This is a genomic window from Streptomyces sp. NPDC034670 (assembly GCF_055574875.1).
In genome coordinates this window covers 182,190-239,860 of sequence record NZ_JBVITR010000001.1, presented here as the reverse complement: position 1 = coordinate 239,860, position 57,671 = coordinate 182,190, and the positions used below count along the sequence as shown (strand labels likewise).

The following is a 57,671-nucleotide window of genomic DNA, read 5'->3' as shown; positions in this document are numbered from 1 at the left end:
GCTCAGGCGGCGGCCGGCTCGCTCGCGGCGCCCGGGGCGTCCGCCGCGCAGCGTCCCGCCAGCTCGTCCATCGACAGGCCGAGCGCGCCGGCCAGCGCGGCCACGGTGAAGAACGCCGGGGTCGGGGCCCGTCCGGTCTCGATCTTCCGGAGGGTCTCCGGGGAGATCCCGGCGCGTGCCGCGACCTCCGTCATGCTGCGGTCGCCGCGCGCCTCGCGCAGCAGCCGGCCGAGCCGCTCGCCGCGTTCACGCTCTTCGGGGGTCAAGGGGGTGCGCACCATGGCACCCATTCTAATACCGGTATAGTAATTGGCATGGTGGAGCTGAAGACCGACACATCGATCGATGCCATGCACGAGGCCGGCCAGGTCGTCGCGAGCGCGCTGACGGCCGTGCGGAAGGCCGCCGGCGTGGGCGTCTCCCTGCTGGAGCTGGACGAGGTGGCGCGGGACGTGCTGCGCGCGGCGGGCGCGACCTCGCCCTTCCTGGGCTACCGGCCCTCCTTCGCCCCGACCCCGTTCCCCGCCGTGATCTGCGCCTCCGTCAACGACGCGATCGTGCACGGCATCCCGGACGGGTACCGGCTGCGCGACGGCGACCTCGTCTCCGTCGACTGCGGCGCCGAACTGGGCGGCTGGGCCGGGGACTCGGCGATCAGTTTCATCGTGGGCACCCCGCGTCCGGCCGACGTGACGCTGGTCGAGACCGCCGAGCGGGCGCTCGCGGCGGGCATCGCGGCGGCCGTCGTCGGCAACCGCATCGGCGACATCGCGCACGCGATCGGCACGGTGTGCCGCGGCGCGGGGTACGGCGTCATGGAGGACTTCGGCGGCCACGGCATCGGCCGCCGCATGCACGAGGACCCGCCCGTGCCGAACGAGGGCCGGCCGGGCAGGGGCATGCCCCTGCGGCACGGCATGGTCCTCGCGATCGAACCCATGCTCATCGGCGGCGGCACCGACGCCTACCGCGCGGCCCCGGACGGCTGGACCCTCCGCACCGACGACGGCTCGCGCGCGGCCCACGTGGAGCACACGGTGGCGATCACGGAAGCGGGCCCCCGCGTCCTCACCGCCCGCCGCTGACCGCGGGCGGCCGTGCCTCCTGCGGCGCCCCGGGGAGCGGGAAGGGGCCGGGAACCGGGGGTGTCCCGCACCGCCCGCGCCGGGAACGCCGGAGCGCCGGGAACACCCGAAACCCGGACATGCCCACCCGAACGGATCGTGTCATCGTGGGCATGAGCGAGCCCCGGCCGGGTTACCCGGCCCCGGCACGTCGACCCAGCGAAGGAACGGATGACGATGACGAGTGGCTTCATCGGCCCGGAGGGTGACCCGTTCGCAGAATTCCTCGCGCGCTTCTTCGGCGGACCGCGCCCCCGCCAGATCGACATCGGCCGGCTGCTCAGCCAGCCGGCCCGGGAGCTGGTGCGCGGCGCGGCCCAGTACGCCGCCGAGCACGGCAGCCGGGACCTGGACACCCAGCACCTGCTGCGCGCCGCGCTCGCCGCCGAGCCGACCCGGAGTCTGCTCAGCCGGGCGGGCGCGGATCCCGACTCGCTGGCGGCGCAGATCGACGACCGCTCGGGGCCGGCGCAGCACGGGCCCGGTGACGCCCCGCCGCCGACCTCGCTCTCCCTGACCCCCGCCGTCAAGCGGGCCCTGCTGGACGCGCACGAGATGGCCCGGGCCAGCGGCACCGGCTACATCGGTCCGGAGCACGTGCTCAGCGCCCTGGCGGCCAACCCCGACTCGGCCGCCGGGCACATCCTCAACGCGGCCCGGTTCACCCCCTCCGGCCCGCCGGAGACACCGGAGGCCGCGCCGTCCCGTGCCGAGCGGCCGCGCCCCGCGACGGGCACGCCGACCCTGGACAAGTACGGCCGCGACCTCACCGAGCTGGCCCGCGAGGGCCGCATCGACCCGGTGATCGGACGGGAGCAGGAGATCGAGCAGACCGTCGAGGTGCTCTCCCGGCGCGGCAAGAACAACCCGGTGCTGATCGGTGACGCGGGCGTCGGCAAGACCGCCGTCGTGGAAGGGCTGGCCCAGCGGATCGCCGAGGGGGACGTGCCCGACGTGCTCCTCGGGCGGCGGGTGGTCGCCCTGGACCTGACGGGCGTGGTCGCCGGAACCCGCTACCGGGGCGACTTCGAGGAGCGGATGAACACCATCGTCGAGGAGATCCGCGCCCACTCCGACCGGCTGATCATCTTCATCGACGAGCTGCACACCGTCGTCGGCGCCGGAGGGGGCGGTGAGAGCGGCTCGCTGGACGCCGGCAACATCCTCAAGCCGGCCCTGGCCCGCGGTGAGCTGCACGTCGTGGGCGCGACCACACTGGAGGAGTACCGCCGGATCGAGAAGGACGCGGCGCTGGCCCGCCGCTTCCAGCCGATCCTGGTGCCCGAGCCGACCCCCGCGGACGCGATCGAGATCCTGCGCGGCCTCCAGGACCGGTACGAGGCCCACCACCAGGTCCGCTACACCGACGAGGCGCTGGTGGCGGCCGTGGAGCTGTCCGACCGCTATCTGAGCGACCGCCGCCTGCCGGACAAGGCCATCGACCTCATCGACCAGGCCGGCGCCCGGGTGCGGCTGCGGTCCCGCACCAAGGGCACCGACGTGCGGGCCATGGAGCACGAGGTCGAACAGCTGACCCGTGACAAGGACCAGGCGGTCGCCGACGAGCAGTACGAACAGGCCACGCAGCTGCGGGACCGCATCACGGAGCTGAAGCGGCGGATCGCCCAGGCCGGCGGCGACGGCGAGGTCGACGAGGGACAGAGCCTGTGGGTGGACGCCGAGGCGATCGCCGAGGTGGTGTCCCGGCAGACCGGCATCCCGGTCAGCCGTCTCACCGAGCAGGAGAAGGACCGGCTGCTCGGTCTGGAGCAGCACCTGCACCAGCGGGTCGTCGGCCAGGACGAGGCGGTGCGCGTCGTCTCGGACGCGGTGCTGCGCTCCCGCGCGGGCCTGGCCAGCCCCGACCGGCCGATCGGCAGCTTCCTGTTCCTCGGGCCGACGGGCGTCGGCAAGACGGAGCTGGCGCGGGCGCTCGCCGAGGCGCTGTTCGGCAGCGAGGACCGGATGGTGCGCCTCGACATGAGCGAGTACCAGGAGCGGCACACGGTCAGCCGGCTGGTCGGCGCCCCGCCCGGGTACGTGGGGCACGAGGAGGCCGGGCAGCTGACCGAGGTGGTGCGCCGGCACCCGTACTCGCTGCTGCTGCTCGACGAGGTGGAGAAGGCGCACCCGGACGTCTTCAACATCCTGCTCCAGGTCCTCGACGACGGCCGGCTGACCGACGCGCAGGGCCGGACGGTGGACTTCACCAACACCGTCATCGTGATGACCAGCAACCTCGGCTCCGAGATGATCACCCGGCGCGGGGCGTCCCTGGGTTTCGCGTCCGGCGGTTCGGACGCGGACGAGGAGGCGCGGCGCGAGCAGGTCCTGCGGCCGCTGCGGGAGCACTTCCGGCCCGAGTTCCTCAACCGGATCGACGAGATCGTGGTCTTCCGCCAGCTCACCGCCCAGGAGCTGCGGCAGATCACCGACCTGCTGCTGGAGGGCACCCGGCGCAGGCTGAAGGGCCAGGGGATCGCGGTCGAGTTCACCGACGCGGCCGTGGACTGGCTGGCCGAGCGCGGCCACCAGCCCGAGTACGGCGCCCGGCCGCTGCGCCGCACCATCCAGCGCGAGGTCGACAACCGGCTCTCCCGGCTGCTGCTGGACGGCCGGGTCGAGGAGGGCGGCCGGGTGACGGTGGACGCGCGCGACGGCGGACTCGACTTCCGCACCCGGGAGACGCCGGCCGTCGAGCTGTGAGCCGCCGGGCGGACGGCACGGGGGGGGGCCCCCGGGGGGTTTCCCCGGCCCCCCGCCCCGTGTCACCGGAGGGCGCGCCGTCGTGCCGCTCCGCCGCGGGACGCCTACCGCGCCGGGCGCACGACCATCGCCGAGCCGCCGCCCCTGCGCACCTTCTCCGCCGCCGCGAGCCACCGGCCGTCCGGCAGGCGCTGGACGCCCGTGGCCGCGCCGATCTCGGGGTTCTCCCGGAACACGTGCCCGACGGCCTCCAGACGCTGCCGCAGGGCGCTGTCGTACAGGCCGGGTTCGAGGTCCGTCCGCTCCGTGTTGCGCTGGCTGGCGCGCGGCGCGGCGATCGCGTCGGCCAGGTGCAGCCCGCGGTCGAGGAAGCCGGTGAGGACCTGCAGCACGGTGGTGATGATGGTGGCGCCGCCGGGCGAGCCGAGGGCCACCACCGGCCGGTCGTGCCGGTCGAGCACGATCGTCGGGGCGATGGAGGACCGGGGCCGCTTGCCGGGGCCCGGCAGGTTCGGGTCGTGCACGGCCGGGTTCGCCGGGGCGAAGGAGAAGTCGGTCAGCTCGTTGTTGAGCAGGAACCCGCGACCGGGCACGGTGATGCCGCTGCCCCCGGTCTGCTCGATGGTGAGGGTGTAGGCGACGACGTTGCCCCACCGGTCGGCGGTGGTGAGGTGCGTGGTGCTCTCGCCCTCGTACGTCGTCGGGGCCGCCGTCCCGCCCGGCGCGCAGGGCCGCGGGTCGCGCGGGTCGCCGGGGGCGAGCGGGCTGGTGAGGACGGCGTCGTCCTCGATCAGGCACTCCCGCGCGTCGGCGAACCGCTGCGAGAGCAGTTCCTTCGCCGGTACGTCCTCGAAGGCGGGGTCGCCGACCCAGCGGCCGCGGTCCGCGAACGCGATGCGGCTCGCCTCGATGAGGCGGTGCAGGTACCGGACCTCGCTCGCCCCGGAGAGGTCGGTCCGCTCCAGGATGTTGAGCGCCTCGCCGACCGTGGTGCCGCCGGAGGAGGACGGGGCGACGGAGTGGACGTCCAGGCCCCGGTAGGAGGTCTTCGTGGACGGCTGGAGCTTGGCGCGGTAGGCGGCGAGGTCGCGGGCGGACAGGTCGCCGGGGCGGGCGTTCCAGCCCGAACCGGGGTCCACCGGCGGTTTGTTCACCGTGTTCACGACGTCCCGGCCGATGCCGCCCCGGTACAGCGCGTCGACGCCCTCGCGGCGCAGCTCGGCGTAGGTGCGGGCCAGGTCGGGGTTCTTGAAGGTGGAGCCGACGGCCGGGAGTTCGCCGCCCGGCAGGAACAGTTCGGCGGTGTCGGGGAAGCGGCGGAAGCGGGTCTCGTTGGCGGCGGTCTGCGCGCGGAAGGTCTCGTCGACGGTGAAGCCGTCGCGGGCGAGCCGTTCGGCGGGTTTCAGGACCGCCGCGAGCGTCCTGCTGCCCCAGGCGTCGAGCGCGCGCTGCCAGGTGGCGGGCGTGCCCGGGGTGCCGACGGCGAGACCGCTGCCGACGGCCTCGGCGAACGGGATCGGCGTGCCGTCCTCCAGGAACAGGCCGGCGTCGGCGGTCAGCGGGGCGGTCTCGCGGCCGTCGAGGGTGTGCACGGTGCGGGAGCGGGCGTCGTAGTGGACGAAGTAGCCGCCCCCGCCGATGCCGGCCGAGTAGGGCTCGGTGACGCCGAGCGCGGCGGCGGTGGCGACGGCCGCGTCGACGGCGTTGCCGCCGGCGCGCAGGACCTCGATCCCGGCGGCGGTGGCGTCGGCGTCGACGCTGGCGACCGCGCCGCCGTACCCGACGGCGACCGGGGCCCCGGGGGCGCGGTCGGCGGGCGTGCCGTGCTGGGCGGGGGGTGCCGCGGCCCCCACCGAGACCACGGCGGCGCAGACCGCCGGCACCATCAGTTTCCGAACGACAGGGCGACGCATCCGCACCTCCGGTGACAGGTCGTCAGCGCAGCCTAGTCCAGTCAGCATGACCCCGTCAGGAACCTCGCGGGCGTGCCGTCCCGGAGCCCCTGCCGTGCGCCCGGACGGAGCATCCGGCTGTCGAACACGGGTCCGCGCGGGCCCGCTACCATGCGCGCCCATGACTGACGACGTGCGCAACATCGTTCTGGGCGTGGTGGCCGCCGGCATCAGCGCCGCGCTGGGCTGGCTGGCCCGCACCTACCTGTGGAAGCGCAGGCTCCGGCGCAAGCGGGCCTTCTTCGGCCTGCCGGAGAACTCCGAGTCGCTGCTCGTCGTCAACCGCGACCCGGCCGCGGCGGAGCCCGCGGTGCACCGCTTCGACGTGTTCGCGCTGCTGGAGCTGGCCGCGCTGATCAAGGACTGCGGGGCGCACGTGCAGATGGTGACGCAGGACGCGGTGCACCAGGGGTTCGGCGAGCGGACCGAGTTCTGCGTGGGCGGCCCGGGCTCGAACCGGCGGATGGTGGCCCACATGGCGGCGATGCTGCCGGGCGTGCGGGTCAACGTCGACCCGGAACCGGGCCCGGACCGGGGCGCCTTCCAGATAGGCGCCGAGCGCTACCGCATGGACCCGGGCGTCACCGAGTACGTCCTGCTGGCCCGGCTGACCGCCGGTCAACGGGACGACGTCCGGCCGGTGTTCCTGTTCTGCGGCCAGCGCGCGATCACCAACCAGGCCGCCACCCGCTACCTCGCCCGCAACCACGAGCGGCTGGCCCGCAAGCACGGTTCCGGCTCCTTCGTCCTGCTGCTGAAGGTGATCAACTCGCAGGCGTACGGCCCCGATGTGGTCGAACTGGTCGCCGACGTGACCCGGGCGGCGCGGACCCCGCTGACCGGCCCCGCCGATCCCGCCGCTCCGCGCACCTCGCACCGGGCGCCCTGAGGCGCTCCGGCGCCCCGCATCGAGCGCAACCCGCCCGGCGCGCAGCTGACCTTCTCCTCGGCGGCGGACGACCCGTCCTGCGGGTCGGGTCCGCCGCGCGAGCAGTGATCTCCGGCTGCCGCCGGACGGGACTGGCCGATGTGAACCGCCGCTCCCCGCGGGCCGGGGGCGGTGGGCCCCTCCCGACGGCGGCGTCCCCGCCCCTGCGGCGAGGACCCCTCCCCCACCGGGACGGAGGGAACATCCTAGTCGAGGTCCGCACGGGCGGTCCCGCGGGCGTCACCCCCGCTCAGTGCGCGAGGCTCTCGGGGCGGAGGTCCCCGGGGGACCTCACGCCTCCGCGACCTCGGCGTACAGCTGCGACAGCTCGGGCACGCCGTGGGCGGCCCAGGTGTGCCCGGAGCTCACGACGTCGAACTCCCGGCCGGAGGCGAGCCGTACGACGGGCTGCCCGTCGGGCCGGATCTCCCAGGCGGCCCCGGGCACGGTGCGCACGATGACGGAACCCAGGTACAGCCCGGCGTCGTTGCCCAGCCAGGTCAGGGTCTCCTCGTCGTCCCGCCAGCCCGGCACCAGTTGGTCCAGCGCCTCCAACGAGGCCGGGGAGTCGTCCAGTCGGACGCCCGCCCGGTAGGCCTGGGAGCGCAGCAGCGCGCACTCCGCGAGGAGGTCCGCGATTCCCTCGGCACCGGGGAACCCGATCTTCCGCCGCCGATTGCCCAGGAAAGGGATGTTCATACCTCCAGCCTGTCATTCGTACCGTCTTCCGCACCACAGGGCGCGCGGAACCGGACGGGCCGGACGGGGGGCGCGGGCCGCAGGGCTACAGGTCCAGGTCCACCACGACCGGCGCGTGGTCCGAGGCGCCCTTGCCCTTGCGCTCCTCACGGTCGACGTAGGAGTCGGTGACCGCCTTGGCGAACGGCTCGTTGCCGTACACCAGGTCGATGCGCATGCCGCGGTTCTTCGGGAAGGCGAGCTGGCGGTAGTCCCAGTACGTGAACGGGTGCTCGTACTTGAGCGGGCGCGGGACGATGTCGGACAGGCCGGTCCCGCGCAGGGCGGCCAGGGCGGCGCGCTCGGCGGGGGTGACGTGGGTCAGGCCCTCGAAGGCGGCCCGGTCGTAGACGTCGTCGTCGGTCGGGGCCACGTTGTAGTCGCCCAGGACCGCGAAGGGGCGGTCGCCCGCCGCGTCGCCGGCCACGGCCGCCTTCAGGGCCTCGAACCACTGGAGCTTGTACGCGTAGTGGGGGTGGCCCACCTCCCGGCCGTTGGGCACGTAGACCGACCAGACGCGGACCGGGCCGCAGGTGGCGGAGACGGCGCGCGGTTCCTCGGAGCCCTCGTAGCCGGGACCGCCGGGCAGGCCCTTGACGACGTCGTCGAGGCCGACGCGGGAGAGCACCGCCACGCCGTTCCACCGGCCGGTGGCGTGCACCGCCGACTCGTAGCCCAGCTCGCGCAGCTGCTCGGCCGGGAACCTGTCCTCGGCGACCTTGGCCTCCTGGAGGCACAGCACGTCCGTGCCGCTGCTCTCCAGCCAGGCCAGGAGCCTCGGCAGGCGGGCGGTGATCGAGTTCACGTTCCAGGTGGCGATGCGCATGCCCCACAACCTACCCGGCCCCGGTGACAACCCCCGACCGCTGCCCGCGGGCTCACAGCGGGGTCGACGACCCGGGCGCGAGCCGGAGGTGCTCGGTGCCGCCGAGGGCGCCGATCTGACGGTCGTAGATCGGGCGGGCGAGGTCGGTGAGCAGGGCGTCGTGGACGTCGTAGGCGCGCTGCGGCCGGACCTCGCGGACGTAGTCGATGACCTCCGAGATCTTGTTCCAGGGGGCCATGACGGGCAGCATCAGCGTCTCGACCGGGTGGTCGGGGACGGTGAGCGCGTCACCGGGGTGGAAGAGCCTCCCGTCGACCAGGTAGCCCACGTTGGTGACGCGCGGGATGTCCGGGTGGATCACCGCGTGCAGTTCGCCGTGGACCTGGACGTCGAAGCCCGCGGCGGTGAAGGTGTCGCCGTGGCCGACGGTGTGCACCCGGCCCGGGAACGCCGCCGAGATCCGCTCCGCGACCGACTTCAGGGTCCAGACCGCGGCGGCCGGGTTCGCCTCCAGGGCGGCGCGCAGCCGGCCCTCGTCGAAGTGGTCCGGGTGCTCGTGCGTGACCAGGACGGCGTCCGCGCCGACGGCCGCGTCCTCCTCGCTGAACCCGCCGGGGTCGAGGACGAGGGTGCAGCCGTCCTTCTCCAGGCGGACGCAGGAGTGCGACATCTTCGTGAGCTTCATGTCTCCATCCTGCCCCCGGGCCCGTCGCCGCGCGGGGCGCCCGGGGATCTCTCCGGGATCGTTCCGGACCGCCCGGGACCGCCCCGGGATCACTCCGGGGGCGTGGTCTCCTCGCGGACGACCCGCTGGGCCACCCGGAACGCGCTGTTCGCCGCCGGGACGCCGCAGTACACGGCCGTCTGGAGCAGCACCTCCCCGATCTCGTCCGGGGTGAGGCCGTTGCGCAGGGCGGCCCGGGTGTGGGAGGCCAGCTCCTCCAGGTGGCCGCCGGCGACCAGGGCGGCGAGGGTGACGCAGCTGCGGGTGCGCCGGTCGAGCCCGGGCCGGTCCCAGACCTCGCCCCAGGCGTACCGGGTGACGAACTCCTGGAAGTCGCCCGAGAACCCCTCGGCCCGGGCCAGCACCCCGTCGACGTGCGCGTCGCCCAGCACCTCCCGGCGGACCTTGATCCCGGTGTCGTACGGGTCGGGCCTGCCCTGCGCCGGCGGCGCCGCGGCGGGCGGGGCGATCTCGGCGACGGGAGCGGGCTGCGGCGGGGCGGCGACCGGCACCGGCGCGGCCGACGCGGGCAGGACGGTGTGGCCGGTGGCGCTCTCGAACCCGGGCTGCCAGGCGGTGGAGAAGTGCCTCACCAGCAGGTCGGTGACGGCGGCGGGCTGCTCCACCGGCACCAGGTGGGAGGCGCCCGGCACGACGGCGAGCCGGGCGTCCGGGACGCCGGCGACCAGGGTGCGCGCCTCGGCGGGGCCGGTGATCTGGTCCTCCGAGCCGACCAGCACCAGGGTCGGCACGCCGATGCTGCCGAGTTCGGGACGCACGTCGAAGGAGGCGAGCGCCTCGCAGGCGGCGATGTAGCAGCCGGGGTCGGTGGTGCGCACCATCTGCACGGCCCACTCGGTGATCGCGGGCTGGGCGGCGGCGAACCCGCCGGTGAACCACCGGTCCGGCGCGGAGCGGGCGATGGGGTCGAGGCCGTTGGTGCGCACGACGACCCCGCGCTGGCGGAACTCGTCCGCCGTGCCGAAGCGGGGCGAGGCGGCGATCAGCGCGAGGGAGGCGAGGCGCTCGGGGTGGCGCAGGGCCAGTTCGATGCCGACGGCGCCGCCGAGCGCGCAGCCCGCGTAGCCGAAGCGCTGCACACCGAGGCCGTCGAGGGTGGCGAGCAGCCGCGCGGCGAGGTCGGCGACCGAGGTCGCGGGGTACGCGGGGGCGCCGCCGTGCCCCGGCAGGTCGAACCGGAAGACCCGCCACTGCCGGGTCAGCTCGGGGATCTGCCGGTCCCACATGTGCCATGTGGTACCCAGTGAGGGACCCAGGATCAGGACCGGGGCCTCTTCCGGCCCGTCAAAGCGGTATTGCAGGGTGTTCGGCGGTGTCTCACTCACGCGTCAGACCCTCTCACGTCTCACGGACGCCCCTATAACGCAGGGGTGCGAAAAGCCAGTCTGACCAGGTTGAAGACCTCGCGGGCTGCGTATCGCTTGAGGCATCGGATGATTTCACATCGGGTCTAGCCCTCCTGAGTGCGGCGTTCGTAGTACTCCTGGGTGCGTGGGTCGTGACGCAGGCGGGTGAAGACGATGCGGTGCAGGGCGGCGTTGGCCTGCCGGTCGCCGCCGTGGTTGAGCCGGCGCGTGCTCCGCCGGCCGGAGGAGCACTCGATGGGGTTGACTCCGCAAAGGGCAGCCAAGGACGCTTCGGTGTTGAGCCGCTCAGGGTTGTCCCCCATGGTGATCAGCAGGGTGATGGCGCTGTCCGGACCGATACCCACCGGTACGAGCAGTTGCGGCGCGTGGCGTTCGACGAGCCAGGTCAGTCGCTGGTTCAGCTCATTGATCTGTCCGGTGAGCTGCTCGATGCGTTCGGCGAGCATGCGTAATGTCATGTGGGTGGCCTGGGCCACCGCGTCCTCGTCTCCCCCACCACCATCGTGCGGGCCGAGGCGCGCACAGGTGCGGAACAGCTCGGCGTTGCCGAGGCTCGACATGCGTTCCCGCAGGGCGGGGTCGGCGATGATCAGGACGGCTTTGAGCTGGTTGATTGCCTGGGTGCGGGCCTTGACCGCGGAGTCCTTGGCGAGTTTGTAGATCCGAGCGCTGTGCACCGGACCGTCGCCGGATTTCGCCCGGGATCGGGCTCGACCGCTGAGCACGGCTCGCGCTGCGGCCTGGGCATCGAGCGGGTCCGACTTGCCGAGCAGCCGGCGGGCAGAGCGGTCGGGCCGGTTCACTTCGAACACCTGAATCTGCTGAGCGAGCAGATAATGGGACAGGCCCGCACCGAAGGTGCCCGTGCCCTCCACGCCGGCCCGGCGCACCGTCCCCCGCTTGCGGGCCCAGACACGCAGTTGTCGGTAACCGGCCGCCGTCGCGGGAAGGGACTCGGTTCCCAGGACCTTCCCGAGCGGGGAGATCACGGCGGCGACATGCACCTCGCCGTGCGTGTCCACGCCCAGGACGACCCCGCGCCAAACGGACGCCGCGACGCACCTCGATCATGAAGAACCTGTCCCATCCGAGCCTGACCGGCATGTCGCACTCAGACCGAACGGGCCGCCTACCAGCGCCGAGGCGCCGACCGCCAGCCGGGCAGCCGCGGCGGCGTCTTCCCCAAGAAGATCGGCGACGAAGAGCCCGTCGTCCTCACTATCCTGCATCTGCGCAAGTTGTGATCTATGGACGTCCTCGCCGAGGCGTTGGACGACGTCAGCAATTCTCGATCGGCAACACGGTCCGCGAGATCCGCCCCCCGCTCGCCGAAGCCGAACTCCTCCCGTCTCCGGCCAGTACCCGCTACCGATCCGCCGCTGATCTCCTCACCGCAGCACAAAGCGAAGGCGCCACCCCGACAGGTTGAATCCTTACGGCTTCAGTGGGTGCGGCAGCGCTGTCAGGAGGCGCCGGACAGGACCGCGTCGATCGCGTCCACCAGGCCGGCATGGGCGTTGGAGGCGACGAGTTGGACGCCGGACAGGCTCCGGGTGATCGTGCTGCCGCGGCCCGGATGTGGTGGGCATGATGAGACGGCCGGTTCGGCTACTGCGCCCTCCTCCGCGGCCAGGTCCACTTTGAGTGCCGCAGTTCCTCGCTTGGTACGCCGATGGCACGGCCCTACTGGCCGACGGCCCCAGCTGCCCGGATGCCAGCCGGCCGAGAGCATGCCGACGGCACCGGAAAGGTGCCTCGCACGCGGTCCGCTGACGAAACCCGAGCGCATGGCATGTCAGTGGCAGGTGTGAGGATGACGGTATGTCATACACAGACGAGTTCCGGGCTTTCGCCTGTGAACACGGCGTCTCCGATGAGGCCATCACCCGCATCATGTGGTGCATGCAGCCGTCCGTACACCTCGACATGGTCGATCCGGCGGCTGTCGGCCCTCACGACATCGTGGTCGGTCACACCGGCGGCCTGCCCGAGCTGCCCACCGGTGTTCCCTGGGAGGGCGGGGAAGTCTATGTCGCCGGCCTGGACCTGGCCGCGATACCGGAGCAGCCCCTGTCCCTCAATCTTCCCCGTGAGGGACACCTCCTGTTCTTCACGAACGTCGGCTACGAGGACGACGAGTCCGCACCGGTGGTGTACGTACCGCCAGGCACCGAGACGACCGTACGACCCGCACCCGCGGGCGTCTCGGTCATTGCCCCGTACAACACGTGGACAACACAGGTCCTTAAGCGCCGGACACTGGTCTACCGCCCCGGTACATCATGGGACCCCCTGGGCTGGACATGGGCTCCCGAGCACCAGTACGACCATCCCCGGGCTCTGATGCCTGACCTCGATGACGTCCACGAGGACGACAGGGAGACGCTCCGTCCGCTTCTGGAGGCGATCACGGAGTACGCCGAGCGAGTCGGGAGCATCCCCTTCGTGCACCGGACCTGCACCCTGCGGGGGGAGTTGTTGAGTCCTCGGGACTACTGGTGCCAGTACGGCAGGGAGTTCTTGGACCGGTGCGAAGAAGCTGTGGTCACGCTGAGGAATACGCCGGAGAGGTTCGACGAGCTGTATGCCGAGGGTCTGGAGAAAGCGTGGTGGAAGGAGGGCGGCCCCTGGCTGAACCTCTTGGAGTTCGGCGAGTCCGAAATGTTCGACACCGGCGACGGCGAGGTGAGTTGGATCATCCGCCGTGAGGACCTTCTGGCGCAGCGCTTCGACCGCGTCATGCAGTCCTATTACTGCTGAATATTCCCTCTTCTCCCTGCTACGCCCGGCGGGTGTCGGAGCCGTGCGCCCAGGTCGGAAGCTCAGTTCGCGCAGCCGACCGACCCGCATCATTGCTCCATCTCGCCGACTGCCCGACGGGCGCCGTCGAGGCCCTACTCGACACCGGCGTCCGCGTCGGCACGGTGCTCATCATCCGCCTGGCGAGCATCGCTGCCGACCGCTCTTCGACCGCTCCCGGTACCGGAAGACGGGCGCGGGGCGGCCGTCGACGGACCGGTGGTTCGTGCACCGGCCACCCCGGACCGGAGATGCCGACGGCGGAGCGCGTCGGCGTAGGTCTGTCCGAACGTGACACACCAGCGACGGACCGTCTCATGCGAGGCGATCGCGCGGGGGCGTGTGCGCGAGCCGCCGGGGTCAGCCCAGCCAGTGGTGCTCGACCTTGTCGAACCGTCTGGCGTGGAGGTCGTCGCGGCTGATCAACCAGCTGATGTCACCGTCCATCCAGCCGTACTGCAGCGACTCCATGTTGAAGGTCGCGAGGTGCAACAGCGGTTGTTCGGGCAGCTCCCGCCACGCCCGGTCGTACACCTCGTCGAACCGCTCCGGGTCGTCCCGGAGTGCGAGGACCGCCTCCTCCCGCAGACGCTGGAACGCCTCGGTGACGTAGTCCCAGCTGTCGTGGACGTTCCGCTGCACCCCCCGCAGTTTGTCAGTGCTGTTGTTCATGGCCGGCCGGACGCCGACCTTGGCGGCGTACTCCTCGACGGCGGCCTCCAGCCGAGCGTGCCACTCGGCCTCCTCGTCCTCCACCTCGTCCCAGATGCCCCCGTACTCCTCGCCGATCAGCCAGGCGTGGGCGTCCCAGGCGTCGTCGCGGGAGGCCACCATGGTCCTGCGCTCCAGCACCATGTGGGAGGACCCGAGACGCAGGTCCAGTGCGCTCGGGACGGGCACCGGGGCCACAGCCGTCTCGGTCCCGGGCGGTATGTAGAGCGCCTTGCCGCCGCCCGCGTCCGACCAGGTGAACAGCAGGAGATGCCCCTCCCGGGGCAGCCTGTCGTCGAACAGCGTCCGGGGCACCGCCGCGAGGTCGAAGGAGGCGACGAAGACGTCGCCCATGTCCCACTCCATGTCCAGGGGCAGCTCCGGCGCCCCTCCGATGTAACCGATCACCCGGTCATCGGGCCGGACACTCCCCGGGGCCTTCCAGTCGAAGTACACCGCCGGCTCCATGCTCCACAGCAGGCGGGTGATGGCGTCGTCGGAGACTCCGTGCCGCCGGGCGAAGGCCCGGAAGGCGCTGCTGCGGGACGTCTGCCCCACAGGATCTCCGGAGGGGCCGACGGTGCTGGTCCAGTTGTCCACGAAGTCGCTTTCTGACGAGGGATCGGTGACCGGCACCGTGCGGGCGGGCCCGATGCCTGATCGACACGGTAAGGCACCCCTCCGACAACGTCCTCGCAGCCAACTACCAGCGGCCCTACGGCTGTCCACACACCGCGTCGCCCTTCGGCCATCGCCGCCCGTGGCCGAGGTCTGCTGTCCCACCAGCCGACCGCGAACCTGCGTCAGCCCCGCCGCTGTGAACGCCGAGTCCCACCGCGAACAGCTGGCAGTGCCCCCTGTTCTCCGAGCCGGCCATTCGGGCTGTTGGGCGGGTCATGGCTGAAGCAGGCCGGCGATCTCCCCCTCGGTGAGGGCACGGTCGAAGACCGTGACGTCCTTGATGCTGCCCGGGAAGTGATCGACCGGCCTCCTGCCGTAACGGCCCCGGCCGATGACGAAGGGCCCCTCGGACCAGATCAGGATCCTGTCACGGATCGCGCCCTCCTCGACGCCGTTCACGAAGAGGCGCAACTCACCGGCGACGCTGTCGCAGACACCGGTCAGGTGGGTCCACGCACCGGCGACCGGTACGGACATCGACGTGACGCGCAGGTCCGGGCGGGCGAAGGCCCATCGGCCTTCGTCGGAGGAGTACTGGAGGTAGAAGCCGCTGGTTTCCTCGCCGTCCTGGCTGACCGCGGTGACGAAGTGGGGAGGGATCACACCGAGCCGGACCCACGCGCCGACGGTGAAGCTGCCGCGTGCCGTGTCGATCAGCGCGCCTTCGGTGGCCACTTCGCTGCTGAACCCGTTGAACTCGGCGCCCTCACCGTGGCGCGTTGCCCATCTGACCGCCGTGGCCGTGGCGTGGTGGCGTCCGGCGGCGTCCGTTGCTCGCGTTCCGGACCGTTCGTCGAGCCGCCAGGCCGCGACGGGGCGAGGCACCGCCGGCACCGAACCGGGGCCGGGCACGGCTCCCGCGGAGACCGGCGAGTACCCGTGCGCCGGACCGAACCCGGATGCGGGAACCGCTTCCTCCGCGTGGACGCCGGAGGCCGGGACCATCACGTCGCGACGAAGGGACCGGCGGGGGTCGCCCGGCGCGGACGCCCACCCGCCGGACGACCCCGACGGGGAGAGCGGCGCCCCGGCGTACTGGGTGAACAGCTCCGCGAGGGTGGCGGGCCGCGTGGGCCCACCGGTCTCTCCGGCGGTGGCCGGCCGGCCGGCTGCCGGCATACGCGGGGCCCAGGGAGCGGCCGGGGCCACCCGGCGGAGAATCTGCTGCGGCGCGGGGCGCAGTGCCGGTTCCTTGGCCAGGCAGTCGGCCAGCAGGGCGCGCAGCTCGGGATCCGGGACGCCCTGAAGGTCCGGGGGCTCGTACACCACGCGGTAGAGCATCGCGGGCGCCGATCCCACACCGAACGGACCGGTCCCGGTGGCGGCGAAGGCGAGCACCGCGCCCAGGGAGAAGACGTCGCTGGCCGCGGTGATCTCGCCGCCGGCGACCTGCTCGGGGGACATGAAGCCCGCCGAGCCGATGGTGGCCCCGGTCCTGGTGAGGGCGGTGGCGTCGAGCGCCCGGGCGATGCCGAAGTCGATGACGCGCGGGCCGTCGTCGGTGAGTAGCACGTTGGAGGGCTTCAGGTCGCGGTGCACCAGGCCGGCCCGGTGGATGGAGACCAGGGCCTCGGCCAGCCCCGCGGCCAAAGCGGCCAGCGTCACCGGGGGCAGGACCCCCTGTTCGACGACCGCCTGGTGGAGCGAGGAGCCGGGGATGTAGCTGGAGACCATCCAGGGTTGTTCGGCCTCCGTGTCGGCGTCGATCACGGGGGCGGTGAAAGCTCCCCCGACCAGACGCGACGCCTCCACCTCGCGTCGGAACCGGTCCCGGAACTCCGGCTCGTGCACCAGCGACGCGTGCACCACCTTGATCGCCACGGACCGGCCGCTCGGCGAACGCCCGAGGAAGACCCGCCCCATGCCGCCTTCACCCAGTCGGCCCACCACCCGGTAGTCACCCAGGAAGTCTGGATCTCCCTGTTCCAACGGCTGCACCACGACGAACTCCTCCCGTACACACGCATCGAACCTGAGCAGCTTACGAGAGCGCAGTGGTGCCAGCGGCCTCACAACTTCCGGACAGCGACGCGGCGTTGAGCGGCAGCCACCGTCGGAGCAGCTACCGGCCGGCCGTAAGGGAGGTGCCAAAGGTGTGGAAAGTACCGCCGCGAGCGCTGCGGGGGTAGTGGGCATGCCCCGGGCCGCGTGGGGACGCTGCCGACGCTTCACGGAGCATGCCGTACACCGAAAGGGCCTGTGTGGCCCGGCACTTTTGCGGTGGGTCAGTAGATCTGGAGGGCGTGAAGCGTCGCGTTGAGTCCTTCGGCGTCGACCAGGGTGGACCACTTGTTCATGGTGACTGCTCGAGCGCCCAGGAACATCGCGACGTTGTTGTCGCCGGAGGTGACCTTCGAGACGTTGGGAAGCTGAAGGGTCACAGTGCCCCCGTTGGCGAAGCACATGGTCCGTGCACCGCCGTCGTACCAGACTTTGACGAAGTCGGTCCTGTCGCCGCAGTCGGTCTGGTTGATCGCGGCAGCCTGAGAGGCCGGAAGGAGAGCCGTCAGGGCTGCCGCCGCCGTCACAGTGACGGCGATGCGCGAAGTGGAACGCTTCATGGCTATTGATCCTTTTCCCATAAGGTGCGGCCACGGTGTGCCGCTCTGACGACGACCGCCTCGTACAGGGAGGGGTCGTCTTGTCCTGATCATTCGTGTGGAATGCGCCGGTCCTCGCATGCCGCAGCGGGGCGGCATCTCGGTGGGGCGTTCCGACAGCCCCTGCACGTGAGCCACGAGTTGGCGTGCCCGCACCGGTTCACGTACTGGGCCGCTTCGACCAGGCGGCCCGGTAGCGGTTACTCCCTTTCTGGGCTGAAACGGCGCACAGCTGCGTCGCGCCGTGTGCCCTCGAACAGCGAAAGCGTCGGTCGGGCGGGTGTTCCCGCGCTGAACCGGGATGGTCGGGCCGAGCGTCCTCGCTCGGCTGGGATATGCGAAGCCCTTCCACAAGCGCGTCGGTAGAGAGCTGAGTTCTGGACCTGCCACAGGTGGGCGGGCCTGTGCAAGCGGTCGGTCAGTCGACGAGGGCGGTGGCTTCGATTTCGACGAGGACGCCCGGGTCGAAGAGGCAGTCGACGCCGATGAGTGACGCCGGGGGGAGGGGCTGGGGCAGCCCGATCTCGTCCGCGACGCTTTCGACGCCCGCCATGAAGGCGCCCATCTTCTCCGGCTTCCACTGGGTGACGTAGACGGTCAGTCGGACCACGTCGTCGAACGTCGCGCCGGCCCCGGCGAGACCGCGTGCGGTGTTCCGCAGCGCCTGCGCGACCTGCCCGGAGAGATCTCCCGGCGCGACGGGGGTCCCGTCCGCGAGGCTGGAAGTCTGCCCGCTGACGTGGACGTGTCTGCTGCCGGTGCCGACGGCGACGTGATGGTAAGGCGCGGGCTGCAGCAAGCCCTCGGGGGTGAAACGTTGGACGGACATGGTGGTCTCCTTCCGGTGACGGACCTCGTATACCTTTGATACCTAGGAGTCACAGGACACTTCAACGAGACCAGGTTTCATGACCGATACCGCCTCTTCCCACGACGACGAACTGAGCATCCCGGCGCCCCACCGCGAACTGCTCGACCAAGTACTGGACAAGTGGTCCTTGAGCGTGCTCAGCGAGCTGTGCGAGGGACCGCGCCGGTTCAACGAGCTGCGCCGTGCGATTCCCTCGGTCACACAGAAGTCGCTGACTGCCACCCTGCGCCGACTGGAGCGCAACGGCATCATCGAGCGCGAGGTCGTGAGCTCCAGGCCGGTCGCAGTGGAGTACCGGGTCGCTCCGCTGGGGAAGACCATGCGCCCGCCCGTCGATGTCCTCCTGGACTGGGTACGGACATACATGCCCCAGATCGAAAAGGCACGGGAGTCCTTCGACGCCAGGTGAGATGCTGAGCGGGAAGGCCGCCCGCGCTTCGCGACACGTTTCTGCCTTCATCGGCGGGGCGTAATCCTTCGGACCTACCCCGCCGGGTCCGTTGTCGGGAGACAGGTGACCGGCAGCTCCCAGGAGACCGGCAATCGGCTGGGGGCCCAGTCGACCGACGACAACGTCGGCGGGCGGACCCATACCGGATTGCTCACCGCGGACGGCCACTGGCAGGCGCGGGCTCCGGCTCACGAACGTGGCCCGAGTACTGGGGTGAGATCGCATGCCACGTCCCTGGCGGCCGAAGCCGGATTCGCCGCGGTTGCCATACTGCCTTCATGTTCACGCTCCTCGCCGTGCTCGGCTCCGTCCTGTCGGTCGGCCTGGCCGCTTGGGCCGCCGAGCGTTCATTGCGTCGCACTCGCCGGCAGACCAGGTACGGGCGGTACGCACCGTGGGTTCATCCGCGAGGCCGGCTCGCCGCACCGCTGAACCGGGTGGCCGACAGCCGACTGCTGCGGAGGCTGTGTGAGCGCATCCCCTCAATGGTCTTTGTCAGCGACGTGACCGACGTCGTCTACGTCAACTACGTGGTCGATGCTCACCGCATCGCACCCCTGGTCCCACCCGGCCTGGAACTGCAGCGTCTCGGCAAGAGCGGCGACCAGGCGATGGTGACCTTCCTGAGTTACCGCCATGGACATCTGGGGCCAGCGCTGCTCGGCCGGTGGCGGCGGCTCCTGCCCTCCCCGCTGCAGAGCAACTGGCGGATCTACGTGCGCCACCCCCGCACAGGTTCCCTGGGCGTCTACTTCCTCAGTACCGCTGTCGATCGCACGGTGCACGCCCTCGGTGCGCGCATGGTCGCCGAGGGGTTGCCCATGCACGTTCTTGATCGAGCTTCGATACTCGTTGCGCAGGACGATCGGATCGATCTCCTTCTGGCTCCGGGGCGCGGTACCGCCCCGGACGCCGAGGCCCACCTCGTTCCGCTGCCCGAGTGGCCGACGGATGGACCCTGGCGACGCGCTTTTCCCGACTACGGGAGGATGCTCGCCTACTGCGTGCCTCAGGACCGTGCGCTCTCGGTTCAACCGTGGCACGGACAGGTGACCCGGCAGGAGATCTCTCTCGGTATCCCACTCGATTCCTGCACAGCTCTTTCCGGGCCGGTCGTGTCCGCAGCGGCCAGTGCTCTCGTCGGAAACGCCGAACCGTTCGCTTTCCTGGTACCGCGTGTGAGGTTCTTTCTCGAGAGTGAAGAACGCGATCCACTCTGAATTGGGGCAAAGGCGGACCCGGACCGGTGGGCTCTCTTCGTTCGAGTGCCGGCCGCGAGGGCTTGATCAGGGCATTGTCGGTGGTCGCCTCTAGTGTCTCCTCCATGACGCGATCATCGGGGACCCTCGCCTATGCGCGTTTCTCCGCGTTCGAAGCCTCGGCGGACGGAAGCCTCTTGGGGCTGGAGACCTCCCGAGGCGCGACGCCCTCCGGCTTCCAGGACCATCCCCGGTTCTTCTCGGGTTTCCTCACCAGTCCCCAGGCAGCCGCCGCCGGCCTGCTCTCGGTGGCCGACATCGCCGCCGCCCGCTACTACCGGCCTCACCTACCGGCTTGGCTGGACCCGGTGGCGACCGGCAACGGCGACCGGCTCCGCTTCGAGTCGTTCTCCGGCTGCTGCGGTGTCTACGCACGGCTCGACGTGCTGGCAGACGCACTCGACGGAGGAGAGATCGGGCACGGCACCAGCAACTTCGACGTCAACAACCCGTTACGTGAGGCGCTCACGCGCGTCGGCCCCACGCGATCCGGTCCATCTGCGGGTGGGGCCTGACGAGTTGACGGTGACCACACTGGGCGGCGCGGTGGTGGAGAAGAAGGTGCCCCTGCCCGACCGGTGGTTGCGCGGCTTCGCGGAGGCGCAGGCGATCGCCTCCGGGTTCGACCTGCGTGCCGAACTGCCCGCGTCCGAAGCAGTCCGATTCCTGCGGTCCCTTCCTCACAGCGGTGGAAGAGAACCGCGCGGCCCCGTTTGGTTCGTGCCGGCCCGGCAGGGCTCAGGCCCACCACGTGTCCCGCACCAGGAGCGGTGTGCCTGCCCGGACCGGAGCGGCTGGCCGCGTTTCACCGTGTGCTGCGGCACGCTACCGCGCTGCGTGTCTACGGTCCCGTGGGGGACGGCCGGGCGGCCACCGCGAGTGCCTGGGAAGCGGTTCTGCCGGGCATGCGCCTGACGCTCACTCTCTCCCCGGACCCCGCAAGGGGTTTCTCCGGTGAGGGCGGCGTACTGGAGGCACTGGCCGACGACGAGACCGTCCAGGACGCGGAACTGGTGGCCGTGCTGCTGGCGTGGGAACCGCGGATCGACGTGAGTGCTCTGGCCGCGGCCTGCGGGGTGACCACCGCGCGGGTCCGGTCGGCGCTGATGCGCCTGGCGACCTCCGGCCGGGTGGGTTACGACACGGCCGAAGCCGCCTATTTCCACCGGCAGCTGCCCTACGACTCCGGTCTCGCCGAGCGTCACAACCCGAGGCTGCGGCATGCCCGTGCCCTGCTGTCGGCCGGTGCCGTGACGCTGGACGGCGCGATGGGCACCGTCACGGCCGAGGACGGCCACACCCACCGGGTGCGCGAGGACGCCGGCGTCTTGAGGTGCAGCTGCCTGTGGTGGGCGAGATACCGGGGCGGACGCGGCCCCTGCAAGCACGCGCTGGCGGTACGCATGGCACGACGGGAGAGGAACAGTTGAGCAAGCTGATCGAAGCGGTGCGCGGCGGGCGGACGGACGACGTGGTGACGATCGTGAACGGCATGACGGCCGCCGAACGGCGCGGGGAACTGCCGGCGCTGAAGGCGTTGCGCAAGGAGTTCCGCGACGCCTGGGTGACGCCGCAGCTCCAAGCGGCCTCTCCTGCGCTGCTGGTGGCGGGCGTCGCCGGCCAGAGCGGAGCGGCGGCCGTCGCGTCCTGGCTCACAGCTTCCGGCTGGGAGCGCATGTGGGTGGCGGAGAAGAGATTCATCCCCATGCTCGAGGAGCGCCCCGCCGAATGGCTGACGGAGCTGGCGCACCGGATCGCCGACCGCAGGCCCTCCACGGACATCCGGTATCACCTTCTCGAAGCGATCGTGCAGGCGGCCCGATGCCCGATGCCGGTGACCGACGCCTCCGTGCACGCGTGGATACGCAACATCTACGGCAACAGCTGGAACACCGACGTGATCGCCGAGCGGTTGAGACAGTCGCCCTACCTCAGGCCCATGGTGGCCGGCCTCTTCACGGCAGGGGGGACTGGCCAGGCGCTGAACAGCGGCCACTCCAACAAGGACAATCCCTGGCTTCTCGCTCTCGCGAGGCTCACCGCAGAAGGCACGCTCGACCGCGCCACCATGGTCGACGGATGCCTGGGGCGGCTGTTGCGCGGCGGCACGGCAGTGGACCAGCGTGCGTCCCACCGGCTGCTGCTCGACCTCGACCTGTCCGCCGAGGAGCACGCCGGCCGTGTCGCCGACTGGCGGGCCCTGGCCGCCGACGCGCTCCAGCCCGTCGCCGTCCACGTCCAGTCCGTCCTCGCCGAGCTCGCCCTGACCGGCTCCCTGCCGACGCATGACCTGGCCGACATGACGCGAGCGGTGCTCACCCGGCCGGAGAAGAACCTGGTCCGAGCTCAGCTGAAACTGCTGGACACAGTGGTCACCCGCGACACCGCCACAGCCGACGCACTGCTCCCGGCCGCGTCCCACGCCCTCACCCACGAGGACACCGAAGCCCAGGAACGGGCCCTGAAGCTGATCGAGCGGCACGGGACACATCTGACCGACGCCGCCTCGCGTGAAGAGATCCTCACCTCGGCCGCGCCCATCGCCCCCGGCCTGCGCACCCGAGTGGTCGAAGCCCTGGGAACCGGAGCGGAAGAAGCTCCGCACGCGGCCGGCGAGGACACGCTGCCGCCCGTTCCGTCCCCGGTCGCGCTCGCGTCGCCGCCGGCCTCAGTGGCGGAGACGGCCGAGGAGACCGGCGCGCTGCTGGCCTCCCACGGCATCCTGCCCGTCGCCGACTTCGAGCGGACCCTGGACGGACTGGTGCGCTGGGCCCATGAGGATCGAGCAGCACTGCTGGAGGCGCTCGAGCCGGTAGCGGCGACGCGGTGGTGGTCCCGCACCTGCCGCCGGCCTCTCCCCGACGACTCGGTCCCCTCCGCCTTCGCCCCCTCCCATGTCCGCTTCACCCCGCGCCTCGCCCTCGACCTGGTCCTCGCCGGCCTCCACCAGCGGATCACACCGCGCACCGCGAAGGCAGTGCTCGACGGCGGGGGCGCGCATGCCGGATGCCTCCCGGACGGCCCCTTCCGGGCCCGCTTCTGGGAGATCGCCCACAGGTTGCTCACCGATCCGCAGCCGTTCCTGCTGTCGACGCCGAGCTGGGACAACGGGCTGCTGGAGCCAGGAGAACTGACCGACCGGCTGAAGACGTACCAGCGGCTGGGCGCCCACGTCGGAGCGTGCGACTTCGCACAGGCCCTGCTGCGGGTGCGCACCACGGACCGGGCGGCCGCCGAGGCCGCCGCCGAGCGGGCCGCGGTGCTGGGCACGCCCGAGGAGCGGCGGCTCGCCGACTGGCTGCGGACCGGCGGCCTCACCGGCACGGTCCTGCACCGCACGGTGACGGACCGGACGACACCGGTCGTCCGGTCCGGCGAGATCACCGCCTTGCACATGTTCCCACTCGCTTTCCGTGAGCTGGGGAGTCCGGCACTCGGTTCCCACCACCGGTGCTGGTGCGCCGCCACCGCGGCCGTCCAGCAGACCCACTGGCCCGCCCTCCTGCCGGAGCACCCCGAACTCATAGCCCTGCGGCTGATACAGCACGTCCTGCCCTGCGCCCGGTACCCCGAGAAAGATCCGGACGTCTGCTCCGTCCTGCCCTTGCTCGCGCAGTCACCCGGCGCGAGCGGGCCCGCGACGTCCCTGGTGGTGGCCGGCGGGCTCGGCGTCCAGCGCCAGGAGGACAGAATCGCCGCGGTCGACGCGCTGCTGCTGTTGGCGGCACAGAAGAAGCTGGATCCCGGTGCGCTCGCCACCGACCTCGGTGCGCTGATGCTCATCGGGATCGTCGCTCCGAGCCGCCTGGCGGAGTCCCTGGGAACGGCCGCGTCCACCGGCGCGTACCGCACCGTCTGGACCGTGCTGCGTGACGCGCTGCCACCGCTCCTGTCCAAAGACCTCTCCCCCGCCGAGTCCCGTGGCCTCGGCGAACTGCTCACCGTGGCCGCCGAGTGCGCCGAACGTAGCGGAGCCCGGGGCGAGATACCCGGACTCGACCCGATAGCCGCCCGGCGGGGCAGCTCACGGCTGGTGAGCCAGGCCCGTCGCCTACGCGCAGCACTTGCCGGCACGTAGGTCCGAAGAGGCGCATCCGCCCGGGGGATCCTGCTGCGGGGCGCGTGGTGCGGCAGGGACGGTCCGATGCCGGCCGGCTCGAGCGGGAGGTGGTCGGCCTCGGCGGCACGGAGTGCGGCCGAGGCCGACCCCAGGACCTCCGAGCGCGACAACTCCTGTCGCACGGGCAGCGGTCAAGCCGAGTCGGTCGAGGGCGACGACGGCGGGGTGAGTCAGGCTGGTTCGCCGTGGGCCCGTACCGCCGCGATCGACGAGCTCGGCCATCTTCGTTCTCAGCGGTCCCAGCTTCCCCCGCACCGTCACCTCCAGGCCGAGCTGCTCCCCTGCGCGGGCGGGGCCCCACACGCGCGCCGTTCTTCTCTCGCGCGGTTGGGTGTCACGTGCGCAGGTGAGACGCGCCGTTGAGGTCGACGATGGTTCCCGAGGCCCATGCCGCGGCCGGGGAGGCGAGGAAATGCACCGTGGCGGCGACCTCTTCCGGGGTGCCGACGCGCCCGAAGGGGCTCTCCACGCGCAGACGTTCTCCTTCCGGGCCGGACAACTTCCCCGTCTGCCGTTCGGTGGCCACGAACCCGGGCGCGACGGAGGTGACCGCGATGCCGTGCGGAGCCAGGGCCACGGCCAGTGACTGACCGAGGGCGTGCAGGGCGGCCTTGGTGGCCCCGTAGGCGGGGAAATCGGGTTCGCCCCGGAACGCGCCGCGCGAGCCGATGTTCACGATCGCCCCGCCGGTGCCCCGGTCGACGAGGTGGTGGGCTGTGGCCCAGCACAAGTCGGCCGCGCCCAGCAGGTTGACGTCGACCATCCGCCGCCAGACCTGCTGCCAGTGCTCCAGCGGGGTCTCGGCGATGGGGTGCCGGGTGTCCGCCGCGGGTGCCACGGCCGCGTTGTTCACCAGCACGTCCACGGCACCGAGCGCGGCCACCGCCTCGGCCACGGTCCGCTCGGCCGCACCTGGCTCGCCCAGGTCGGCCTGCAGCAGCGTGTGCCCGGTGCCGGGAAGCTCGCGCACCGTCCGTTCGGCGTCCGCACGGCGACCGGCGTACTGCACCGCGACACGGTCACCGCCGGCGGCGAAGGCCCTCGCGACGGCGCGGCCGATGCCCCGCGATCCACCGGTGACGAGCACGCCCCTCATCGGGCGAACACCATCGACTCGTCACGGAAGGACTTGAACTCCAGGGCGTTGCCCGCGGGGTCGCGGAAGAACATGGTCCACTGTTCGCCGGGTTCACCGGGAAAGCGGCGATGCGGTTCGATGTCGAAGCGAACCCCCGCGGCTCGCAACCGCTCGGCGAACCGGTGGAAGGACTGTTCGGGCAGCAGGAGACCGTAGTGCGGGATCGGCACCCGGTGCTGTCCCACCACGCTGGTACCCGCCGGCTGCGGCACGGTCGGCACCAGGTGGGTCACCAACTGGTGGCCTTCGAGATTCCAGTCCACCCAGTGGTCGGCGCTGCGCCCCTCGGGCAGACCCAGCACCTGTCCGTAGAAGCCGCGGGCGGCGACCAGGTCGTCGACCGGGACGGCCAGGTGGAAAGCGGGTCGGCGTGGCATGGGGGTCCCCTCTGGTGGAGTCGGCGGCCAGGGCAGCCTGACCCACCCGATCTTTCAATGTCAACATTAGGACAAGAGTCGACTGGAAGCCCGGGGCGAGTCGCCTGGCCGGTCTGGTGGTTGCGATTGTCCGGATGTCAACATGGCGGCATGTCATCTGCACTGCCGAAGGCCGCCCGGCGCGGGCTGGCCGACGAAGCCGCCGACCTGGTGCGCGCCGCGATCTTCTCGGGTCACTTCCCGCCCGGAGCCCCACTGCGCGAAGTGGAGTTGGCCGAACGCCTCGGGGTCAGCCGTGGCTCGGTCCGGGAAGGACTGGCCCGGCTGGAGCACGAGGGGTTGGTGCGTGGCGGCTGGCACCGCGGCACCACCGTCATCAGGGTGACGGCCGAGGACGCGCAGGAGGTCTACGCGCTGCGGGCCGCGTTGGACCGCCTGGCCGCGACCACCGCGCGGCGAGCCGCGACCGCGGAGCAGCTGTCCGCGCTGGATCGGCTGGTGGCCGAGATGGCGGCCGAGATCGCCGAGGGCGGTGACGCCCCCCGGCTGGTGGCGCTGGACATCGCCTTCCACGACCAGATCTACGCCGCGGCCGGGAACGGCAGGCTCACCTCCGCCTGGGAGGCGATCCGCTCTCAGGTGCACCTGTTCCAGCTGCGCCGCGTCGACGTGGCCTACGACCACTACCGCGCACGCGTGGTCGACGAGCATCGCGAGCTGGCCGCTCTTCTGCGCTCCGGCGACATCCGGACGCTGGCCCGCCGGGCCGAAGAGCATGTGGAATCCGCACGGCGCAGTCTGCTGGCCGGTCTGCCGACCGCACCGTGACGTCAAGCACCACGTCAGGCACCGAGGCGTCCGGCCGTACCTGAGCGTGCCCCGTACGCGCCAGGCAGCCGGAAAGCGGCGAGTGGCTGTGGGTGGGCTCCGGTTCCGGTTCCTCACCGCGTCGCACCGGCTCGGATCTCCCGGCGCAGGGCGGGACCGGCCAGGCAGACGCATGCCAAGACAGTGCTGAGGAGTCGCGGCGCTTCACCAGTCGCGGCGCTTCACCTGCGACGGGTGGGAAGCACTCGGCCTGTGCCGCCCTCGGAGAGCGAGGCCGTCGTCGACCCGGACAGGGGTGTGACTGTCCAGGGTGTGCTGTTCCCAGGGTAAGCGCACCCTCCCTCGCCCCTACGGCAGTGCGTCGCGCCGCTCTAGCCTCGACGTATGGACAGAGAGAAGGAGCTCGTCGACAACACGCTGGGGGGTTTTCTCCGGGCGCGGCGCGCCCGCCTGCGCCCCTGCGACGTGGGGATTCCCACCTCCGGTCGTCGCAGGGTGCCCGGTCTGCGACGTGAGGAGGTGGCCGCCCTCGCGGGGGTGAGTTCCGACTACTACACGCGTCTCGAACAGGGCCGCGAGCGGCATCCGTCCCGGCAGATCCTCGAGGCCGTGGGGCGGGCACTGCAGCTGGACGGCGAAGCGATGGCCCACCTGCACCGCGTGGCCGGCCCGACCACCCGCCGGACACGCCGAGCACCGCGCGTGGAACGAGTCGCCCCGCACCTCAGGCGTCTCCTCGACACGTGGCGTGACACGCCTGCCTTCGTCATGAGCCCCGTACTGGACATCCTGGCCCGTAACCGGCTCGCGAGCGTTCTTCACGCCGACTTCACTCACAGTGACAACCTGTTGCGCATGACGTTCCTGGACCCGGTCGCGCGGCGGTTTCACCGGGACTGGGACCGTGCGGCCGAGTCGACGGTGGCCACATTGCGCCGTGCGGCCGGCATCGATCCCGAGGATCCGCGCTTGAGCCAGGTCGTAGGTGAGCTGTCCCTGAGAAGTGCGGACTTCTCCACGCTGTGGGCGCGGCATGACGTGCGCGCCAAGACGCGGGAGGCGAAACGCTTCCACCATGCTCAGGTCGGTGACCTGGAACTGCACTTCGAGTCCTTCACCGTCAACAGCGCCCCGACGCAGCAGCTCGTCGTCTACCAGGCCGAACCAGGCACGGCGTCCGCCGACGCACTGTCCCTGCTCGGCTCCCTCAGTGCCGGCGCAGTGGCCGAGGAGCCGGCGGCCGGCGCCGCGCTCGACTGAGTCGCCGCCGTTCGGGCCGGGTCCACCGGCCAGGCCCACACGTGAGGGACGAAGGGCGGGCCGGCCTCTCCGTTAGGTTGGAACAATGAGCGACACCACTCCCTTGGGAAACTTTCTGAGAGCACGGCGCGAAGCCCTCAAGCCGCAGGACGTGGGGCTTCCGGAGCACGGGCGCCGGCGGGTGCCGGGGCTGCGCCGTGAGGAGGTCGCCATGCTCGCCGGGGTGAGCGCCGACTACTACATGCGCCTGGAACAGGGACGGGAGTCCAGCCCGTCCCCGCAGGTGATCGACGCGGTCGCCGCCGCCCTGCGCCTCAGTGACGAGGCGCACGACCATCTGCGCAGGCTCACCAGGGCGCCCCAGGAACGTCGCGGTGTTCCGGCCGGCGACGACAGGGTCCACCCCCACCTTCTGCGGCTGATCGACGGCTGGCCCGACACCCCCGCCTTTGTCCTGGGCCCGGCCCTGGACATCCTGGCGCGCAATGCGCTCGCCGCGGCCCTGCACAGCGGATTCCAACGGTTCGACAACCTGGCTCGCATGGTCTTCCTCGACCCGGCGGGACGTGCCTTCTACAGGGACTGGGACGACTCCGCCCACTCGTGCGTGGCCGAACTGCGTGCGGCCTTCGGACACGACCCCGAGTCCCCGCGGATCACCGAGGTCGTCGACACGCTCCGCGGGAGGAGTCCCGAGTTCGCCGGGCTGTGGGCACGGCACGAGGTCAGGAGCAAGACGCAGCAGGAGAAGTACCTGTCGCATCCCGAGGTGGGTGCTCTGGAGATCCAGTTCTCGGCCTTCACTGTCGGGGGAGCCCCGCATCAGCAGCTGGTCGTCTACCAGGCAGAGCCGGCGAGCGCCACCGCGGCCGCCTTCGCCGTGCTCCGGTCCGGTGCCGGCGAAGAGGCGTCGGTAGAGGTGGTGCGCGAGGTTTCGCTGTCGTCCGGCAACAGCTGACTGCTGAGTGGCCCCTCGTGTGAAAGGGCCCTGGACGAGAGGGAGGGCTCGCCGGCCGGCGACGAGCCCTCGCTGTGGCATCGGAACGTGTTCGGGCCTGTGAGGGCAACCGTGCCTTGTACCGTCGGCCGCCCGCTCCTGGAGTCGGCCCGAGAACCGACGGCCCCTCGGGAGTCCAGGATCAGGTCCCTCAGCCGCGCGACCCCGTACCTTCCCGCCGGACGCGCTGATCGCCCTCACGGTAGAGCACCAGATGCTCGTGGAAGAGAACGCCGTCACGAACGTCCCCCGTGGCGGTGAAACCTGTGTCGTCGACGTAGTCGATGTGGTTGCCGCTGACGGTGTACCGGCCGGTGTAGGCACTCCGGCGCCGTCCGCGGGCCTCGTCGTAGCGGCCGTTCGGCAGTAGTTCCTGGCGGATGAATCCGTCCGCGGTCACCCACATCCCGACGTACGGGTGCGGAGCGCGAGGCGTGTCGTTGCTGGTCATGGCTTCACTCTCGGCCCCATGACGGAACGTGGCCAGGCCGCCGCGTCCCCGGGTACGGGCTTCCTGGGAGCCGTGCACCCATGATCGCGGAACGGAGCGGGAGTGACGTGCCGGGGCGGACAGATTCCCCGGACGCTCTGCGCCGGGCCTGTGCCGTGCCCGTCATCTCCCTGCCGGCCATGGTGCCGGCCCCTTCCGCTCTCCTCCGGCCGGGCATGGGTGGGTGCCGTGCACCCGGGTGCACGGCGGCCTGGTTCCGCTTGTCCGGCCGGACGAACCTGGTGGTCATGCGGCTGCCGTGACGCCGAGCAGCCGCGACCCGCCCGTGAGGAAGCCCGCGTCGTTCGCCGGGCGGACCGAAGAGCCGAACCCCTGAGGAAAACGATGACCACCAACGACACCCACGCCCACACCGGCGCCCTGAGCTGGCACCCGGAGGCGCTCGACGAGATCCTCTCGAACGACGGGGGCCGCCCCGTCCTGTTCACCAACGCCCGGATCGTGACGATGGACCCGCTGATCGGGACCATGACCGGTGCCGACATCCTGTTCGTCGGCGACCTGATCGTCGGCGTCGGCCCCGGCATCATCACCGCGGCACAGGACGACAACGCCATCGTCGTCGACTGCACAGGCACGACCATCGTCCCCGCCGTAGTGGACACCGTCGCCCTGGCCGGCGGCCGCGGCCGGCGCTCGGAGTACGTCGCGACGCTGACGCCCGGCAACAACACCGACTTCCTGGTGGTACCCGACGAACTCGCCGCCGACGTGCCGAGCGCGGTGGCCACCCTCGTGTCCCACCCGGAGCAGGTCCGCGCACTGGTCGCGGCCGGCCGTCCCGTCCGGTGGTCGGGCACGGAGATTCCCGGCGGGCCCACAACCCCCCAGGCCGGCATCCCCGCCGCTCCGGACCTGACCGGCAGCCCACGGCTCGGCGTCTGGATCGACCGGCAGGACTTCCTGCACCAGGAACTCACCGCGGACGGCCGCTACGACGAGACCCGGGGCGGCCGCCCCCACGCCTACCAGGGGCGGTTCTGGATCGACGGCGACCGCATCGACTACCTGGACGACCTCGGCTTCTGGGCCTACGGAGAGTTCAGGGGCGACGAGCTGCACCACGCCGGCTACGTCATGAAGCTGGGCTGAACCGCCCGGCCGGCAACGGCCGAGCCGCCCGCACACACGGCGACAACACCGGGTCCGGACCGTGCCTCCGCAGCCTTTCGGTCCTGGACGCACGACGCCCGGGTGAACGGCGCCCTGGCTGCCGGGGCCGGCCCCGCCAGAACCGGAAACCGGGCTGCCGGGCGTTCCCGGCAGCCCTCCCCCTCCCCGAAGTACTGAAAGCAGCTTTTCCATGACCCACGTCAACGGCACCGCCGCCACGGCCGCCCTCGAACAGCTCCGCCGTCGCCCCGCGGACGAACGGCGCATCCTGTTCACCGGCGCGACCATCGTCACCATGGACGCCGACCTCGGTGTCCTGCCCAACGCCGACCTGCTCGTCGAGGGCGACACCATCACCGCCGTCGGCCCCGGTCTCGAGGCCGGTGACGCCGTGGTCGTCGACGCCACCGGCACCGTCCTCAGCCCCGGCTTCGTCGACACCCACCGGCACGCCTGGGAGGCCCAGCTGCGCCGGATCATGCCGGACGTCGACGACCTCGGCGCCTACGTCATGTCCACCCTGGCCGGCTACGCCACCGTCTACCGGCCCCAGGACATGTACACCGGCACCAGGCTGGCCGCCCTCACCGCGATCGACAGCGGCATCACGACCATGCTCGACTTCTCCCACAACTCCCGCACCCCCGAACACTCCGACGCCGCCGTCGAGGCTCTCCGCGACACCGGCATCCGCGGTGTGCACGCCTCCATGGGCCCGCACTTCGGTGACTGGGACAAGCAGTGGCCCGGCGACCTGACACGCCTCAGGGAGAAGTACTTCAACAGTGACGACCAACTGCTGACCCTGCGCCTGGCGACGCTCGCCACCGACGAGATCGCCGGCCCGGCCCTCGCCTACGGCCCCGAACTCGCCCGCGTCGCCAAGGACCTGGGCATCGGGGTGAGCGTGGACGCGGTCTTCGGCACAGCCTCCTCCGAGGTGATCCTGAACTGGGCGAAGGACGGCATCCTCGGCAGCGACGTCACCCTCATCCACGCCACCGGACTGACCCCCGAAGCATGGAAGGCGATGGGGGAAAGCGGCACCACCGTGGCCCTCGCCCCCACCTCCGACGCCCAGATCGGCCTGGAGACCGCGATCCCCGCCGTCGACGAGGCTTTGTCCGTCGGCATCCGTCCCGGGCTCAGCATCGACGTCGAAGTCGCCCTGGCCAGCGACATGTTCACCCAGATGCGGGCCCTGCACGCCATCCAGCGGATGCGGGCCGTCAACGCCGCCCACGGCACCGGCCGGCAGCCGGTCCGCATCACCACCCACGACGTCCTGGACTTCGCCACCCTCCAGGGCGCCCGCACCAACGGCCTCGCCGGCGTCACCGGCTCACTCACCCCCGGCAAGAAGGCCGACCTGCTGGTCATCCAGGCCGAGGACCTCAACAACATGCCGCTCAACGACCCGATCGGCACCCTCGTACTGGGCTCCGACGCCCGCAACATCAGCACCGTCCTCATCAACGGCGAGCCCCGCAAGTGGGACGGACAGGTCCTCGACGTCGACCTGCCCGCCCTGCGCAGCGAGGTCCACGCCTCACGCGAGTACGTGCTGAACACCCACGCAGCCTGATCACCCCGTCACCGCCCCCGGCCGGCCCCTCGCCGGCCGGGGGCGACCCGGTCCCCGGCGCCTGCCATCGGCCGGTCATGCCGCACACGGGGCCACCAGACGTTCTTTCGGAGTCCCATGTCCCACCCCACCAGTGCACTCGATCACACAACCGGGAGCGGAACGCCCGGTCGGCCACCAGGCTGGGCCCCGGCCGCCAGGACCACAGCACTGCTCACCACGCTGGGCATGCTGATGGTCGGTCAGATGTACACCGTCCTGGCACTGCTGCACCCCATGGCCACCGAGTTCGGCACCACACCCGGTCAGGTCACGTGGACGGCGACGGCATTCGGTTTCGCCTACGCAGCCGGGTTCCTCTTCGCCGGCCCGCTCTGCGACCGTTACGGACCACGCGCCGTGATCACCGTGGGGCTCACGGCCGCCACGGCGTCCACCGCGGCGGTCAGCGCGGTCTCCGACCTTCCCACCGCCGTCGTGCTGCGCAGCCTGCAGGGACTGACCGCCGCGACCTTCGCCCCTGCCGCGCTCTCCTACGTCGTCCGGCACATCGCGCCTCGACACCGCGGCACCTCCCTCACCTGCGTCACCAGTGGCATGCTCGCCGCCGCCGTCGTTGTTCAGGTCGGCGCGCAGGCTGTTGCGGCCGGAATCGGCTGGCGTGCGGTCTTCTGGATCAGTGCCGTGCTGATGGCCCTGAACCTGTTCCCGGTGCGCCGGGTCCTGCGACCCACTCCGCGTGGAGGCACCGACGGCGGACTGCTGCAGGCGTTCGCGGCGATGCCGCGGCTGTTGCGACAGCCGCGGCTGGGCGCCCTGTGCCTGTCCACCGTCGCCCTGATGACGGCTTTCGTCTCCCTCTACACGGCGGTGGCCATCGCGGGCCCACCGGCCGTCACCGGCGATGCCACCGCGATCCTCGCCCTGCGGGCCAGCGCGCTCCCCGCCCTGATCGCCGTACCCCTGCTGGTCCCCGTGCTCGGGCGGCTGCCCGCGCCCCTGCGCGCGGCTCTCGCCTTCACTCTGGCCTCTTTCACCGTCGCCACCGGTTCCTTCCTCGGTGGTCACACGGCGATGCTCGCCCTGGCCCTGCTGCTGTTCGTGGCCGCCGTCGCGGTAGCGGCGCCCGCGGTCGTCGAGACCATCAACGCCAACGCCCCGCAGGCACGTGGTGCGGCGGTCGCCCTCTACGGGTGCAGCATGTTCATCGGCGCCAGCCTGGGCCCACAGCTCGCCGGTGCGCTCACGGGACTGGGCTTCGACGGCATTCTGCTCGTCGTCGCCGGGGTGCTCCTTCTGGGCGCTTCCCTGATCCTGCCGGCCATGCGCCACCCCACCCCGTGACCCCCGCCATCGGCCCGGCACACAACGCATCGGCCCCCGCAAGGACCTCCCCCGACAGCCGTACGCCGACCGCTGCTCCCCCGGCGTACCACGGGCCCGCCCGCGAGAGCCGGAACCGCCGCCGGCCGAACGCCCCGGGCTCGGCAGCGGAGTCCGTCCGGTGCGGATGCCGGCCATCGAGGCGCATCGGACGGAGCAGAAGCGTTGTCCGGGCGGGCAGCGGAAACGGTCTGCCGGAACTCGGGGGCGACAATCTCTGGCCCGGTCCCCTCCTGACCGCTGATCAGAGACCCGTCCGTGACGAGACCGTCGTCCTTCGTACGAGGGGCGGTTCCCGGACCCGCCGCCTCACCGGACCGGATGCCGCCCCTGGACGGTGCCCTCGGGGCCCGAACCCGGGGGTACCGCACCCAGCCGGGTCTCCGTCCGAGCCCCGGCTGTCATCGGCACCGATGTAGTGGTCGGACCGTCGTGTCGCACGGGCCGGTCAACGGTGAGCGGACACTGTCCGCGCTGTGCCATCCGCCCCCAACCGTTCAGCGCCTACGGAACCTCGGCAGGGGCGCGCCCACAGCACAAGGAGCACCGGGGCGGGTGGGACGTCGTGGCCGCCGGGGGACCGGCGCCGGGCTCCAAACGGCCGGGTCCCTGAGCCGTGCGGGCGGCGACCCGCCGGACGCAGACCTTGGTGATCCGTCGGGCCTGAGGCCGGGCGGGTTCACCTCACCGTCCACGCCGGCGGGCAGCGGACCTGCCCGCCGCTGGGGACGGTGGCTCAGGGAAGCCGCAGGGACGCCAACGTCACGAGCAGACGGTGTCGTTCGCCGGGACCGTCCCGTCGAGCAGATACGCGTCGACCAGCTCGGTCAGGCAGTCGTTGACGGCGTAGGTGCCGTGCCCCTCGCCGTCCACGGTGAGGTGGACGCCGACCTTCTCTCCCAGTTCGTCCGCCATCTTCTTGGCACCCTCGTAGGGAGTGGCCGGATCACCGGTGTTGCCGATGACGAGGACTGGGTTCGCGCCGTCGGCCGACACCTCGACGGTGGATGCGTGGCCGTCAGCGGGCCAGCCGGTGCACTGGAGCAGCTCCCAGGCCATCCAGTCGCCGAACACCGAAGATGCCGTGCGGAATCGGGGCAGGTGGCGGTGTACGTCCTCAAGGGTGAAGCGGTCCTTGTAGTCCGCGCAGTTCACCGCGGTGTTGGCTGCGTTGATGTTGGCGTATCCGTCGTCGTCGATCCGTTCGTTGAGGAGGTCGGAGAGCAGCAGCAGTGCGCTGCCGTCGCCGTCCATGGCGGCGGCCAGTCCGCCCCTGAGCAGCAGCCAGCTCTCCTGGTCGTAGAGGGCGGCGGCGATGCCGTTGAGGGCGTGGCTCTGAGTCAGGGGACGCCCGAACTCCGTGGGCAGGGGGTCGGTGTCCAGGCGCTCGAGCAGCGCGATGATGTCCTTCTCGCCCTGCTGCGGGTTCGTGCCTTCGAAGAAGCAGGAGTCCTGCCGTGCGCAGTCCTCCAGGAAGTTGCGCAGTGCGCCCTGGAACCCCTTCGCCTGGCCGAGGGCACCGTGCAGGGCGTCCTCGGTGGGGTCGACCACGGCGTCGAAGACGAAGCGCCCGACACGCTTCGGGAAGAGATGTGCGTAGACGCCGCCGAGCTGTGTGCCGTAGGAGATGCCGAAGTAGTTGAGTTTCTCGTCGCCCAGGACGTGGCGCATCAGGTCGAGGTCACGTGCGGCCTCCTGGGTGCCGACGTGATCCAGCACCGCGCCCGACTCGCTCTGGCAGGCTCGGGCGAACGCGCGTACCCCACGCTCGCGGGCCTTCTCCTCCGTGGCGTCGTCAGGGGTGGCGTCCGCGGCCAGCCAGGCGTCCATGGCCTTCGTGTCCAGGCAGTGCACGCCGGCACTGTCCCCGACCCCGCGAGGGTCGAAACTGACCAGGTCATAGCGCTTGTGAAGCGTCATGTACTCGTCGCCGGCGGCGAGGGGGAGGGTGAGCACCCCGGAGCCGCCGGGGCCGCCGAAGTTGAAGACCAGGGACCCGAGGCGCTTCTCGCCGGAGTCCGGGGACGCCTTCGCCCGGATCAGGGCCAGATCGATGGTTTCGCCGTCGGGGTCCGCGTAGTCCAGCGGAGCCTTCATGGTGCTGCACTGCCACGTCGTTCCGTCCGGCAGCTTCTCGGGCCTGTCTCCGCCGCCCTGAGCCGTGGACGGAGCGGAGCACGTGCTCCACTTCAGTTCCTGCTCGCTGAGAGCGGTGGGCACCGCGGGTATCGCGGCATCGCCGCGAGCGTCGTCGGCGGTCTCGGGGTTGCAGGCTGTCACCGCGGTGGCCGCCAGCACGGCGAGCGACGCCAGGGCGACAGCGGTCCGGGACATGCGAGGTTGTGCGGGCATGCTTGTGCCGGTCTCCAGTTGGTGTGGGTGATACGGGCGCAGTGGACGGCCGCTCACACGAAGTCGTGGTGGTGGGCGTACCGGTCGGTGCGTGTGCCCTGGAAGGACCTGATCCCCCCGGAGGCTCGACGCGACGACGCGATCCATGTGCCGATCCTTTCGCGCTGAACGTGCCGCCCCGTCGCCCGCCGGAAGGATCGTCGCCTAGTCCGCGGGACATAGAGCGGTGGCGCGACCGCAGGGCCGGCACCGCGTGACCCCTTGAACCCCGCGGTGTCGGGGAGGGCGACGCCCGGCCATACACTTGCGCCAATGGGGAAAGGACGTCGGGTCAGGCCACTGCCGGTACTGTTCATGGGAGCGCAACTGCTGCTGTGGTTCAGCGTCGTTGCGTCTTCGAAGGAGCCGCCGGACACCGTTGAGTGGATCACCGCTTTCTGTGCCACGGCGCTCGCTGTGGTGGCGCTCGATCGGCGTCACCGGGCACCGCTCGCCGCCCTGGGCGTCATCGTCGCGGTGTCCGTGGTGGGACAGATCCTGGCGCCACCCGACCTGCTGGGCCTGGTACCGGGGCTGGCGGTCATGGTGGCGCTGTTCACCGTCACCGTTCTGTGCAGCTGGCCCGTCGGCCTGGGCGCGACCGCGGCTGTCGCCGTCGTCCAGCTCCTGCAGGCGGCCGCACGGCACGGCGTCGGCGGTCTTCTCCTCTCCGACTGGCTCACTGGTGTCGGCCCTTTTCTGCTGGTGTCCGCTCTCGGCACCGGCCGCCGGCACTGGCTGCGGGAACGGCAGGCCACGGCGGAGCGGCTGGCCGGTGCCGAGCAGCAGCAGGCGCAGGCCGCCGAGGCGGAACGGGAACGGCTGGCCGGTGAGTTGCACGACATCAGCGCGCACCACCTCACCTCCGTCGTGGTATCCGTCGAGGCCGCCCGCAGGCTCGGTGACAGCAGGCCCGACCTGGCCGCGGAGGCACTCGCGTTCGCGCGCCGCACCGCACGGGAGACCCAGTCCGCACTGCGGCGTCTCGTAGCGGTCATGCAGGTGGACGACCCACCGGCTCCCCAGGCGATGACCGCTCCGATCGAGACGCTGATCGCCGGATTCGGCAGGCTGGGCCGCCCCGTCTCCGTCTCCCTGCCCGCTGATCTCACCGGACCCGCGGCGGAAGCGGCCCACGGCATCATCCGGGAGGCCCTGACCAACGCCCTTCGCTACGCGCCGGGCGCCGCGGTCAGCGTGCGGGTGCAACGGGCCGGGGACACTTTGCATCTGACCGTCGACAACGGCAGGCCGCCCGGCGGCACGGACACCGGCACGGCGGGGATCGGCTCCGGCCGGGGGGTGGAAGGAATGCATCGGCGTGCCGCCGTCCTCGGCGGGAGGCTGTCCGCGGGACCCCGCCCCGACGGAGGCTGGCGCGTACACGCCGTGCTCCCCGACGCCGCGTCCGGCCCTCGGCCGAGCCCAGGGCGTCGGCGCGACTTTCCTCGCGAACAGCGGATCGCGGACAGGGCGGTCTTCGGCTCGGCCGCCGCGGTGGCGTCGGGCGTCGCCCTGACGAAGGCGGAGGACGCCGGCTACGGGGCCGGCACATGCCTGCTGCTCGTGTCGGTGCTGACCCTCCACGCACTGCCGTTGCTGTGGCGCCGCCACGCGCCCTGGGCGGTCCTGGCGGTGACCGGGGCCGCCGCCCTCCTGTGGCCGGTTCTGCTCCGCGGTGGTGCGCTGCCGCCGTCCTCCGCGATCTGCTTCCTCGGCGGCGGCATCGTCGCACCGGCCGCGGTCTACGCGGTCGCGGCGTACGGCCGGGTCCTGAGAACCGCGCCCGTGCCCTCCGGCCGACACGTCCCGCTGCCGACGGCGCATCCACTGACATCTCCGGCGGGCTCACGGCTGTCGTTTCTGTCCGTGCCCGCCGCGGTTCTCCCGTCGGCGATCTCCTTCACGTCCGCCTTCGCCGCCGACGGGACGCTGCTCGGAGACCCGGCCGGGCCTTTTCTCGTGCTGTTTCTCGCCTGCTGGACGCTGTTCCTGTCCGGCCTGGGATGCACGGCCGCCTGGGGGGCGGGATGGCTGATGCACAGGCGTCGCAGGCGGGAACTGGGCCGGGAGGACACGGCCCTCACCACTGTGCTGTCGAGCACGAGGGCCATGGTCCACGGCGAACGGCAGCGAGTCGCCGTCGGTCTGCGGGAGACGGTGCTCCGGCAGACGGACCGGATGATCTCCTCGGCTGAGGAGGGCAGCCTGGAGCAGGTGGCCGCGGCTACGCGGGCGACACTGAGCGCCATGCGCCAGTTGCTCGGAAGCCTGGACGCCGGCAGAGCGCCGAAAGCGCCTCGAAGAGCCGTCGTGACGAACACCCCTCGCATGTAGAAGTGTCCGTGCCGACAGGTCGGCGACTGCGTGGCGGCCTCTGGATGCGCACGCCGACCTGGTGGGTCCCGCGCACCGCCTCCATGGGAGGATGCGGCGCAGACAGTGGCCCGGGTGCGGGCGAAGAGAGGAGCAGGACCATCGGTATCCGTGTGCTGGTCGTGGACGATCAGGCGATCGTCCGCGCGGGTTTCGTGGCGATCCTGACGGCCGAAACCGACATGACCGTGGTCGGCGAGGCAGCGGACGGTGACGCGGCTGTGGCGATGTCGGCACAGCTCGCGCCCGACCTGGTGCTCATGGACATCCGCATGCCGGGTATGGACGGACTGACGGCGACCCGGCTGATCACCAGTCACGGCAGCGGCTCCCGGGTTCTCGTGCTCACCACGTTCGACCTCGACGCCTATGTCTACGAAGCTCTGCGCGCCGGGGCCTCCGGCTTTCTGCTCAAGGATTCCGAGCCGGAGGACCTCCTGGCCGCGATACGGGTGGTCGCCTCCGGTGACGGCGTCCTCGCGCCCGCGGTCACGGGGCGTCTGATAGCAGCCTTCGCTCGGGGGGCCTCCTTCGCTCCGGAGATCACAGGGGCGCTGGACAGCCTCACCAGCCGCGAACGCGAGATCCTCGTCCTCGTCGCCACGGGCCTGAGCAACGCGGAGATCGGCGCGCGTCTGGAAGTAGCCGTGGGAACGGTGAAGGTGCACGTGAGCTCAGTGCTCAACAAGCTGGGCCTACGGGATCGTGTGCAGGCGACCATTTTCGCCTACGAGAGTGGGCTGGTCCGCCCGTCGGTGACGCCGGCTCTCTGAGCGGCCCTCCGCTTGCCTGCCACCAGGGCGATCAGAGGGAGAGTTGGCCGCGAAGCCGGCAGTCGCGATCGCGGACCCGCGGTGGACTGCGCCGCCGCTGCCCTGCGCGGGCCGACTCCGCCCAGCCTTCTTCGCCTGCCGTCCAGGACCCCGAAAGCAAGGCCGCCCAGCGCGGAAGGGCCGGGCCCCGGAACAGTCACCGCCGGGTCTTTGTCCGCTCCCCGTGCGCTGCTGCTCGGCAGGTACGACCACGAAGACCACCAGCAGAGCAGGTCACGAAACCCGCACGGGTCGTTCCGTGATCTCACTGCGACGATCCGTGCCGTCGAGACACGGGGTTCGCGGACGGACGAGACGGCGCGTTGCTCCTGCCGGCGATCGACGAGTCGCGCCGCATCAGTCACTGAAGCAACGTGAAGGTCACTCGGACGGCATCCTCCACACGTGATTCCTGGCTTCACCCACCTACACCGCTCCAAGAACACACCTTTACGGAAGCAAACCTCACTGATGGGTGAAGCGACCGGCGCTCCTTGGAGGGCGGCGTTCGACCGTCGGCGACGCGGCCGCCGACCCTGCGATCGATTCCCCAGAAAAGGGATATCGGGCGCGCCGCCGTATCGCGGCATCGTGTGCTCGGATATGTCCCGCAGCCCCGACGCGAGGCTCGATACACGAGGAGGATGGGACCCACCGTGCCTGCACCCACCGTCTGGGAAGGAACCCGCTTGAGGGCGAACGCGCCGTCGCCTTCGTTTTCTTCGGCATCGGCGAGCAGACGAGCGGCAGCAGGGCTCCCGAGGAGCTGACCGCGGCCGCCCGCTTCTGCCGCCCCTTCATGCTGTTGGCGGACGGACCCACGGAGGCGGGAACTACCCGGCTCCAACGGCGGGCAGACGATCCTCCGGCGACTCCGGGGAGACCACACGCTCCGCAGTCGTCGACGCAACGGGCCGATCCGGCGAGCCGCCGTCACTGCCCCGGCGACACCCCCGCGACACCCCCGAGAACGCCACGCCCTCCACGAGCGGCGCTGTTCTCGCCACCCGTCCGGCGAGCATCTTCGCCGACTGCTCTTCGACCGTTCCCGGCACCGGATGGGCGCGAGGTGGCGGCCGACGTGCCCGTGGTTCGGGCACAGGCCACGCCTCTTCCCGCAAGCAAGGCGCAACACAGCGCTCCCCGCACCCGCAAGAAAGTACGAACCATGTCTTTGCCCCCACTGCACATACCGCCGGACGGTGGATCCCCTGTGTTCCTCGTGGGAGACACCTACACCACCTTGCTCAGCGCCGCTGACACCGGCGGTGAACTGTCCCTGGCCGAAGCCGTCGTTCCGGCCGATGCCGGCCCCCCGCCGCACACCCACCATGGCGAGTCCGAGACGTTCGTTCTTCTTGAGGGAACACTTCGTGTGACCGCCGGTGACGAGCAGTTCGACGTCGAACCCGGAGGGGTTGTGTACGTCCCCCAGGGCGTTCGTCACTCCTTCAAGAACACCAGCCCGGACCACCCCGCCCGCATGTACTTCCTCTATGTGCCTGGCGGCATGGACGGCATGTTCCAGGAGATCGGCCGCCCCGGTGTCCGGGGCCAGGTCGGCCCTCCCCTCGACCCGGCCGATGTGGTCGCCATGGGCGAGGTTGCCGAGAAGTACGGCTACACCCTCGGCTGAACCACCGCCCCTCCGCGACGCCGCCGCAACCGCCGTACCCGGTGCTTGGGCGGACGTTCACCAGACGCATACCGGTCACCGGCCACGGTGCGCCGAGATGGCGTCCCACTGTGTGCAACGCCAGTGCGTTAAGGGTTCGTGCGCCCTGTCGAGAAGGCGGGACCTCTGGTAGTTCGCATGGTGTCGAAACCTTTGCGAGTGTCCCGGAGGTTCCGTTGCCGCAGAATCCTGTCAGCGTCAGGTCCGGTGCGACAGCCCTCGACGTGTACGCGCCCGGCCATCTGGGCGAGTTGACCGAGATCATCGATCCCGAGCTGATCGGTGCGGTCCTGGAGGACACCGGTGCCCGGCAGCAGCGGCTACGGCTGCTCGACGGGGACGGTGAGGTCGGCGGTCGAGCGGTGAACGGCGGGCCGGGAGGCACCGAGGGTCCTCAGGATTCTCAGCATGCGCACGTTGTCCAAGCCGGTCATGACACTCATGGAGCAGCAGCCGAAGGTGCGGGCCTGCTCCCGGGCGTACTGCGCCAGCGTGGTGCCCAGGCCACGGCTCTGCCACGGGTCCTCGATCATGATGCCGAGTTCGGCGGTGCTGGGCTCGGTCGTGCGGACCAGGTTGGTGGTCGCGATGAGTCGCTGTGGGTCGTCCTCCGGGTGGGTGACCCAGGTGAGGCCCAGGCCGGGGCGGGTCAGGTGGTGGAACTCGCCCCGGCGCAGGGAACGCCGGGCGGCCTGGTAGCGCGCGAAGCGCGTCTCGAGCGAGCAGCGGTTGTGCAGCGCGTTCACCGCGTCGAAGTCATCGAGCGTAGCGGGACGGGTGAGGGTGCGGGTCCCGGTGTGCGGCAGGCGGGGGCGATGGGGTGCGGTGGTCATCGGGGCGGGGGCGGGCATAGTGGTCCTCGGCTTGGGGTCAGGGAAGGCGGGGGCAGGGCACGGTGCAGGAGTGCGGCAACCGCCGACAGCCGTTGCGGGGCCACCGACCGGGGCTCGTCACCGTCATTTGCGGTGTCGTCCCCCATGGCAGGATCCCGGCCCCTTGGAAGGGAGTCATTCCCGTGCGGGCCCGGCCGGAGCGGGAGGCTGTCGTCCATGACGAAGCTGACCGTCGAAGCATGGTGCTGAACAGCCGTGTCGGCGACACTGCCGAACGACACGGACTGTTCGGAACACGCGCCCCGCGCCCCGCTCACCGACACGACCTCTCGGTCCGGGGCCGCAGCAGCGTTCCGAACTCAGGGGAACCCCGGGCCGTCACAGATCAAGGTTCACCGGACTACGGGAGAGGGACACTCACGCGTCGGGGTCCTGGTGGTAGGCGTGACGGTCGGTGTGTGGGCCTCGGGAGGACGTGAGGAACCGGAGGGCCGACGCGACGAGCACGGTGATCAGAAGGGCGACGCTGAGCAGGAAGGTCCATTCGACCCACGCACCGCCGGACCGCCCCTTCTCGAACGCTGAGAACAGCCGTGCGCCCACGGGGTAGGAGATCATGCAGACGATGACGAGGGGCCAGAAGGACAACACCTTGAGAGGCTTGGTCCACGCGGTGAGGGCAAGGGCCACAACAGCGATCAGGGCGACGAGAACATGCATGCGATCCATGAGCCGATCCTTTCGCGCGGAATCCGCTGCGATCTCGGCCACCAGGAGGAATCGCGCCTAGTCCGCGAAGCATAGACCCGCACGAGGGTGCCGCCCTTCCGGCTGCCGCCCTCGTGCGTCAGCGCTCCACGCGGCTCTGTTCCCGGTCGCCCACGGAGGAGGTGTACGCGTCCGGCACACCGGACGGGTACACCTCCTCATGCCACAGACGAGCCGAGACGCGCTCGACCGCAGTCCTGAGATGACGGCGGTAGGTGCTCAGTGACACACCCAGTCGTTCGGCCGCTGCCTGGTGCGTGGCCGTCCCTTCGACGAACGCGGTCACCGCGGCCTGGTGCGGTCCGTGCCCACCTTGCTCCTCGGCCAGCTCGTAGACGGCCTGTTGGAGCACGGCCGCCAGGTCTTCACCGCCTACGGCGGCCACCCGGCTACGCCGCAACGGATTCAGCGCGAGCTCCGACGGCCGCCGCAACGCCCGCAGTCCCGCGTGCACGGCGTCGGCGAACTCCCGCTCGGACAGTACCCCCGTCGGCGTCCGCGCCTCATCCGTGCGGACGAGGCCGGCACCGTTCACCCGATGACAGGGGTCGCGGCCGTCGCCCTCACCCGACACGGAGCGCAGCAGCCCGCGCAGCCAGTCGGAAGCGGGAAAGACCCGCACGTCACGGGCGAACAGACGCTGGGGAACGCCACCGACGTCCCAGCGGTGCTCCGTGGGAAGCAGCCCGTGCCGGCGCAGCGCCCCGTCCCAGACGCCGTCGTCCCGGAGCACGAAGAACACCCAGGCCGGTCCGCCGGTCCGCACGGTCTCCGCGACGAGGCACCGCAGCGACAGCGCCACGGCCGATGAGGCGTCCCGTCGCTCTCGCGGGCCGGCGTGGAAGCGGGCCACCGAGATCCGCTCGTTCGCCCGCAGTGGCCCGTGCCGCCGGACGTGGTCCCAGACGGCGGCGAGCACGGGATCCGCTGTCTCCCCTTCGTACGCCGTCAGCCTCAGCCAGGCCGTGCAGGCTCGGGGTGGGCCGTACGGGACTGGCCGCCGGACCCTGAACGCCTCCGGCTGGTGACGCAGCCAGAACCGTGCGTTCTCCGCGGACTCCGGCCCTTCGCAGTCCGCGATCAGGCCGAGCACGGTGGCCTCGTCCACAGGTCTGCACGCCTCGTCCTCGTGGCTGTCCCGCGCGGTCCACTCATGGGCGGGTGGCAGCGCCGTGATGTCCCGGTACAAGCGGTGCAGGGCTGCCGCAGCGTCCAGGGCGCGGTCGAAAGGCACGGTGCGTATCTGCTCCACCAGGTGGTCGTGCAGGCGCTCGTGCAGAGCGGCGAACCCGTCGGGGTCGTTCCATCTGGCGTCGTGCGCGACCGTGTTGCGTACCGCCTCGTCCAGCCGCAGGCCGCATCCGACGGCCGTCACCCAGGGCTGCGCGCGCAGCCACGCGAACAACCGGGCCGCCGCGCCGGCGCCGAGTTCGGCGCGCAGCAACTCCTCCGTGACGGTCCCCGCCCGGGCGGTCACCTGCAGAGTCCGTCGGTGCTGCTCGGTGGGAAGGCCGCCGACGAGACGGTGGAACAGGACCGCGGTCAGCCGTCGGGAGACGCCCCCGTCCATGGACCACCCTGCTTCCCCACCTGTGCGGGCGGCGGCCGCGACCAGGGACAGAGCCAGGGGATTGCCGCCCGCGAACTCCCGCACGGAGACGTGCAAAGGTGGCGGCACGTCCTGGTCGCCCAGGACCCTCTTGGTCTCCTCCGCACTGAGCGCGGGCAACTTCATCGACCGGGCGCAGGCGGCCCAGCCGGGATCGGTTCTCCAGCCGAGCTGCGGCGGGGTCCTGGACGCCATGACCACGACCGCATCACCCGGCACCTCGGGCAGGAAGCTCTCGCGCAGCCACGCCTCCAGCCCGGTGCACCGCTCCAGGCTGTCGACCAACAGGACGGGTGCGGGATCGTCAAGGACATCACGGAACGCATCCAGGCGACCGCAGGCGTCCGCCGGTGTCCTCGCACCGTCCACCCACACCACCGTCCTGCCGGCGGCGGTCGCGTCCCAGGACAGGCGGTGCAGCAGGGCGGACTTACCGATACCGCCGGGCCCGTGCACGAAGAGGACGGGACGGGCTTCGGCTTCTCCCGCCAGCGCCGCTCGGAACGCATCCCGCTCGGCCGCCCTGCCGACGAAGGCCCGGGCACGTGCGGCGGCCACGTGCTCGCCGAGCAGACCGTCACCACAGGAGCCGGCGGGGTCCGTGGCCTTGCTGCCGCTCACTGGTTCGGCTCGGGTAGGGACTGGTCCCGGACTCACCGGAACTCCTCTGCGAAGGGATCGGTCAACCCCTCCAGTCCAACCGTCCCGGTCGTCGGCGAGCTCCGCCTTCGAGGCGAACTCGCGGATCGGCCGACCGGACGAGGTCGCTCTCCTGCTCGTCCTGGAGAACGAGTACGTGCCCCCGGACGCTCCTGCACCGACATCCGGACTGTCCGTGCTCGCGCTGACCCACGGACGAGGGGTACGCCGTCTTCCGGTGTCCCGGCGGGCCGCTGTCGGCCGGCGCGGTCTACCGTGGACCGTCATGAGCGCACTGAACTCGTGGCCGCGCCGCCGTCTGCCCCCCGCCCTGACCGACCTGGCCCTGGGCGTTCTCCTGACAGGCTGGTGCCTGGCCCTGCCCTCCCTGGTCCCTGCGAGCGAGGCCCTGCACAACGCGCCGGGCGGCTGGTGGGTCGCGCTCATCCTGGTCTGCGGTGCGCCCATTACCGTTCATCACCGGTTCCCGCTGGCGAGCCTCGTGGTGGTCGCGGTCACCTGCAGCATCCTCCAGGCGCTGAGTTACGTCCCCCACCTGGTGGGGCCGCAGGGGACCGCGATCAGCCCCACCTACCTGTGCGCCGCGACTGCCCTGTTCCTGACCGCCGTGCGGACCGAGCACCGCACCGCCGCTCTTGTGGCGCTCCTCCACGTTCCGGCGCTGTCCGTGACGGAAGCCGTGCTGGCGCCCGCGGGCCACTGGCTTGCCGCGGGCACGACCGAGGCGGTGCTGACGGCCGCGGCCTGGTCCCTCGGCCGGCTGGTACGAACGCGGACCGCCATGCAGGATCAGGCGCTGGAGCGCGCCAAGGCGCTGGAGGGTGAACAGCTCGCCAAAGCCCGTGCCGCCGTCATGGAGGAACGCGCGCGCATCGCCCGGGAACTGCATGACATCGTCGCCCACAACGTCAGCCTCATGGTCGTGCAGACCATCGCCGCCGACCGGGTCCAGGCCCGCGACCCGGAGAAGGCCCACGAACTGCACCGCACCATAGAGGAGACCGGCCGGGCCACCGTCGCCGAGCTACGGCAACTGCTGGACGTGCTCCGCACCGACGACGAGGACGACACCGACCCCAGCAAGCAGCCACCGCAGCCCACCATCGACGCCATCCCGGCGCTGCTGGAGTCGGTACGTGCCGCCGGTCTCCAGGTCCACTGCGCCATCAGCGGGGAACCGGTCGACCTGTCGGCCGGCTCGCAACTGGCGGTCTACCGGATCGTGCAGGAAGCCCTCACCAACACGCTCAAGCACGCGGGCCGCACCCGCACCGCCGTCACGCTGACGTGGGAGCACGACCGCCGCAGGCTCTCCTTGAGGATCTGCGACGCGGGCCCCGGCGAGCAGGCCGCGCCTTCACCGGCCCACGTCTTCGACCGGGGGGCGGGGCACGGGCTGGTCGGGATCCGGGAACGGGTCGCGGCCATGGGCGGCACACTGCACACCGGTCACCGGCCCGGAGGCGGTTACTGTGTGCATGCCGCCCTCCCCCTTCCGTCCGTGTACGGCCCGCCCCCGCCGGACGACCGGAGCTCCTGCGTCCTCGCCGAGCCCGTTGGCCACGAGGACGGCACCGGGTCCCACGACGACGAGGCCGGGACCGTCCTCGCTCTCCCGGTCACCTGAGTCAACGCCGCGGCCGGTCCGCGGGTGACAGCAGCGGGGTTCCGGACAGTTCGTGCTCCCACATGATCCGCGTGATCCGGCGTGTCGCCCACGCCAGGTGGCGGCGGTAGGTGCTGAGGGGAAGCCCCAGGCGCCGAGCGGCGGCCGCCTGCGTCGAGGCCCCTTCGACGTAGGCGGCGGTCGCCGCCCGGTAGCCCTTGTCACCACCGCGCTCGAGCGGCAGGCTGCCGATCGCGCTGGTGACCACGTCCTTGAGACCCATGCCGTGCGCCAGGACGAGACGACTGCGCTGGAGCGGGTTGAGCGCCAGCTCACGTGGCCGGCGCAAGGCTCGCAGAGCGGCCTTCACGGCGACGGCGAACTCCTCCTCGCCCAGCACCAGGATCTCCGCCGCCGTGCACGGATCCTTCCCGGAGCGGGCTGGACCAGGAGCGGCGCCGGTGAGCAAGGGAGCGTTCGCCGCACCCCCGAACACCGCGGGCAGGGCACGCCGGTCGCAGGCGAAGAGACGGTGACGGTGACCGTCGACGGTCACCGTGCCGGCCGTCGGCTCCATGGCGTGGTGGCGCAGATGAGAGTCCCAGAAGCCGTCGTCGCGCAGGACGGCGAACGCCCAGGCCAGTCTGTCGTCGCGGATGATCTCCCCCACCATGCGCCCGAGGGACGCGTCCATCACGGGGGAGGGACGGTGATCGCCGTACTCGCCGACGTGGAACCGCGCCAGCGCGATGTGCTCGCCGGCCCGCACCGGACCGTGCTTCCTGGTGTGCGCCCAGGCGGCGGCGACGACCGGGTCCTCCGCCTCCCCTTCGAAGGGCATGAGCCTCAACCACGCCGAACATCCGACGTCATCCTCACCAGGTCCGAGGCGTTGCAGAAGGAAGGACTCGGGCTGCTCGCGCAGCCAGTGCGCGGCCATGCGCGCCGACTCCGGTCCCTCCTGGCGGCGTATCCGGCGGATCAGCGTCGCCTCGTGCCCGACCGCGCGGGGCAGCTCTTCGGCCCGGCCGCCCGACGCCCGGCCGTGCGCATCTGCCAGAAAGCGCCCGGAGCGGTGGAGGAACCGCAGGTCCCCCACGGTCTCGAGGACGCGGGAAGCGGGCCCGAGCCTCGTCCGTTCGAGCAGGTGGCCCCGGATCCTCCGGTGCAGTTCTGCGAATCCGGCCGGATCACGCCAGCGTAGATCGGCTCTCAGCGCCTCGCGTACGACGGCGTGGGGGGCCACACCGAGCCGGGTGGTCTGGACGAACGGCTGGTCGCGCAGCCAGAGGAAGAGATCCTCGCCCTGGTCACCGAGGACCGCCCGCAGCAACGCCACCGAAGTGACACGGGCCTGGGCGCACACGTCCAGGGCTGCCTGGTGAGCCTCGTCGGGCGGGGTACCGACGAGGCGGCGCAGCAGAGTGGCGACGGCGTCCTGGCCCAGCGGAGGATCCGCGTGATCGGCACCGCCATCGGTCTCCGTGCGCACCGCCGCCTCCGCGGCCAGGGCGAGAGCCAGGGGGTGCCCTCCGGTGAACTCCAGCAGGGCGTCGTGCAGGTGAGGGAGCACGCCTCGCTGCCGGAGGAACGCCGCTGCGTCGGGCTTGCTCAGACCGCCGAGGGGCAGTACACGCAGCAGCCCCGTCCAGCCCGGGTCGGCCGGCCAGTGAGGGTCAGGCTCGTGGCGGCTCGCCACGACGACCACGGTGCCCCAGGGGAGGCGGGGTAGGCACTCCTCACGCAACCAGCCGTCCAAGGACCGGCAGTGCTCGAAGGAATCGACGAGCAGAACGGCTCCAGGCTCCCGTATAACGGGACGTACGGCACGCATGAACGCATCGGCGGTCGCCGGCGTGGTCCGCCCGTCGACCCGTACGACGGTGCGGCCTGCGGCACGGGCCTCCAGCGCGAACCGGCGCAAGAGCATCGACTTGCCCGTGCCCTCCGGACCGTGCAGGTAGAGAACGCAGGCGGCGCCGGATGCTCCGTGCAACGCTGCGCGGAAGAAGTGGAGCTCATGCCTGCGTCCGAGGAATGAACGCTCCCGGACTCGTTCCAACCGCCGGCCCAGGCTGCCGCCGCGCGTGCTCACTCACTCCGCCTCTCCGTCTCGCCCGACGCGCCCGGGCCGCTGACCGCGACAGCGCGGAGCGCGGCCGCGACGGGAGTACTCCGAGAGGAGCATATGCGTCCGTGGATCACCAAGAGCGGCCGCCCACGAGGGGCGGAGAGTTCGTCGCCCCTGCACCCTCGGCGGCCGCCGTTGAGCACAGGTGAGCACATGGCGACCACCGCTTGAGCAGCCGGTGGCGCGCGGGGGTGCCGAGCATGGAACGGACCCGCCACACGAGTACCACCCCCCGCCACACGAGTACCACCCCCATGCCCATGCCCATGCCCATGCCCACAACTGCGATGTCCTCCTCCTGCCCCGTCGATGTCGTCCTCTCACTGCGCCGGCAGAAGACAGCCCGTCTGCTGCGCACCATGCGCCCGTACCACGTGCTGCCGGCCCTGTCCCACTCATGGGGTTCCGCACCGGCCTACATGTCGCTGCTGCGCAGGCCCGACGGACTGACCGTCCTCGATGTGTCAGAGGACGGCGGAACGGACCGACTTGAGCAGCGCGTGCGCGTGCTCAGCACGATCTCCTCGGTCGTGGTGCTGGCCCCCCGGGACGTGGACGTGGTCGCCACGCTGCGTGCGGGGGCCGTCAACGTGCTCCCCCGGGACACCCCTCCTAGGGAGTTGGCCGGACGGATCGTCGCCGAACGCAGGTGGATCGATCTCTCTTCGAGGCGTCAACGCCTGCGGGCACCGTCCCAGAGTCGTCCGCAGGTCGTGCCTCACCAGGCTTCTCAGCAGGTGTTGTTGGAACTTCTAAGCCTGCCTTCCCGTGAGTGGTGTTGTCACGATCTGGGTCTGCTGCTCGGCACCGCCGGGAGGCCGGTGAGCAAACGGGCGCTGCAAGCCCGTGTGATGCGTCTGAACGGACGTCTGGCGCCGTACGGGGTCTCTGTCGACGCCGTACACCGGTGGGGCCGGACCAGGTACTCGGGTGTACGCGAGGCCGTGCCGTACGAGGTGCCGCCCGCGCAGTCGCCGTTGCGCCTCTGATCTCGCGCCCCGGATGCGCTGACGACTCGTTCGTGGGAGGCCGTCAGGGAGGAGCAGCCTGTCAGCGGACGGTGGAAGCGTGCCCGACCGGTGTGACCAGGCCGGCGTCGTAGGCCAGGATCACCGCTTGTACCCGGTCACGCAGATGGTACTTCTCCAGGATATGAGCGATGTGTGTCCTGACCGTGTTCTTGCTGACGTCCAACTCCTGAGCGATCTCCTCGTTGGACAGCCCCCGACTCAGCGCACGCAACACGTCGACCTCGCGGGCCGTGAGATGCTCCAGCCGCCTGGACGCGGCCCCGACGGCCGGCTGAGGCAGACGGGCGAAGCGGTCCAGAAGCCGCCGAGTGACACGGGGGGACAGGACCGCGTCACCGGCGGCCACCATCCGTACCGCCTCCACCAGAGACTGTGCGGGCCCGTCCTTGAGCAGGAAACCGACGGCCCCGGCCCTGAGAGCGTCCAGGACGTGCCGATCCAGGTCGAACGTGGTCAACATCACGACCTGGGCTTCCGCACCGGACTCCAGGATGCGCCGGGTGGCCTCGACACCGTCCGTGCCGGGCATGCGGACGTCCATCAGGACGACGTCCGGCCGCAGGGCGAAGACCTGCTCAACAGCGGAGTCGCCGTCGGACGCCTCACCGACAACGGCGATGTCCGGTTCGCATTCGAGGATGAGACGGAAACCGGTGCGGATCATCTGCTGGTCGTCGACCAGCAGAACGCGGACGGACTCCATGGAAGAGGCTTCCTTCGTGCGGTGCGGGTGAAACGGGCGGCCGACTCGACTGCCGCCCGAGCGATGCGCTGACGACGAGCATGTGTACCGGCTCTCGATGACGACAGATCACGATATCTGCACGGGTCGTCCGGGACGCGCTGGGTCGATGCGCGCAGCGTGACGCAGCCGACGTGGAGAGACGAGAAGGCACGCTGCTCCGGCCTGGCGACTGATCAAGCCGGCCCGAGAGGGTTGCTCCAGCAACTGAGGGATCATCTGTCGGAGCACTTTCCCTTCGCCTTACTGCCTTACGTGCCCTACAGCATGCAGTACACGATTACGCAAAAGTGAACGACGATCAACTTCGTGAAGCGTGCCGTCCGGGCAAGGGCCTGCGTTCGCGGGCGGTGCTGACACCGCACGACCGCCGGTATCGCCGTGGGACACCGTGCCGCCGTGCCACGTCCTCCTGTGATCCGATGGGCTCGCTGCCCCGATCAGGGGCCGAAGGCTCAACGAAGGGAACCACCGTGGCAACCACGCGCTCCGCGCACACCGTCTGGGAAGGCAACCTGCTCGAGGGCAACGGCGTCGTCACCTTCGACTCGTCCGGCATCGGCGAGCAGCCGGTGTCGTGGCCGTCGCGCGCCGAGCAGGCGAACGGCAGGACCAGCCCGGAGGAGCTGATCGCCGCCGCCCACTCCAGCTGCTTCTCCATGGCACTGTCGCACGGCCTGACCGGCGCCGGCACCCCGCCCACCAAGCTCACCACCTCCGCCGACGTCACCTTCCAGCCCGGCGAGGGCATCAAGGGCATCCACCTCACGGTGGAGGGCACCGTCCCCGGCCTCGACAACGACACCTTCGTCGCCGCCGCCGAGGACGCCAAGAAGAACTGCCCGGTCAGCCAGGCCCTGACCGGCACGACCATCACCCTGACCGCGAAGCTGGCCTGAAACAGGGGCGGGGACCGGCCACATGACGCGTCGGGCGGAGCCGGTTCTGCAACGGAACTGCGGTGCAGTCCCCCAGAGGTCTGACTCACGCACCCGCTGAAGACGCGTAGTGGCGATTCGACGTGGGCAGGCCACGGCGTTGCCACTGGAAGCCGGAGCGGCCTCGCCGGCCTGCCACCCTCACGGGCGGCGGGTCGGCCCCGCTCTTGTCGTCCCTTGTCTGCTCGGCGCAGGGGGCGTGCCGGCTTCCGGCCGTATGCGGGTGCCGAGGTCGTCCAGCGGGCCGTCGGCGGTCATCATGCCTCTACTGGTCAGCAGGGCCGGCTCGCCAGACTTGGCCACGGCGCCGTTCGGCTGCTGGTCGGAGGTGCGGCCGACGGCGAAGCCACTGCTGCGACAACAGTCGATCATGACGACCTTCTGTGGCGCGGCGCACTGTTCCAACAGCTCATCGAAGAAACCGGCGCTGACACCGGTCTCGGCCACCCGGTCGAAGTCGGTGTCCCGGGCGACGACGTGGAACTCGCCGCCGTCTCTGACCCGTCTTACACCGTGCCCCAAGATGTACAGCAGGGCCATTTAGTATTCGTCGCACGCCGTAAGGAACTCGCCGATGGCCAGTCGCATGTCATCGGCGGTGAGGCCGGTCTCCGTCTGGATGGCGATGAAGCTGCCGACATTTCACGGACTCTGATCTTCAAGCTTCATAGCCTACGGCTCCGCTTCTGATGACCACCATGGCCGTGTGAGCCCGGCCAAGTGGTCGGCCCCTCGGGCAAAGCAGCGATCGAGATGCATGAGCCTGTCTCGTCGCGCTGGGAGAAAGACGCTCCCCGGTACGGACGGATAAGCGGGTGCGATCGCAAATCAGGCACCCGAGAAAGTTACAGACACACGGACCGCTCAGGAGCACCGACGCATCATGCGCGCCGACGCGTTCGACCTCACGTCGAAGCCGCACCGGCACGCTCCGGTGCGGCTTCGACGTCTCACGGATCCGGGCAGAAACCCCGCCATGACGGACCGCGGCGGGGCCTCGCCATATCACCCGCGTATCACACAGCCATCACCAACTGGGTAGACACTCTCGGACCAAGAGGCTCCGACCTGCATTTTCATGCCCTCAGTGGACTGGCACAGACGCCCCTGGACGGTCTCTACAACCTGTGCCAGGTGGTACCGAGGGACGGTCCCAAGATCAGCACGGGAAGGTGTTCCGGCCCGTCAAAGCGGTATTGCAGCGTTTCGATCTTGGCTTCGGTCACGGGTTCACACCTTCGTCTGTCACGATCTGTCACACGCCCCCTGCGAGACCTCCCCATGCCTCCGCCGCTGGAAGCAGGTCCGCCACGTCCGGCTTCACGTACCACTTCTTCGCCGTCTTCACGTCGGTGTGCCCGGCCCACATGGCGAGCAGTGGTCCGGCACCCCGTTGTCGGCCAGGTACGTGAGGCAAGACGCCCGAGCATCGTACAGACGGGCCCTGCCAAGGCCGTTCGCGTCCGTTGTTTTGCAGGCCCGCGTTCGGAGCCGCCGACCGTTCGGCGCGCTCCCGGTTCACCCACGGGCACCTACCCGCCACCCTCGTACCCCTGGGGTCCTTCTGACGGAAGATCACCACGGACCCCATGTGCTCCCGCTCGCGGAACACGAGCTCCACCCATGTGACGCGGCCCGTGGGAATTGGCTGTGACCGTGCTGACGGATCAGCTGCTCGACGCGGGCCCGGGACTCGTCCGAGACCCGGACCCGCCGTTGAGCACCTTCGACACGACCGGAACGGAGACGCCCGCGGACTCGGCGATGTACGCGACCGTCACCGACCCGGGCCCGGCGCCAGGCTCACGGTGTTCGCCCGCCGGAGGTCCTCCCGATCGGCCGGCACGGTCGCCTTCCCCGTCCCCCGACTGCTGCGACCGCCGTTCCGACACCTTGCACCAAGAGTGCGGTGGGAGCGCTGCGCCGACGGTCGCGGGCCGCTCGACGACGCACTGCCTCACCGCGTGGGGAACCACGGTGACGGGCACGACGCCCTGAGCCGGGACCGTGCCCGCCCGGAGATCTCCCGGGCGGGCACGGCACTCAGCCGCAGCCGGAGCCGGAGCCGGGGGCGGCCGTGCCGGCGGATGCGGCAGCCGTGCGGGAGGCCGTGGCCGGGGTGCTGTCGCCCCGCCCATGGCCCGGTGCCGCGTCGCTCACGTGCGGGTCCACTTCTGGTTGGCCTGGCCGTTGCAGGTCCACAGCACCAGCGGGGTCCCGTTGGCGGTGCCGGCCCCGCTGGCGTCGAGGCACAGTCCGGAGCGGACGCTGCGGATCGAGCCGTCGGAGCCGACGGTCCACTTCTGGTTGTCCTGGCCGTTGCAGGGCCAGGTGATGACACGGGTGCCGTTGGTGGTGCCCTGGTTGTAGGCGTCCAGGCACTTGTCGCCGTAGACGCGGATCTCGCCGCCCGCCCAGGTGGTCCACAGCTGGTTGGCGGCCGTGTGGCAGTCCCACAGCAGAGTCGCGGCGCCGGCGGCCGTGGAGGCGTTGTCCACGTCCACGCAGCGGCCGGAGGCGTTGCCCCGCAGGCGCGAGGTGGTGGCGGCCAGCGGGCTGCCGCCGCTCACCCGGTACGCGGCGACGCCGTGCGCGGGGACGCTCGCCGAGATCTGCCCGGACGTGCTCGACGTGCCGCCGGTCCACAGGTCGGTGAGGGTGAACGGTCCTCCGCTCAGACCGATCTGGGCGGCCGTCGTGGTGACCGTCGCCGCGCTCCCGCCCCGGTTGAACAGCCCCACCGCGACCGAACCGTCCGCCAGGGGCTTGGCGAACACCTCGATGTCGCCGTCGTCGCGCACCCTGCGTCCGCCCGCGCCCCGGGAGTCCTGGTTCACCGCCAGCAGGCGCGGGTTGCGCAGGATCGCGCTGACGTCGGCGGACATCGTGCGGATGTCGTTGCCGGCCATCAGCGGGGCACTCATCAGCGCCCACAGGGCGAAGTGGGAGCGGGACTCGGTCAGCGACAGGCCGGGGCGGCCGACGACCAGCATGTCGGGGTCGTTCCAGTGCCCCGGGCCGGACTGTGCGGCCAGCGGCGCGTTGACGTCCAGGACGTTGCCGACGCCCATCGGGTAGCTGTTGGTGTTGCCGTTCTGCCAGATGTCGAGCAGGTCCTCGGTCGTCCGCCACAGGTCGGCGACCTCGCCCCAGTTGTACGTGGACCCCGTGATGGCGTGGAAGCTGTTGGGGTTGATGCTGTAGACGATCGGCCGACCGGTGGCGCGCAGGGCATCACGCATCAGCTTGAACCGCGCGACCTGCTCGTCACGCGTGCCGCTCGAGGAACACCAGTCGTACTTGAGGTAGTCGACCCCCCACGAGGCGAACGTGGCGGCGTCCTGGACCTCGTGGCCCCTGCTGCCCGTGGAGCCCGGGTAAGTGCCCACGGTCTGCGCGCAGGTGCGCTCGCCCGGCACCTGGTAGATGCCGAACTTCAGGCCCTTGCTGTGGATGTAGTCCCCGAGGGCCTTCATCCCGCTCGGGAACTTCGTCGGGTTGGCCCGCAGGTTGCCCTGCGCGTCACGCTGCGGGTCGAACCAGCAGTCGTCGACCACCACGTACCGGTAGCCGGCGTCCCGCATGCCCGAGGACACCATCGCGTCGGCGGCCTGGCGGACCTGGGCCTCGGTGATCCCGCACCCGAAGCTGTTCCAGCTGTTCCACCCCAGCGGTGGGGTGAGCGCCGGACTGCCCGGCGCGGCCGTGGCGGTGGACTGCGCCGAGGCCGTCACGGACGCGGTCACCGTCAGCGCGGCGGCCGTGAGGAAGCGGAACAGTCGTCCGCGTAATCGTCTGGGCACCGGGACTCCTTCGGCAAGGAAGAGAGGAGAGTTCGAAATTTCGGCTGCCGTTCGGAAACTTCAGACGCCCCACGGATACTAGAGAGGCGACCGGTCATGTCAACACCTCCTCGGGGAGCAGGACGTGTCGCGTGATCGGCAAGGGACCAGGGCTCAGGCGCACCGACTCCGCGTCAGGCACTTCGAACATTTTGAAGCGGCGCACGACTGGTGCGAGGAGGGTTGACGGGGTACGCCGACCTCCTATCATCCGGAATGCTCGACAAGTCGTACTACGTTCGATATTTCGAATGCGACAGAGTCACTCCGGCCGACGAACTCGAGGTGGACACCTCCATGGATCTGTCATGGTCGCATCAATCTTTCACGCGTCGCCGCACGCTCGCAGCCGCCACCGGCCTGGCCGCCGGCGCCCTCCTCTCCCCCGGGCCCGCCCTCGCGACCGCGGCGCAGTACACGAACCCGGTGATCTGGCAGGACTTCGCGGACATCGACATCCTTCGCGTCGGCGACACCTACTACGCCTCGGCCTCGACGATGCACTACTCGCCGGGCGCGCCCGTTCTACGGTCGTACGACCTGGTGAACTGGGAGATCGCCGGCCATTCGGTGCCCGTCCTCGACTTCGGCGCCAAGTACGACCTGAACGGCGCCCGCGGCTACGTCAGAGGAATCTGGGCGTCGTCACTGGCCTACCGGCCCAGCAACAGGACCTTCTACTGGCTCGGCCAGATCGACTTCGCCCGGACGTACCTCTACACCGCCACCGCGGTGGAGGGGCCGTGGAACAGGCTGACGACGATCAGCACCCCCTACTACGACGCCGGCCTGCTCGTCGACACCGACGACACCCTCTACGTGGCGTACGGCAACACCACCATCAGCGTGGCCCAGCTCTCGCCCGACGGCCGCAGCCAGGTCCGTACGCAGGAGGTGTTCAGGACACCGTCCAGCGTCGGCACCTTGGAGGGCGCCCGGTTCTACAAGATCAACGGGCAGTACTACATCTTCCTGACCCGCCCCGCGAACGGCCAGTACGTCCTCAAGTCCTCGAGCGGCCCCTTCGGCCCGTACACGATGCGGCAGGTCCTCCTCGACCTGCGCGGACCGATCCCCGGCGGCGGCGTCCCCCACCAGGGCGGGCTGGTGCGGACGCAGAGCGGCGCCTGGTACTACATGGCCTTCGTCGACGCCTACCCCGGCGGCCGCATGCCCGCCCTGGCACCGGTCGCCTGGAGCGCGGACGGCTGGCCCGTCGTACAGCTCGTCAACGGCGCGTGGGGCACCACGTATCCCAGTCCGGCCGTACCCGCTCCGCCCCGCCAGGTCACCCCGATGACCGGCGTCGACACCTTCGACGGCACGACCCTGAAACCGAGGTGGGAGTGGAACCACAACCCCGACCCCACCAAGTGGTCGGTCGGCAACGGCCTGACGCTGCGGACCGCGACCGTCACCCATGACCTCTACTGGGCCCGCAACACCCTCACGCACCGCATCCAGGGCCCCGCCTCCACCGCCACGGTCCAGCTCGACCACTCCGCGATGCGGGACGGCGACCGGGCCGGGCTTGCGCTGCTGCGTGACTCCTCCGCCTGGATCGGCCTCAAGCGCGACGGCGGTGCGACACGGGTGGTGATGGTCACCGGGCTGACCATGGACAGCAACTGGAACACCACCGGCACCGGCACCGAGATCGCGAGCGCGCCCGTCTCCGGCGGCCGCATCTGGCTGCGCGCGAACGCGGACATCCGCCCCGGCGCACCGCGCCCCGGGACCTTCTCCTACAGCACCGACGGCAGCACGTTCACCCGTCTCGGACCCGCCTTCTCCATGGGCAACGACTGGCGGTTCTTCATGGGCTACCGGTTCGCCCTCTTCAACCACGCCACTCAGGCCCTCGGCGGCGCGGTCCGCGTCACGCGGTTCGAGGTGTCCACACCCTGAGCCGATCCATCGGCCGCCCCGCCCAGGAGCACCATGAGCCCGCTGAAACGGCTCGGTCCTCGCCGGGCATCCGTCCTGAGCGTGCCGACCACGACCGTCCTGATGAACCCGGCACCGCGACCGGCATCAGCAAAAGGGCAAGCGGCGGATCCGCGATCCGGGCGACCGTCAGGTCGTCGAAGCCGGCCACGGCGACGTCGGCGGGACCCGCCGGCCGGCTTCCCGCACGGTGCGCAGCGCTCCCGCCGCCGTGTCGTCGTCGGCGGCGGGCACTGCGTCCACGTCGGGGTGTTCCGCCGGCAGCGCGGCCGTGGCGGCCCGGCCCTGCGGGCCGGGCTCCCCCGCTTCCGCACGAGTCGTGCGGGCCCGTCTCCCGCGAAGGCGCCGCCGCGGGAGACGGCGCGGGCGGGCCCCGGGACACGCGCCCGGGCCGCCGGTGCCGTGGCGGCCGGGTCCCGGAGTGCTCCGGCCGGAGTTTTCCGAACATCCGGCGATCAGACAATCGTTCTCCGAAGCAATCATTCGGTCATTAGAAATCACCCCCGGAAACACGCGCCTCCGCGCCGACACCGCCTGCCTACGGTGCCGCCACCGGACCGGGCGGGAACCGCCGCCCCGTCGGGCCGACGCGACCGACGGAACGACCGAAGGGGAAACAGCCATGGCGAGTGTGGAAGTGTCGCTGAAGGAGATCATGACCGGCGTCGAGGGGGCCCTCGGAGCGGCCGTCGTCGACTACTCCAGCGGCATGGCCCTGGGGACGCTGGGCGGGGGCAAGGAGCTGGACCTCACCGTCGCGGCGGCCGGCAACACGGACGTCATCCGGGCCAAGGTGCGCACCATGGAGCTGCTGGGCCTGACGAGCCAGATCGAGGACATCCTCATCACGCTCGGCAGCCAGTACCACCTCATCCGGCTGGTCACCGGCCGGAACGGCAACGGCCTGTTCCTGTACCTCGTGCTCGACAAGTCCCGGTCGAACCTGGCGATGGCCCGCCACCAGCTCAAGCGGATCGAGGAACAGCTGGAGGTGTGACCGGCCCGGCGCCCGGGCCGACGCGCGCCCGTGATGTGAAGACTTCTTCAAGTGGCCACATCAACATGATCCCAATCCGCGGGTGCGCGCCGCGCCGGGCGAGAAGGATCGGCTTCGCAGGACACATCGTGGGGCGGCGCGTCCGCCGGAGCGCCGCCGCACCCCGGCAGACCGTCCCCAACGCGGCAGGGAGGGCACACCCACGCCGGTCCCCCTCTCCCCAGACAAGGGGGGGTTTTTTCT

At 71.0% G+C, this 57,671-nt stretch carries 43 protein-coding genes and 3 pseudogenes; 23 read left to right on the top strand and 23 right to left on the bottom strand.

The features are described 5' to 3' along the window. Positions 1 to 2 precede the first annotated feature (2 nt). Complete coding sequence (locus ACZ56B_RS01065; RefSeq protein WP_468784871.1) at positions 3 to 281, bottom strand: helix-turn-helix domain-containing protein; 279 nt, start codon at positions 279 to 281, stop codon at positions 3 to 5. A 33-nt stretch (positions 282 to 314) separates the two neighbouring features. Here ACZ56B_RS01065 and map point away from each other — a divergent pair, with 33 nt between their 5' ends. Both map and ACZ56B_RS01055 read left to right on the top strand, forming a co-directional pair. Next, the gene (map, locus tag ACZ56B_RS01060; RefSeq protein WP_468784869.1) at positions 315 to 1,085 is read left to right on the top strand and encodes a type I methionyl aminopeptidase; all 771 of its coding nucleotides are present in this window, start codon (positions 315 to 317) and stop codon (positions 1,083 to 1,085) included. 216 nt (positions 1,086 to 1,301) lie between these two features. Continuing rightward, positions 1,302 to 3,830, top strand: coding sequence for an ATP-dependent Clp protease ATP-binding subunit (locus ACZ56B_RS01055; RefSeq protein ID WP_468785020.1), 2,529 nt, complete (start codon positions 1,302 to 1,304; stop codon positions 3,828 to 3,830). A 104-nt stretch (positions 3,831 to 3,934) separates the two neighbouring features. Here the strand turns inward: ACZ56B_RS01055 and ggt are convergent, their stop codons facing one another. After that, positions 3,935 to 5,743, bottom strand: coding sequence for a gamma-glutamyltransferase (gene ggt / locus ACZ56B_RS01050; protein WP_468784867.1), 1,809 nt, complete (start codon positions 5,741 to 5,743; stop codon positions 3,935 to 3,937). Between the two features lie 160 nt (positions 5,744 to 5,903). On the opposite strand from ggt, the gene ACZ56B_RS01045 reads away from it, so the two are divergent. Further along, a complete protein-coding gene (locus ACZ56B_RS01045) occupies positions 5,904 to 6,671 on the top strand; it encodes a hypothetical protein (protein WP_468784865.1) in 768 nt (255 codons plus the stop codon). 330 nt (positions 6,672 to 7,001) lie between these two features. On the opposite strand, the gene ACZ56B_RS01040 is transcribed toward ACZ56B_RS01045, so the two are convergent. From ACZ56B_RS01040 to ACZ56B_RS01020, 5 genes and pseudogenes are all read right to left on the bottom strand, one after another. Then, a complete protein-coding gene (locus ACZ56B_RS01040) occupies positions 7,002 to 7,409 on the bottom strand; it encodes a DUF6278 family protein (protein ID WP_468784863.1) in 408 nt (135 codons plus the stop codon). A gap of 85 nt (positions 7,410 to 7,494) precedes the next feature. After that, positions 7,495 to 8,274 carry an exodeoxyribonuclease III gene (locus tag ACZ56B_RS01035; RefSeq protein ID WP_468784861.1) on the bottom strand — a complete coding sequence of 260 codons (780 nt, stop codon included), beginning with the start codon at positions 8,272 to 8,274 and terminating at the stop codon, positions 7,495 to 7,497. Between the two features lie 52 nt (positions 8,275 to 8,326). Beyond that, entirely contained in the window at positions 8,327 to 8,959 is a 633-nt protein-coding gene (locus ACZ56B_RS01030; protein WP_468784859.1) for an MBL fold metallo-hydrolase, read from the bottom strand. Positions 8,960 to 9,048: 89 nt separating this feature from the next. Continuing rightward, complete coding sequence (gene pcaDC, locus ACZ56B_RS01025) at positions 9,049 to 10,344, bottom strand: bifunctional 3-oxoadipate enol-lactonase/4-carboxymuconolactone decarboxylase PcaDC (RefSeq protein ID WP_468784857.1); 1,296 nt, start codon at positions 10,342 to 10,344, stop codon at positions 9,049 to 9,051. A gap of 32 nt (positions 10,345 to 10,376) precedes the next feature. Next, positions 10,377 to 11,414: pseudogene (locus ACZ56B_RS01020) on the bottom strand (IS110 family RNA-guided transposase). A gap of 17 nt (positions 11,415 to 11,431) precedes the next feature. On the opposite strand from ACZ56B_RS01020, the pseudogene ACZ56B_RS01015 reads away from it, so the two are divergent. Then, positions 11,432 to 11,815: pseudogene (locus ACZ56B_RS01015) on the top strand (ISAzo13 family transposase); the annotation flags it as partial. 33 nt (positions 11,816 to 11,848) lie between these two features. On the opposite strand, the gene ACZ56B_RS01010 reads toward ACZ56B_RS01015, so the two are convergent. Then, complete coding sequence (locus ACZ56B_RS01010) at positions 11,849 to 12,025, bottom strand: hypothetical protein (RefSeq protein ID WP_166025849.1); 177 nt, start codon at positions 12,023 to 12,025, stop codon at positions 11,849 to 11,851. Between the two features lie 182 nt (positions 12,026 to 12,207). Here ACZ56B_RS01010 and ACZ56B_RS01005 point away from each other — a divergent pair, with 182 nt between their 5' ends. Then, on the top strand, positions 12,208 to 13,146 hold the full coding sequence (locus ACZ56B_RS01005) for a DUF1963 domain-containing protein (protein WP_166025880.1): 939 nt from the start codon (positions 12,208 to 12,210) through the stop codon (positions 13,144 to 13,146). Positions 13,147 to 13,545: 399 nt separating this feature from the next. Here ACZ56B_RS01005 and ACZ56B_RS01000 read toward each other — a convergent pair whose 3' ends face one another. From ACZ56B_RS01000 to ACZ56B_RS00985, 4 genes are all read right to left on the bottom strand, one after another. Next, positions 13,546 to 14,454: a DUF1963 domain-containing protein gene (locus ACZ56B_RS01000; protein WP_468784855.1), complete on the bottom strand. Its 909-nt coding sequence runs from the start codon at positions 14,452 to 14,454 to the stop codon at positions 13,546 to 13,548. Positions 14,455 to 14,790: 336 nt separating this feature from the next. After that, positions 14,791 to 16,518 (bottom strand): protein kinase domain-containing protein, encoded by a 1,728-nt coding sequence (locus tag ACZ56B_RS00995; RefSeq protein WP_468784853.1) that lies wholly within the window; start codon positions 16,516 to 16,518, stop codon positions 14,791 to 14,793. Positions 16,519 to 16,802: 284 nt separating this feature from the next. Continuing rightward, the gene (locus ACZ56B_RS00990; RefSeq protein ID WP_085575403.1) at positions 16,803 to 17,138 is read right to left on the bottom strand and encodes a beta/gamma crystallin domain-containing protein; all 336 of its coding nucleotides are present in this window, start codon (positions 17,136 to 17,138) and stop codon (positions 16,803 to 16,805) included. A gap of 457 nt (positions 17,139 to 17,595) precedes the next feature. Beyond that, complete coding sequence (locus ACZ56B_RS00985; RefSeq protein WP_061441703.1) at positions 17,596 to 18,006, bottom strand: RidA family protein; 411 nt, start codon at positions 18,004 to 18,006, stop codon at positions 17,596 to 17,598. A gap of 79 nt (positions 18,007 to 18,085) precedes the next feature. Between ACZ56B_RS00985 and ACZ56B_RS00980 the strand changes: the two genes are divergently transcribed. From ACZ56B_RS00980 to ACZ56B_RS00965, 4 genes and pseudogenes are all read left to right on the top strand, one after another. After that, positions 18,086 to 18,457 carry a winged helix-turn-helix transcriptional regulator gene (locus tag ACZ56B_RS00980; RefSeq protein WP_061441704.1) on the top strand — a complete coding sequence of 124 codons (372 nt, stop codon included), beginning with the start codon at positions 18,086 to 18,088 and terminating at the stop codon, positions 18,455 to 18,457. Between the two features lie 320 nt (positions 18,458 to 18,777). Then, entirely contained in the window at positions 18,778 to 19,719 is a 942-nt protein-coding gene (locus ACZ56B_RS00975) for a DUF2071 domain-containing protein (protein WP_085575404.1), read from the top strand. A gap of 104 nt (positions 19,720 to 19,823) precedes the next feature. After that, positions 19,824 to 21,188 (top strand): annotated as a pseudogene (locus ACZ56B_RS00970) (SWIM zinc finger family protein). After that, on the top strand, positions 21,185 to 23,836 hold the full coding sequence (locus tag ACZ56B_RS00965) for a DUF7825 domain-containing protein (RefSeq protein WP_468784850.1): 2,652 nt from the start codon (positions 21,185 to 21,187) through the stop codon (positions 23,834 to 23,836). The pseudogene ACZ56B_RS00970 and the gene ACZ56B_RS00965 overlap by 4 nt, the downstream one beginning before the upstream one ends. Positions 23,837 to 24,212: 376 nt before the next feature. Here the strand turns inward: ACZ56B_RS00965 and ACZ56B_RS00960 are convergent, their stop codons facing one another. Both ACZ56B_RS00960 and ACZ56B_RS00955 read right to left on the bottom strand, forming a co-directional pair. After that, positions 24,213 to 24,974, bottom strand: a complete 762-nt coding sequence (locus tag ACZ56B_RS00960) for an SDR family NAD(P)-dependent oxidoreductase (RefSeq protein WP_077797455.1) — start codon at positions 24,972 to 24,974, stop codon at positions 24,213 to 24,215. Continuing rightward, positions 24,971 to 25,393: a VOC family protein gene (locus ACZ56B_RS00955; protein ID WP_468784847.1), complete on the bottom strand. Its 423-nt coding sequence runs from the start codon at positions 25,391 to 25,393 to the stop codon at positions 24,971 to 24,973. The genes ACZ56B_RS00960 and ACZ56B_RS00955 overlap by 4 nt, the downstream gene beginning before the upstream one ends. Positions 25,394 to 25,543: 150 nt before the next feature. Between ACZ56B_RS00955 and ACZ56B_RS00950 the strand changes: the two genes are divergently transcribed. From ACZ56B_RS00950 to ACZ56B_RS00940, 3 genes are all read left to right on the top strand, one after another. Further along, a complete protein-coding gene (locus ACZ56B_RS00950; protein WP_061441710.1) occupies positions 25,544 to 26,221 on the top strand; it encodes a GntR family transcriptional regulator in 678 nt (225 codons plus the stop codon). A 384-nt stretch (positions 26,222 to 26,605) separates the two neighbouring features. Continuing rightward, positions 26,606 to 27,481, top strand: coding sequence for a helix-turn-helix transcriptional regulator (locus ACZ56B_RS00945; RefSeq protein WP_030856485.1), 876 nt, complete (start codon positions 26,606 to 26,608; stop codon positions 27,479 to 27,481). An 85-nt stretch (positions 27,482 to 27,566) separates the two neighbouring features. Then, a complete protein-coding gene (locus tag ACZ56B_RS00940; protein WP_085571301.1) occupies positions 27,567 to 28,439 on the top strand; it encodes a helix-turn-helix transcriptional regulator in 873 nt (290 codons plus the stop codon). A gap of 190 nt (positions 28,440 to 28,629) precedes the next feature. Here ACZ56B_RS00940 and ACZ56B_RS00935 read toward each other — a convergent pair whose 3' ends face one another. Continuing rightward, a complete protein-coding gene (locus ACZ56B_RS00935; protein WP_061441713.1) occupies positions 28,630 to 28,929 on the bottom strand; it encodes an Atu4866 domain-containing protein in 300 nt (99 codons plus the stop codon). A gap of 384 nt (positions 28,930 to 29,313) precedes the next feature. Here ACZ56B_RS00935 and ACZ56B_RS00930 point away from each other — a divergent pair, with 384 nt between their 5' ends. The 3 genes from ACZ56B_RS00930 (at position 29,314) to ACZ56B_RS00920 (ending at position 33,031) form a co-directional block, all read left to right on the top strand. Continuing rightward, the gene (locus tag ACZ56B_RS00930; RefSeq protein ID WP_055470072.1) at positions 29,314 to 30,081 is read left to right on the top strand and encodes an Atu4866 domain-containing protein; all 768 of its coding nucleotides are present in this window, start codon (positions 29,314 to 29,316) and stop codon (positions 30,079 to 30,081) included. Positions 30,082 to 30,292: 211 nt separating this feature from the next. Further along, entirely contained in the window at positions 30,293 to 31,687 is a 1,395-nt protein-coding gene (locus ACZ56B_RS00925; RefSeq protein ID WP_468784843.1) for an amidohydrolase family protein, read from the top strand. A 228-nt stretch (positions 31,688 to 31,915) separates the two neighbouring features. After that, positions 31,916 to 33,031, top strand: a complete 1,116-nt coding sequence (locus ACZ56B_RS00920) for an MFS transporter (protein WP_468784841.1) — start codon at positions 31,916 to 31,918, stop codon at positions 33,029 to 33,031. 801 nt (positions 33,032 to 33,832) lie between these two features. On the opposite strand, the gene ACZ56B_RS00915 is transcribed toward ACZ56B_RS00920, so the two are convergent. Then, complete coding sequence (locus ACZ56B_RS00915; RefSeq protein WP_468784839.1) at positions 33,833 to 35,422, bottom strand: alpha/beta hydrolase; 1,590 nt, start codon at positions 35,420 to 35,422, stop codon at positions 33,833 to 33,835. Between the two features lie 312 nt (positions 35,423 to 35,734). Here ACZ56B_RS00915 and ACZ56B_RS00910 point away from each other — a divergent pair, with 312 nt between their 5' ends. The 3 genes from ACZ56B_RS00910 (at position 35,735) to ACZ56B_RS00900 (ending at position 40,285) form a co-directional block, all read left to right on the top strand. After that, entirely contained in the window at positions 35,735 to 37,798 is a 2,064-nt protein-coding gene (locus ACZ56B_RS00910; protein ID WP_107485854.1) for a sensor histidine kinase, read from the top strand. Positions 37,799 to 37,938: 140 nt separating this feature from the next. After that, positions 37,939 to 38,610 carry a response regulator gene (locus ACZ56B_RS00905; protein ID WP_085571308.1) on the top strand — a complete coding sequence of 224 codons (672 nt, stop codon included), beginning with the start codon at positions 37,939 to 37,941 and terminating at the stop codon, positions 38,608 to 38,610. 1,252 nt (positions 38,611 to 39,862) lie between these two features. After that, positions 39,863 to 40,285, top strand: coding sequence for a cupin domain-containing protein (locus ACZ56B_RS00900; protein ID WP_468784837.1), 423 nt, complete (start codon positions 39,863 to 39,865; stop codon positions 40,283 to 40,285). A gap of 359 nt (positions 40,286 to 40,644) precedes the next feature. Here ACZ56B_RS00900 and ACZ56B_RS00895 read toward each other — a convergent pair whose 3' ends face one another. From ACZ56B_RS00895 to ACZ56B_RS00885, 3 genes are all read right to left on the bottom strand, one after another. Continuing rightward, the gene (locus tag ACZ56B_RS00895; RefSeq protein ID WP_282869533.1) at positions 40,645 to 41,157 is read right to left on the bottom strand and encodes a GNAT family N-acetyltransferase; all 513 of its coding nucleotides are present in this window, start codon (positions 41,155 to 41,157) and stop codon (positions 40,645 to 40,647) included. Between the two features lie 417 nt (positions 41,158 to 41,574). Then, entirely contained in the window at positions 41,575 to 41,886 is a 312-nt protein-coding gene (locus ACZ56B_RS00890; protein ID WP_061441721.1) for a hypothetical protein, read from the bottom strand. Between the two features lie 118 nt (positions 41,887 to 42,004). Next, positions 42,005 to 44,155 (bottom strand): AAA family ATPase, encoded by a 2,151-nt coding sequence (locus ACZ56B_RS00885; protein WP_468784834.1) that lies wholly within the window; start codon positions 44,153 to 44,155, stop codon positions 42,005 to 42,007. A gap of 304 nt (positions 44,156 to 44,459) precedes the next feature. Here ACZ56B_RS00885 and ACZ56B_RS00880 point away from each other — a divergent pair, with 304 nt between their 5' ends. Further along, positions 44,460 to 45,821: a sensor histidine kinase gene (locus tag ACZ56B_RS00880; protein ID WP_398621213.1), complete on the top strand. Its 1,362-nt coding sequence runs from the start codon at positions 44,460 to 44,462 to the stop codon at positions 45,819 to 45,821. A 1-nt stretch (position 45,822) separates the two neighbouring features. Here ACZ56B_RS00880 and ACZ56B_RS00875 read toward each other — a convergent pair whose 3' ends face one another. Then, entirely contained in the window at positions 45,823 to 47,796 is a 1,974-nt protein-coding gene (locus tag ACZ56B_RS00875; RefSeq protein WP_361568174.1) for a P-loop NTPase family protein, read from the bottom strand. 407 nt (positions 47,797 to 48,203) lie between these two features. On the opposite strand from ACZ56B_RS00875, the gene ACZ56B_RS00870 reads away from it, so the two are divergent. After that, positions 48,204 to 48,920, top strand: coding sequence for a hypothetical protein (locus ACZ56B_RS00870; RefSeq protein WP_468784831.1), 717 nt, complete (start codon positions 48,204 to 48,206; stop codon positions 48,918 to 48,920). 61 nt (positions 48,921 to 48,981) lie between these two features. Here ACZ56B_RS00870 and ACZ56B_RS00865 read toward each other — a convergent pair whose 3' ends face one another. Beyond that, complete coding sequence (locus tag ACZ56B_RS00865; protein WP_468784829.1) at positions 48,982 to 49,665, bottom strand: response regulator; 684 nt, start codon at positions 49,663 to 49,665, stop codon at positions 48,982 to 48,984. A gap of 512 nt (positions 49,666 to 50,177) precedes the next feature. Here ACZ56B_RS00865 and ACZ56B_RS00860 point away from each other — a divergent pair. Continuing rightward, positions 50,178 to 50,603: an OsmC family protein gene (locus ACZ56B_RS00860; RefSeq protein ID WP_055469927.1), complete on the top strand. Its 426-nt coding sequence runs from the start codon at positions 50,178 to 50,180 to the stop codon at positions 50,601 to 50,603. 180 nt (positions 50,604 to 50,783) lie between these two features. On the opposite strand, the gene ACZ56B_RS00855 is transcribed toward ACZ56B_RS00860, so the two are convergent. Continuing rightward, positions 50,784 to 51,182 carry a hypothetical protein gene (locus ACZ56B_RS00855; protein WP_468784827.1) on the bottom strand — a complete coding sequence of 133 codons (399 nt, stop codon included), beginning with the start codon at positions 51,180 to 51,182 and terminating at the stop codon, positions 50,784 to 50,786. Between the two features lie 1,616 nt (positions 51,183 to 52,798). After that, a complete protein-coding gene (locus ACZ56B_RS00850) occupies positions 52,799 to 54,445 on the bottom strand; it encodes a glycoside hydrolase family 27 protein (RefSeq protein WP_468784825.1) in 1,647 nt (548 codons plus the stop codon). Positions 54,446 to 54,781: 336 nt separating this feature from the next. Between ACZ56B_RS00850 and ACZ56B_RS00845 the strand changes: the two genes are divergently transcribed. Together ACZ56B_RS00845 and ACZ56B_RS00840 are read left to right on the top strand one after the other, a co-directional pair. Further along, a complete protein-coding gene (locus ACZ56B_RS00845) occupies positions 54,782 to 56,392 on the top strand; it encodes a glycoside hydrolase family 43 protein (protein ID WP_468785017.1) in 1,611 nt (536 codons plus the stop codon). Between the two features lie 661 nt (positions 56,393 to 57,053). Then, the gene (locus ACZ56B_RS00840; RefSeq protein ID WP_468784823.1) at positions 57,054 to 57,428 is read left to right on the top strand and encodes a roadblock/LC7 domain-containing protein; all 375 of its coding nucleotides are present in this window, start codon (positions 57,054 to 57,056) and stop codon (positions 57,426 to 57,428) included. Positions 57,429 to 57,671: the final 243 nt, after the last annotated feature.

Bases quoted from the DNA above. Each gene is read 5' to 3' on its own strand.
- ACZ56B_RS01065 (WP_468784871.1), bottom strand. From the start codon at position 281: ATGGTGCGCACCCCCTTGACCCCCGAAGAGCGTGAACGCGGCGAGCGG.
- map (WP_468784869.1), top strand. From the start codon at position 315: ATGGTGGAGCTGAAGACCGACACATCGATCGATGCCATGCACGAGGCC.
- ACZ56B_RS01055 (WP_468785020.1), top strand. From the start codon at position 1,302: ATGACGAGTGGCTTCATCGGCCCGGAGGGTGACCCGTTCGCAGAATTC.
- ggt (WP_468784867.1), bottom strand. From the start codon at position 5,743: ATGCGTCGCCCTGTCGTTCGGAAACTGATGGTGCCGGCGGTCTGCGCC.
- ACZ56B_RS01045 (WP_468784865.1), top strand. From the start codon at position 5,904: ATGACTGACGACGTGCGCAACATCGTTCTGGGCGTGGTGGCCGCCGGC.
- ACZ56B_RS01040 (WP_468784863.1), bottom strand. From the start codon at position 7,409: ATGAACATCCCTTTCCTGGGCAATCGGCGGCGGAAGATCGGGTTCCCC.
- ACZ56B_RS01035 (WP_468784861.1), bottom strand. From the start codon at position 8,274: ATGCGCATCGCCACCTGGAACGTGAACTCGATCACCGCCCGCCTGCCG.
- ACZ56B_RS01030 (WP_468784859.1), bottom strand. From the start codon at position 8,959: ATGAAGCTCACGAAGATGTCGCACTCCTGCGTCCGCCTGGAGAAGGAC.
- ACZ56B_RS01005 (WP_166025880.1), top strand. From the start codon at position 12,208: ATGTCATACACAGACGAGTTCCGGGCTTTCGCCTGTGAACACGGCGTC.
- ACZ56B_RS00990 (WP_085575403.1), bottom strand. From the start codon at position 17,138: ATGAAGCGTTCCACTTCGCGCATCGCCGTCACTGTGACGGCGGCGGCA.
- ACZ56B_RS00985 (WP_061441703.1), bottom strand. From the start codon at position 18,006: ATGTCCGTCCAACGTTTCACCCCCGAGGGCTTGCTGCAGCCCGCGCCT.
- ACZ56B_RS00980 (WP_061441704.1), top strand. From the start codon at position 18,086: ATGACCGATACCGCCTCTTCCCACGACGACGAACTGAGCATCCCGGCG.
- ACZ56B_RS00975 (WP_085575404.1), top strand. From the start codon at position 18,778: ATGTTCACGCTCCTCGCCGTGCTCGGCTCCGTCCTGTCGGTCGGCCTG.
- ACZ56B_RS00960 (WP_077797455.1), bottom strand. From the start codon at position 24,974: ATGAGGGGCGTGCTCGTCACCGGTGGATCGCGGGGCATCGGCCGCGCC.
- ACZ56B_RS00955 (WP_468784847.1), bottom strand. From the start codon at position 25,393: ATGCCACGCCGACCCGCTTTCCACCTGGCCGTCCCGGTCGACGACCTG.
- ACZ56B_RS00950 (WP_061441710.1), top strand. From the start codon at position 25,544: ATGTCATCTGCACTGCCGAAGGCCGCCCGGCGCGGGCTGGCCGACGAA.
- ACZ56B_RS00945 (WP_030856485.1), top strand. From the start codon at position 26,606: ATGGACAGAGAGAAGGAGCTCGTCGACAACACGCTGGGGGGTTTTCTC.
- ACZ56B_RS00940 (WP_085571301.1), top strand. From the start codon at position 27,567: ATGAGCGACACCACTCCCTTGGGAAACTTTCTGAGAGCACGGCGCGAA.
- ACZ56B_RS00935 (WP_061441713.1), bottom strand. From the start codon at position 28,929: ATGACCAGCAACGACACGCCTCGCGCTCCGCACCCGTACGTCGGGATG.
- ACZ56B_RS00930 (WP_055470072.1), top strand. From the start codon at position 29,314: ATGACCACCAACGACACCCACGCCCACACCGGCGCCCTGAGCTGGCAC.
- ACZ56B_RS00925 (WP_468784843.1), top strand. From the start codon at position 30,293: ATGACCCACGTCAACGGCACCGCCGCCACGGCCGCCCTCGAACAGCTC.
- ACZ56B_RS00920 (WP_468784841.1), top strand. From the start codon at position 31,916: ATGCTGATGGTCGGTCAGATGTACACCGTCCTGGCACTGCTGCACCCC.
- ACZ56B_RS00915 (WP_468784839.1), bottom strand. From the start codon at position 35,422: ATGCCCGCACAACCTCGCATGTCCCGGACCGCTGTCGCCCTGGCGTCG.
- ACZ56B_RS00910 (WP_107485854.1), top strand. From the start codon at position 35,735: ATGGGGAAAGGACGTCGGGTCAGGCCACTGCCGGTACTGTTCATGGGA.
- ACZ56B_RS00895 (WP_282869533.1), bottom strand. From the start codon at position 41,157: ATGACCACCGCACCCCATCGCCCCCGCCTGCCGCACACCGGGACCCGC.
- ACZ56B_RS00890 (WP_061441721.1), bottom strand. From the start codon at position 41,886: ATGGATCGCATGCATGTTCTCGTCGCCCTGATCGCTGTTGTGGCCCTT.
- ACZ56B_RS00880 (WP_398621213.1), top strand. From the start codon at position 44,460: ATGAGCGCACTGAACTCGTGGCCGCGCCGCCGTCTGCCCCCCGCCCTG.
- ACZ56B_RS00870 (WP_468784831.1), top strand. From the start codon at position 48,204: ATGCCCACAACTGCGATGTCCTCCTCCTGCCCCGTCGATGTCGTCCTC.
- ACZ56B_RS00865 (WP_468784829.1), bottom strand. From the start codon at position 49,665: ATGGAGTCCGTCCGCGTTCTGCTGGTCGACGACCAGCAGATGATCCGC.
- ACZ56B_RS00855 (WP_468784827.1), bottom strand. From the start codon at position 51,182: ATGGCCCTGCTGTACATCTTGGGGCACGGTGTAAGACGGGTCAGAGAC.
- ACZ56B_RS00845 (WP_468785017.1), top strand. From the start codon at position 54,782: ATGGATCTGTCATGGTCGCATCAATCTTTCACGCGTCGCCGCACGCTC.
- ACZ56B_RS00840 (WP_468784823.1), top strand. From the start codon at position 57,054: ATGGCGAGTGTGGAAGTGTCGCTGAAGGAGATCATGACCGGCGTCGAG.